Below are 56,753 nucleotides of genomic sequence, written 5' to 3'. Positions count from 1 at the left end.
GTGCTTCGTTTTCGATGACCGACTGCAAGTGGTTGGCGCGCAGCCGGCCGAGGCCTTGCTGGAGGCCATGCATCTGGCGGTGTCGGGCCTGGCGGAGAGGGAGGCATGAGCACGCTGGCGTTTGCCCAGGTCAACAACCGGGTGCGCGACCTGGCCCCGGGGCTGATCGTCAGCTTGATCGCTGCGGGTGCGGCGAGCTTCCTGGCCGAACATTACGGCGCGCCGGTGATGCTGTTCGCCCTGTTGCTGGGGTTGGCGCTGAACTTTCTTAGCGCGGACGGCAAGTGCAAGGCCGGCATCGAGTTTACCGCGCGCAGTGTGCTGCGCCTGGGCGTCGCGCTGCTGGGCATGCGCATCACCCTGGAGCAGATGGCTGGCCTTGGCTGGAAGGCGGTGGCGCTGGTGGTGATATTGGTGGTGGTGACCATCGGCGTGTCGATGGTGGCGGCCAAGGCCATGGGCTTCCAGCGCCTGTTCGGCATGCTTACTGGTGGCGCCACGGCGATCTGCGGTGCTTCGGCGGCGCTGGCGCTGGCTGCTGCACTGCCCAGCCACCCGCAGAAGGAACGGGCCACGCTGTTCACGGTGATCGGCGTGTCGGCGCTGTCGACCCTGGCGATGATCCTCTACCCGATGATCGCCAATGCCTTGGGCCTGTCGCCGCAAGCCGCCGGCGTGTTCCTCGGCGCCACCATCCATGATGTGGCGCAGGTGGTGGGGGCGGGCTACAGCATGTCCACCGAAACCGGCGATACCGCCACGGTGGTCAAGCTGATGCGCGTGGCCATGCTGGTGCCGGTGATCGTCGTCGCGGCCATGATCGCCCGTCGCCAGGGTATCGACAGTACCGGCAAGCGCCCGCCGTTGCTGCCATGGTTCGCGGTCGGCTTCCTGATCCTTGCCTGCGTCAACAGCACCGGCTGGGTGCCGCTGGCTGTGCAGGGCAGTATCAACGAATTGTCGCGTGGGTGCCTGGTGGTATCGATCGCAGCCCTGGGCATGAAAACCCAGCTCAAGGAGCTGGCCGCCGTAGGCATCAAGCCGATTTTGCTGATGGTGGGCGAGACGGTGTTCCTGGTGCTGCTGGTGCTGGGCCTGATGCACGTCGGCATTTAGCCCAGAGGCCCAGGGCCGTCAGCGTGCGCTGGTGGTTGCCTGGGCGGCGCTGCGGTTGCGTCTGGTTTGTGTGTGCGGCTCATGCTGCGCACGCCAGGTGGCTGGCGGCTGGCCGAACTGGCTGATGAACCAGCGGGTGAACGAGCTGTGCATGGAATAACCGAGCATGTCGGCGATGCGCCCCAGCGAATAGCCAGGGCTTTCCAGATAGCGCACCACCAGGTCGCGGCGTACGCCGTTGACCAGCTCGCTGAAGGTCGCGCCTTCTTCTTCCAGGCGCCGCTGCAAGGTGCGCACGTTCATGCCCTGGGTTTGCGCGATGTGCTCGATGGTGGCGCGGCCCATGGGCATCAGCAGGAAGATCGCCTTGCGCACTTCCAGCGTGAGCGATGGCAGGTTTTCGTCCTGCAGCAACCCCACATAACGTTGCGCCAGCCGCGCCATGCCTTCGTTGGCCTGGGGGTTGGCGGTGTCCAGGTCGGCCGCCGAGCAGACGATGCCATTGAAGTCGGTGTTGAACTCCAGCTTGCAGCCGAAGATGCGCCGGTGGATGGCCAGGTCAGCGGGGGCGGCGTGGGTGAAGTTGGCGCTGATCGGGTGCCAGTGCGAGCCCAGTAGCGCCGAGCAGAAGCGGTGCATCACGCCGATGGCCAGCTCGATGGCCTGGCGGCTGTGCATCGGCTGGTCGGTGATGACCTCCTGGCGGATGATCACCGTCTTGCCGATTTCCTCGATGTGGATGGCCAGTGCGTTGTTGAGCAGGTGGCGGTACTGCACGATCACCTGCAGGGCGTCACGCAGCGAGTGCTGATGGCTGATCAGCAGGCTGACCTGGCCAAAGTCCGACAACTGGCGCAGTTCGGCCATGCGCAGGCCGAAGGCTTCGCAGCCGCTCAGCCGCGCCGACTCCTCCAGCACGTTGATGGCGGCGGCCACCGGGATGCGTTGATCGGGGGTTTCCAGCAGCGATGCACTGAGGCCGGCCTGAGCCAGCAGGCCATGGCCGTTGAGGCCCAGATGGCGTGAAACTTCCAGGTAATTGGTGAGGGTTGCAGCACGGGCGAGCACGGTCATTTTATTGTTTTCCACGTGATCTTGATGAGCTTCCGCTGCGCTGGCGGGTGGTCTTTTATAGCGGTTGTGTCGTCAGATGCAAAGCCATTTCCGAGCAGCGGAGCCCGGGGCCGGGCGGCACAGCAGCCGTGTCATCAACTGAAAAGTTCGTGACGCGCAATGTAAAGCGGCTGGCAGGGCGACTCTTTACTCTGGCTTCAAGCAGTCGGCAATCGACCGAGTTGACCAGAGCAAGGGCCCTGACGTGGAAAAACTGCAAACCGCCGCAACCGTGCTGATCGTGCCTGGCTTGCGCGACCATGTACCCGAACATTGGCAAACCCTGCTGCAAGCGCGCCTGGGCAAGGTTCGCTCAGTACCACCGCTGCAAATCGACAAGCTCAGTTGCAGCGCCCGCGTCGAAGCGATCGAGCGCGAACTGGCCAGCATCGATGGCCCGGTGATCCTGGTCGCGCACAGCGCCGGTGTGCTGATGGTGGCGCACTGGGCCGCCCGCTATCAACGCCCGATCAAGGGCGCCTTGCTGGCCGCCCCACCGGACCTGGATACCGATTGGCCGGCCAGTTACCCCACCCCCGACACCCTGCGCGCCAACGGCTGGGCGCCGCTGCCAAGCGGCCGGCTGCCATTCCCGAGCCTGGTCGCGGCCAGCCGCAACGATCACCTGGCGGGCTTCGAAGCCGTCGCCCGCATGGCCGACGAGTGGGGCAGCGAGCTGGTCGATCTCGGCGCCGTTGGCCACCTCAACCCGGCCTCTGGCTTCGGCCCGTGGCCACACGCCGAGGCCTTGATCCAGCAACTCGATCGCTAAACCGCGCGGGGCACGCGCACTCAGGGTAAGGCCGGCGCCCGATCGTTGCTGGCACCTTGCACATCCCAAGCAGAGATACCGCATGAACAACAATAAGAACGTTCTCTTCTGCCTTCACCGCCGCAATCTGTTGGCAACGCTGGTGCTGGTCGCCGGGGCGCCGGCTGCCCAGGCATTTCAGCTTGACCTCGCCGACCCTGACTGGAACGTGCGCTTCGACAACACCGCCAAGCTCAGCTACGGCCAGCGGGTCGAGGGCCAGAACGCCAAGGTCGCCCGCACCGCCAACCTCAACGACGGTGACAAGAACTTCAGCGTCGGCAGCGCCGTGACCCAGCGGGTCGACCTGCTGACCGAACTGGACGTGGTGTATCAGGGCAACATGGGTATGCGCGTCAGTGCTGCGAGCTGGTACGACCACGCTTATGACGACGTGGGCTCCAACTCCAACCCGTTTCCCGGCCAGGCGGGCAATGCCGGCAACCTGGTGCTGGCGCGCCCGGCCGGTGGCCTGCCGGCCGGCACTGTGCTGCAGGGCGGCCCGTCCAGGCGCCATGGCCTGAGCAATTACAGCGACCGGTACTACAACGGCCCGTCTGGTGAATTCCTCGATGCCTTCGTGTTCTACAGCACCGAAATCGGTGATGAGTCGATGCTGAGCGGCAAGCTCGGCTGGCACTCGGTGTACTGGGGCGAGACCTTGTTCAACGCCGCCAACGGCATCAACTATGGCCAGTCGGCACTGGACCTGGCCAAGCTGTACAACGTGCCCGGCACCGAAACCAAGGAACTGTTCCTGCCGCGCAAGCAGCTGTCGCTGAGCTACACGATCAACCCGGAACTGACCCTGGCGGCCCAGTACTTTCTCGAATTCGAAAACTCGCGCCTGCCTGAAGGGGGCACCTACATGGGCGCCTACGACATGCTTGGCGACGGTGCCGACATTTTCTGGCTGCCGGTGCCCAACGCGGTCGGCGGTGCTGGTGCCTTCTATGGCGCACCCCGCGGGCATGACATCCGCCCGCGCAACAGCGGCGACTTCGGTGTAATGGCCAAGTGGAGCCCGGAATGGCTCGACGGCACCCTGGGCTTCTACTACCGCAACACCTCCGACCCGACCCCCGCGGTGTTGATCAATGCCCCCAACCTGCACACGGGCAGCCTGGAAGGCACCAGCTACATGACGGCCTATGCCGACGATATCGATATCTACGGCATCAGCCTGGCCAAGAGCGTCGGCCCGGTGAGCGTGGGGCTGGACGTCAACTACCGCGAAAACATGCCGCTGATCAGCAACTTCACCACGATCAACGGGCCGCTGAACGGTGCCCTGGCCGGCACCGCCGGCGGCACCAACCTGATCGGCGAAGTGCCAGGCCACGGTGAAACCGGGCTGGCCCGCGGCAAGACCTTGCATGTGGTACTCAACGGCCTGGTGTCGTTCGGCGCCACGCCGTTGTGGAACGCGTCGTCGCTGGCCGTGGAAGGCGCCATGACCCATCTGGTCAGCGTCGACAAGGGCGAGCAGACCTTCAAGGGCGACGCCAGCTACGAAGGCGTCGACAAGGTCACCACCAACGCCTACACCCTGGCAGTCAACTTCACCCCGACCTGGTTCCAGGCGCTGCCAGGGGTCGATATCACACTGCCGCTGTCCTACAACGTTGGCCTCAAGGGCAACTCGGCCGTGCAGCTGGGCGGTAACGAAGACTCCGGCAGCTACTCGATCGGGATCGCCGCCGACGTTTACCAGAAGTACAAGTTCGACCTGAAGTACGTCGACTCCTTCGGCAAGTTCGATACCTGCGAAACCGGCACCGACAACAACACCCCGGGCACCAACGGGCGCTACCAGTGCATCCCCGGGCAGATCACTTCGCAGGCTGGGCTTGCACCGCTGCTGAAAGATCGCGGCATGGTCACGGCCTCGTTCAAGACCACCTTCTGAAGCTCCTAGTACAACAACAAGCGGAGAAACGCGATGAAGTATCTCAATAGCCTGCTGTCGGCCTCGCTTGCGGTCGTTATTGCCGGTAATGCCCATGCGGCCGCCCCGGCCCAGGACGTCGCCCGGCTGGGCAAGGACCTGACCATGGTCGGCGCCGACAAGGCCGCCAGTGCCGACGGCGCGATCCCGGCCTACCAGGGTGGCCTGAACACCCCGCCTGCCAGCTTCAAGCAGGGCGATACCCTGCGCCCGGACCCCTTCGCCTCGGAGAAACCGCTGCTGGTGATCGACGGCAAGAACGTCGACCAGTACAAGGATTCGCTGACCGCTACCACCGTAGAGCTGGCCAAGCGCTTCCCGAGCTTCCACATCGATGTGTACCCGAGCCACCGCACCGCGGCGTTGCCCAAGGTGCTGCTCGACAACACCCTGAAAAATGCCGCCAATGCCAAGTCCCTGCAGGACGGCATGGCCATCGAAAATGTGCTGCCCGGCGTGCCGTTCCCGATCCCGCAGTCGGGCGCCGAGGCCATGTGGAACCACCTGCTGCGCTACCAGGGCGTGGCACAGAAGGCCAAGTATGACTCCTGGAACGTCGACTCCGCCGGCGTCGCGGCCCTGGCCACCACGGGCCTGGCGTACAACGCCTACCCGATCTACGAAGACTTGAACAAAGTCATCGAGCCCAAGGACATCTACTTCCAGACCAAGCTGTACTTCGAAGGCCCGGCACGTCGCGCCGGTGAGTCGATGATGCTCAAGGACGCCGCCAACCCGCTGGTACAAGAGCGCCGCGCCTGGCAGTACCTGCCTGGGCAGCGCCGGGTGAAGCTGGCGCCGAACCTGGCCTACGACACACCCAACCCAGGCACCGCAGGCTCCGGTACCTTCGACGATGTGTACGTGTTCAACGGTGCGCTGGACCGGTACGACTGGCAACTGCTCGGCAAGAAAGAAATGTACGTGCCGTACAACACCTACAAGCTCACCTACATTCACGACCCGAAGTCCCTGACCACGCCGAACCACCTCTCGCCCGACCAGGTGCGCTGGGAAAAACACCGTGTCTGGGTAGTGGAAGGCACTCTCAAGGGCAATGCCCGCCACATCTATGCCAAGCGCCGCTTCTACCTCGACGAGGACAGCTGGTTCGCGCTGGCTTCCGACCAGTACGACGCCCGTGGCCAGTTGTATCGCGGCTCGTTCAGCTTCTTCACCCAGAGCTACGACGTGCAGATTCCCAACAACAACCCGCACGTGGTCTACGACCTGGTCGGTGGCACCTACAACGTCAACGGCCTGATCGGCCCGCACGGCGGTATCGAGTACATCGCCCCTCTGTCCAAGGCGCAGTGGTCGCCGGAAGCCCTGGCCGGCGCCGGCATTCGCTGATCCCGACGACCCGTCTGGCGGCGGCCTCACGTGGCCGCCGTCAGGTTTTGCAGAGGATGTGGCATGGCTTCTTTGAACAAATATGCGCCGTGGGCGTTGGCAATCACGCTCGCCCTGGGCGGCAGCTGCGGTGTTGCCCAGGCGGCCTATGTCGATGTGCTGGATCTGCCGGCCGAGCCTAGCGCGCTAGCCGTGCACAGCGCCCTGCGCGATGTGGTGCGGGCCGGTGAGCGGCTGGTCGCGGTGGGGCCCCGTGGGCACATCGTGTATTCCGACAACCAGGGCCAGGACTGGCGCCAGGCGAGTGTGCCGGTGAGCGCCGACCTCAATGCCCTGACGTTTCCAACCCCCCAGGAGGGTTGGGCGGTAGGCAACGATGGCGTGGTGCTGCACAGCCGTGACGGCGGTATGAACTGGGCCGTGCAGCTCGATGGCCGGCAGATCGGTGCACTGGTCACGGCCCATTACCAGGCCTTGGCACAGGCCCACCCCGACGATGCGCAATGGCCGCAGTTCGCCGCCGAAGGCCAGCGCCTGGAGCAAGAGGGCGCCGACAAGCCGTTTCTGGGTGTGTGGTTCACCGACGCCCGGCACGGCTACGTAGTGGGTGTGTTCAACCTGATCTTGCGCACCGACGATGGCGGCGAAAACTGGGTGCCGATGCAGGACCGCACCGACAACCCGCAAGGCCTGCATCTCAATGCCATCCGGGCGGTCGGCGATGACCTTTACGTGGCCGGCGAACAGGGCCTGCTGCTCAAGTGGAACACCGGGCAGCAGCGCTTCGTCGCCCTGCCTGGCCCTTACCAGGGCACCTGGTTCGGCATTCTCGGCAAGCCCGGCGAAGTGCTTGCCTACGGCCTGCGTGGCCATGTGGCACGTAGCGTCGACGGCGGCCAGAGCTGGATCAAGGTGGACACCGGGCTGGGCCAGAGCATCACCGCCGCCAGCCTCGACAGCCAGGGTGACTACTGGCTGTTCAGCCAGGCCGGGCATGTGCTGCGCAGCCACGACGGCGGCCAGAGCTTCGCCCTGCAACCGCAGGTGCCAATGGCACCCGTGGCGGCTGCCCTGCAGACCCGCGGCAACGGCACCGTGCTGGTAGGTGAGCGCGGCGTGCGCGTGCTGCCAGCCCGCTAAGACCCACAAGTATTCCAAGAGAGCCTCGTGATGGCCAACATCAAGCAAGACACCATGCCGGTGATCCGCGACCTGCGGGATTTCGATCCACGTTCCGGCAACCTGCTCGAACGCATGATCTTCAACTATCGCCCGCTGTTCATGCTGTTCATGGTGCTGGCCACGCTGGTGCTCGGCTATGTGGCTGTCACCCGCCTGGAACTGCGGCCCAGCTTCGAAAAAATGATCCCGCAGAGCCAGCCCTACATCCAGAACTACCTGGACAACCGCAAGTCGCTGCGCGGCCTGGGCAACTCGGTGCGGGTGGTGGTGGAGAACACCCAGGGCGATATCTTCGACCCCGAGTACCTGGACGTGCTGAAAAAGATCAACGACGAGCTGTTCCTTGCCCAGGGCGTCGACCGTGCCTGGATGAAGTCGTTGTGGAGCCCTGGTGTGCGCTGGACCGAGGTCACGGAAGAGGGCTTCCAGGGTGGCGCGGTGATGCCCGATGACTACCAGGGCAAACCGGCCGACATCGAGCAGCTGCGCCAGAACATCAACCGTGCCGGTATTGTCGGCAGCCTGGTGGCGAGCGACTTCAAGTCCAGCATGCTGGTGGTGCCGCTGCTCGACCACGACCTGGCCACCGGGCGCGGTATCGACTACCGGCAGTTCTCGCAGATGCTCGAACAGCAGTTGCGCGACACGTACGAATACGGCGGTGACAGCAAGGCGCGCGCGTCTGGCAAGGAAGGCGAGGGCAAGTACAAGGTGCGGGTCATCGGGTTTGCCAAGCTGATGGGCGACCTGATCGACGGCCTGATCCAGGTGATGATGTTCTTCGCCCTGGCGGTGGTCACCTCCCTGGTGATCATCTTCCTTTACACCCGCTGCGTGCGCAGTACCCTCTTGGTGGTGTTCTGCTCCCTGGCGGCGGTGGTGTGGCAGTTGGGCATTGTCGGTTGGCTGGGCTATGCCATCGACCCCTACTCGATCCTGGTGCCGTTCCTGATCTTCGCCATCGGCGTGTCGCACGCGGCGCAGAAGATGAACGGCATCATGCAGGACATCGGCCGTGGCACCCACAAGCTGGTGGCGGCGCGCTATACCTTCCGCCGCCTGTTCGTGGCCGGGGTTACGGCGCTGCTGGCGGACGCCGTGGGCTTTGCCGTGCTGATGCTGATCGACATTCCGGTGATCAAGGACCTGGCGATCACCGCCAGCATCGGCGTGGCGGTATTGATCTTCACTTCGCTGCTGTTGATTCCGGTGTCGCTTTCTTACGTTGGCGTTGGCCGCAAGGCGTCGGAGCGTGCCTTGCGTATCGACCAGCGCGCCGCCGAGCACCGGGGCTTTGGCAAGCTGTGGGATGCCCTCGACCGCTTTACCACGCGCAAGTGGGCCACCGGCGCGGTGCTGGTGGCCACATTGCTGGGCCTGGGCGGGTTCTGGGTGAGCCTGGAGCTGAAGATCGGCGACCTCGACAGCGGCGCGCCGGAGCTGCGCGCCGATTCGCGCTACAACCGCGACAACGCCTACATCACCAGCCACTACGCGCTGTCCAGCGACCTGTTCGCGGTGATGATCAAGACCCCGCCGGAAGGCTGCCTGAGCTACAAGACGCTGATCCTTGCCGATCGCCTGGCCTGGCAGTTGCAGCAGTACCCCGGGGTGCAGACCACAGTGTCGCTGGTCAACGCCGTGCGCCAGATCACCGCAGGCTCCTTCGAAGGCAACCCGAAGATGAGCAGCCTGCAGCGCAACCAGGACATGCTCAACTACGCCGCCCAGCAGGCCTCGGTCAACGCCCCGGAGCTGTTCAACACCGATTGCTCGATGATGCCGGTGATCGCCTACCTCAAGGACCACAAGGCCCAGACCCTGGACGACGTGGTGGCCATCGCCGACCGCTTCGCCCGCGAAAACAGCAGCCCCGACCGGCAGTTTCTGCTGGCCGCCGGCAGCGCCGGTATCGAAGCTGCCACCAACATCGTGGTGCGCGAAGCCAACCGCACCATGCTGCTGTTTGTCTACCTGGCGGTCACGCTGTTCTGTCTGATCACCTTCCGCAGCTGGCGCGCGACCTTGGTGGCGCTGTTGCCTCTGGTGCTGACTTCAGTGCTGTGCGAAGCGCTGATGGTGGCCATGGGCATTGGCGTGAAAGTGGCCACCTTGCCGGTGATCGCCCTGGGCGTCGGCATCGGCGTGGACTACGCGCTGTACCTGCTCAGTGTGCAGCTGCACTACCAGCGGCAGGGCCGCACCCTGGGCGAGGCCTACCAGAACGCCGTGGCCTTCACCGGCCGGGTGGTCGGGCTGGTGGGTATCACCCTGGCCGCCGGCGTGGTCGCCTGGGCGTGGTCGCCGATCAAGTTCCAGGCCGACATGGGCATCCTGCTGACCTTCATGTTCCTCTGGAACATGCTCGGCGCACTGCTGCTGATCCCGGCCCTGTCGCACTTCCTGCTGCCGGACAAGCGCTTTGTCGCAGCGGCCCCCGCGCATTGCGAAGCCGCACCTGCGCCTCGTGACAGTGCCCCGGTACCACGCGCGCAAGCGCGGGTGCAGGCGTAGTCAGCTCTTAGTCGATTCGAACATGGAAACTGGAACCAACGTCATGGCCAAGACAAAAATAATGCCGCCGGCAGCCGGCGCCTATGCCTACCCCTTGCTGATCAAACGCCTGCTGATGTCGGGTGTGCGGCACCAGCCGGACCAGCAGATCGTCTACGCCGACACGCTGCGCTACAGCTACCGCGAGCTCGAGCAGCGGGTGCGGCGCCTGGCCAACGTGCTGCGCGCGGCCGGCGTGCAGGCCGGTGACACCGTTGCGCTGCTGGACTGGGACAGCCACCGTTCGCTGGAATGCTTCTTCGCCGTGCCGATGATTGGCGCGGTGCTGCACACAGTGAACATTCGCCTGTCGCCGGAGCAGGTGGCCTACACCATGAACCACGCAGGGGATGACCTGGTGCTGGTGCATGACGACTTCGTGCCGCTGCTGGAGCAGCTGCACGGCCAGCTGGGCACGGTCAAAGGCTACCTGCAACTGACGGACGGGGAGGCTGCGGCCACGTCGCTGCCGGTGCTCGGCGAGTACGAAGCGCTGCTGGATGCAGCCAGCGCCGAGGCCGATTTCGAGGACTTCGACGAGCAGTCGGTGGCCACGCTGTTCTACACCACCGGCACCACCGGCAACCCCAAGGGGGTGTACTTCTCGCACCGCCAGCTGGTGCTGCACACCCTTAACCAGTTAGGCACCTTCGCCGCCTACGACGGCCAGCCTTTGCTGCGCTCCAGCGACGTGTACATGCCGATCACCCCGATGTTCCATGTGCACGCCTGGGGCGTGCCCTACACGGCCACGATGCTGGGCATCAAGCAGGTGTATCCGGGCCGCTACGAGCCGGACAAGCTGGTGCGCCTGTACCGCGATGAGGGGGTGACGTTCTCCCACTGCGTACCCACTTTGCTGCAGATGATGCTCGACAGCGAGCAAGGCCGGCACACCGATTTCAGCCGCTGGAAGATCCTGCTCGGTGGCAGCGCGCTTACCCACGGCCTGGCGCGCCAGGCCAGCGAGCGCGGCATGCTGATCTTCAGCGGTTACGGCATGTCGGAAACCTGCCCGCTGCTGACCCTGACCCACCTGCGCGACGAAGACCTGGCCTTGCCGATGGGCGAGCAGGTGGCGCAGCGGATCAAGACTGGCGCCCCGGTGGCGATGGTCGACCTGCGCATCGTCGATGCGGCGGGCGTCGAGGTGGCCCACGACGGTGAGTCGCTGGGCGAGATCGTGGTGCGTTCGCCGTGGCTGACCCAGGGGTACCTGCACGAGCCGGAAAAGGGTGCCGAACTGTGGCAGGACGGTTGGCTGCACACCGGCGACATGGGCTCGATCGACCGCCACGGGGTGCTGGAGATCAAGGACCGCATCAAGGACGTGATCAAGACCGGCGGTGAGTGGATCAGTTCGCTGGCGCTGGAAAACCTGATCAGCCAGCACGCGGCGGTCAATGCCGTGGCGGTGGTGGGCATTCCCGACGAGCACTGGGGCGAGCGGCCGATTGCGCTGGTGGTGTGCATGCCGGGTGACAGCCTCGACCAGGTAGGGCTCGAAGCGCACCTGAAGCAGTTTGTCGACAGTGGCCAGATCAACAAGTGGGCGATTCCGCGTCAGGTGCACTTCGTGGCGGACATACCCAAGACCAGTGTCGGCAAGATCAACAAGAAGCTGATCCGCGAGATGCATTGCTGAAACCCGATAGCCGTCGGTCTGTACCGACACTTTTCCAATAATCACAATATAAGGAACACCCCCATGAACTTCCTTGATGGCCACCTGTTCACCGAGAACCAGCAGCCGTTGATCATCACCGCAGCGCCCTACGCGCCTTCCTGGGTGCCGTCCGACTTCCCCGAGGACATTCCGGTGACCATGGCCGAGCAGGTACAGAAGGCCGTGGATTGCTACAACGCCGGTGCCACGGTACTCCACCTGCATGTGCGCGAGCTGGATGGCAAGGGCTCCAAGCGCCTGTCCAAGTTCAACGAGTTGATTGCCGGTGTGCGTGAAGCGGTACCGGAAATGATCATCCAGGTGGGTGGCTCGATCAGCTTTGCCCCTGAGACCGAAGGCGCTGCGGCCAAGTGGCTGAGCGACGATACCCGCCACATGCTGGCCGAACTCGACCCCAAGCCCGATCAGGTCACGGTGACGGTCAACACCTCGCAGATGAACGTGGTCGAGCACTGGGGCTACCAGGATGTGCGCGGGACTTCGATGGAAGACCCGGCGGTGTATGAGGCCTACAAGGAAATGACCGTGCCCGCGCAGCCCGGCTGGGTCGAGGAGCACGTGCGCCGCCTGAGCGCCGCCGGTATCCAGAGTGCCTTCCAGTGCTACAACCTGAACAGTTTCGAGTCGGTCGAGCGCCTGATGCGTCGTGGCATCTACAAAGGCCCGCTGGTGATGAACTGGGTGGCCATCGGCGGCGGCATGGACGTACCGAACATCTACAGCCTGGCCAACATCGTGCGGGCCGTGCCGGACGGCGCCGTGCTCACCGTGGAAAGCTCGATGCGCAACGTGTTGCCGATCAACATGATGGGCATCGCCATGGGCCTGCACGTGCGCTGCGGCATCGAGGACAACCTGTGGAACCAGGCGCAGACCGAGAAGATGTCCACGGTGCAGCAGATCGAACAGCTGGTGCGCATTTCGCGCGAGTTCGGTCGGCCGATCGCCACCGCCAAAGAGGCTCGTGAAATCAGCAAGATCGGCGTGTTCTACGACACCGTCGAAGAGAGCCTGCAGGCCAATGGTTTCGCGCCAAACCGCAATGGCGGCCAGCAGGGTTTCTTGCGCAAGACGGCTGACCCCGTGTGATCCCCGCCACGTTTGACGTGATCCTCCGCAGGGCGGCCGTGCTGGCAGCCCTGTGGGCATCCGGCTCGATCCACAACAAGGATAATGGTTGGAGAAAGGCTTGGCGCTGGCGGAAGCTGTGCTCCAAGGGTTGGAGCTAGGTTGAGTGATGCTCGGCAGGGCCGCAGAAGCGGCCCATTTCACATTTCGCAGCAGGGTTCGAGGGCCGCAGTGACCCTCAGGCCACCTTAGCGCGATTGTAGAACTTCGCGAAATACATCCGGGCGTGAGGCGGCAATTTGCAATAAAGATCGCGCCGCGCCAGACGGCAGGCGCCTACCTTGCTCCCATTCCTGAAGGGTGCGCACCGAAACTCCCAGCATTTCGGCAAATCTTGACTGGGAAAGCCCCGTTTTGCTCCGCGCCTCGGCGGCCTCTGTCACCTCAACCTGATGTGTTGCACCATAGCGGCCAGCCTTCACGTCGCGTATGGACTCCAGGAGTTCTTCACCAATGTTACGGTTGGCGTCGCGCAGCATCAGCTCTTTTTCAGTCAGGGGCATGGTTGAGCTCCTTGGCAATCTTGCGCAGCATGTGCGCGGGTATATTTTCGGTAGCGCTCTTGCAGTAAATGAGCAAAACGACCAGTGCGCCATTGGCGAGGTGGGCCGTGTAAATCACCCGCAGTGCTCCCCGCTTGCCTTTACTATCCAGGCTCCAGCGCACCTTGCGGCATCCTCCTGAACCGGGGATCACAGACCCGGCATCAGGATCATTCGCAAGGTAGGACATGAATGCTCCGTGCTCGTCTTCAGTCCAGTAATCAGGCCATAGTCTTGAAAAAATTGGCGCTTCAATGATTGTCAGCATACTGCATCCCTACGTCTTTGACGTAGGAATTTTGCGTTTCTCGGCTGGTATACGAAAGTGGGAGGTTGTATCGAGTGGTTGCTGTTAAGCCCGTTCGCTGTGACATCGGCGGGGCCGTTGTGCGCGGCCCATCGCAGGCAAGGCAGCACCTGCAGCGGCCGCGGAAGCCTGCCGCTGCTCGGCAACCTCAAAAACTCAACCGCAGTGCCAGGGCCGCCAAGGTCGCCAGCAGCACTGGCACCGTCAGCAGTACGCCGACCTTGAAGTAATACCCCCAGCCGATCACCACCCCTTTGCGCGCCAGCACATGCAGCCACAGCAACGTGGCCAGGCTGCCGATCGGGGTGATCTTCGGCCCCAGGTCGCAGCCGATGACATTGGCGTAGATCATCGCCTCGCGCACCACGCCCTGGGCTTCGCTGGCATGGATGGACAAGGCGCCGATCAGCACACTGGGCAGGTTGTTCATCAGCGACGAGAGCAGCGCCGCAATCAGCCCGGTGCCCAGCGTAGCCGCCCACAGCCCATGCCCGGCGAGCCAGTCCAGTACCCCGGCAAGGGCGTCAGTCAGGCCGGCATTGCGCAGCCCGTACACCACCAGGTACATCCCCAGCGAGAACACCACGATCTGCCACGGTGCTTCGCGCAGCACGCGGCGGGTTGAAATCACGTGGCCGCGGGCGGCCACGGCAAACAGCACGGCGGCGCAGGCCGTGGCCACCGCGCTGACCGGGATGCCCAGCGGCTCCAGCACGAACAGCGCGGCCAGCAACACCACCAGTACCACCCAGCCCGCACGGAACGTGGCGCGATCGCGCACTGCCAGGGCAGGCAACTGCAGGTCGTCGGTGGCGTACCGCAACGGGATGTCACGGCGAAAATACAGCCACAGCACCAGCAGCGTGGCCGCTACCGCCACCAGGTTCACCGGCACCATCACGGCGGCGTAGGCGTTGAAGCCGAGCCCGAAGTAGTCCGCCGACACGATGTTTACCAGGTTCGATACCACCAATGGCAGGCTTGCGGTGTCGGCGATAAAACCGGCGCCCATCACGAACGCCAGGGTTGCCGTGGGGGAAAAGCGCAGCGCCAGCAGCATCGACATGACGATGGGGGTAAGGATCAGTGCTGCGCCATCGTTGGCGAACAGCGCGGATACCGCTGCCCCCAGCAGCACCATGAAGGCAAACAGGCGACGCCCGTCGCCTCGGGCCCAACGCGCCACATGCAGCGCCGTCCAGGCGAAGAAACCGGCTTCGTCCAGCAACAGGCTGATGACGATCAGGGCGATGAAGGTGGCGGTGGCGTTCCAGATGATTGCCCAGACGGTGGGGATATCGTGCAGTGACACCACACCGCACAGCAGGGCCAGAAGCGCACCGAAGGTGGCGCTCCAGCCGACGCCGAGGCCTTTGGGTTGCCAGATGACCAGGGTCAGGGTGAACAGGAAAATCAGCGTGGCTGGGAGCATGAACAGATGGCTCGGGTTAGAGGAAGGCAATTGTAGCCAGTGCAGGAGCCAATTACTCCAGCATGACCAGGATTCTGTGTGAGCGGGAATACGGCGCTCTACCGCGCGCTTCAGCAAAGTTCGGTTACAAACATGTAAACTTCGTAAATACGATTTACTCTCATTTGCGATTCCCTATATTTACCACCCCTGTTGGCCACCAGACTGTGTTTGCGAGGCCGGTGGGCGAGAGCTCCCGGTTTCCGACAGGGATGTGCCGTTTCGCTCATGAATCGCAGGAGATGTACCCATGCAGTGCAGAACTTCACCCAACAGCCTGGCCTTGGCGTTCGTTGCGCTGGCGTCACCGGCCATGGTCGCCACCGCGGCCCAGGCTGAAGAGCAGCGCACGGGTGAGGTGCTGGAAGTGCCGGTTGCCGACAACGCGCTGGTGATTCAGGACACCCTGATCACCGCCGAGCGCGAGGCGCGTCAGGCCTTGGGTTCGTCGATCATCACCGCCGACGACATCAAGCGCCACCCGCCATCCAATGACCTGTCCGATATCATCCGCCGCGAGCCCGGCGTCAACCTGACCGGCAACAGCGCCAGCGGCGCACGCGGCAACAACCGCCAGATCGACCTGCGCGGCATGGGCCCGGAAAACACCCTGATCCTCATCGATGGCAAGCCCTCCAGCGCCCGCAACGCGGTGCGTTATGGCTGGAACGGTGACCGTGATACCCGGGGTGAAACCAACTGGGTGCCCGCCGAGGCAGTCGAGCGTATCGAGATCCTGCGCGGCCCGGCCGCCGCTCGCTACGGCTCCGGCGCCATGGGTGGGGTGGTGAATATCATCACCAAACGCCCCACCGACGAGCTCAAGGGCAGCGTCAGCCTGTTCACCCAGTTGCCGGAAGACAGTGCCGAGGGTGCCAGCCGCCGCGCCAACTTCAACCTCGGTGGCGGCCTCACCGATAACCTTGGTTTCCGGCTGTTCGGCGGCCTGGCCAAGACTGACGCTGACGACCTCGATATCAACGCCAGCCACGCCAACAGCGCACTGGTTGCCGGCCGTGAGGGTGTGCGCAACAAGGACATCAACGGCCTGCTCAGCTGGAAGCTGAACGATGAGCACCGCTTCGAAGCCAGTGCAGGCTACAGCCGGCAGGGCAATATCTATGCTGGCGACACCATGAACAGCAACGGCGGCAGCGACGTCGCACTGATTTCCAGCCTGTATGGCCACGAAACCAACGTCATGCAGCGCAGCACCTACGACCTGACCCACCTGGGCGACTTCACCTGGGGTACCAGCAAGACCACGCTGGCCTACGAATACGTGCGCAACTGGCGCCTCAACGAGGGTTTGGCCGGTGGCCCGGAAGGGGCGATCAACGACAGCGGCGCGGCGATGTCGCGGTTGCGCAACACGCGCTTGAACAGTGAGGTCAACTTGCCGTTCGCCCTGGGTAGCACCGAGCATGTGCTGACCCTGGGGGGCGAGTACCTGTACGAGTCGCTCAACGACCAGGGCTCGTTCCGTCCGCAGAGCTTCGACCCGAGTGGCTCGGGCAATGACGCGATCAGCGGTTTCGACCGCAGCGAATCGAAGATGACCGCCAAAAGTTACGCGTTGTTCGTCGAGGACAATATCGTCATCGGCGACACGACGGTGACGCCTGGCTTGCGTTTTGACCATCACGAGATGTTTGGCGACAACTTCAGCCCCAGCCTGAACCTGTCGCACAAGCTCACCGAGGCGCTGTCGGTCAAAGGCGGCATTGCTCGCGCGTACAAGGTGCCAAACCTGTACCAGTCCAACCCCAATTACCTGCTCTACAGCCGCGGCCAAGGCTGCAGTGTGCAGCAGACCAACTCCGGTGGTTGCTACCTGCAGGGTAACGCCGACCTCAAGCCGGAAATCAGCGTCAACAAAGAGATTGGCCTGCTGTACGACCGCGGCACCTGGCGTACCAGCGCCACCTACTTCCGCAATGACTACAAGAACAAGATCATCGGCGGTACCGATGTGCTCTATGCCATCAACAGCGGCCGCCGCGTGACCCAGTGGGAAAACGCAGGCAAGGCGCGGGTGGAAGGTATCGAAGGCAACTTCTTCATCGAGCTGACGCCGACCCTGGACTGGAACACCAACCTGACCTGGATGCTCGACAACGACAATCGCGAGACTGGCGAACCGCTGTCGGTGATCCCGGAATATACCGTCAACACCACCCTGGACTGGCGCGCCACCGAGCAGCTGTCGTTCCAGGTGGCGGGTACATACTTCGGTAAACAGAAGTCGCCGACCTACAACTACCGCACCCAGCAAGACTACGACCAGGCCGCGCAGCAGGACGTCGAGGCCTATGGCCTGGTGGACGTGAGCGCGGGGTACAAGTTCAACGCCAACTACGACGTGCGGGTGGGCGTGAACAACGTGTTCGACAAGCAGATCCTGCGTGGCGGCAACGCCAGCAGTTCGGGGGCCAACACGTATAACCAGCCGGGCAGGGCGGTGTTTGCCGCGCTGAATATCAACTTCTGATCCAAGGGGCCGCTATGCGGCCCAATCGCCGGCAAGCCAGCTCCCACAGGTCCCGCACAGCCCCTGAACCCTGTGCGGCACCTGTGGGAGCTGGCTTGCCGGCGATTGGGCTGCGCAGCAGCCCTGGCCTCATCGCCGGACCTCAAGGAACCCTCCGATGATCAAAGCCCCTGCCTGGCTACAACTACTCTCCCGCAGCGCCGCCGCGTTGCTCGGCGGCTACGCCCTCAGCTACGCCGCCAGTGCCTGCCTGGCCCGCATCCTGCCGCTATCTGCGGCCGATGCGGTCATTGTTGCGACCCTGCCGTCGTTCATTTTTTACACCGTCGCCATCCTCTGGGCCTTCGCCTGCCGTGATGCCCTGCGCGCCTGGGCGCCACTGGCACTGGCTGCGCCCCTTGCCCTGATCGGTTTCTGGCCGCAGGTAATGGAGCGGCTGGCATGAAGAACACTTTCACCCAATCGATGGCCTGGCTGCACACCTGGGCCGGGCTGATCTCCGGCTGGCTGTTGTTCGCCATCTTCGTCACCGGCACCCTGGCGGTGTTCGACAAGGAGCTCAACCACTGGATGCAGCCGGAAATCCCGGCCACCCAGGTGTCCCAGGCCGACGCTGCCCGGCGCGCTATCAACTACCTGCAGGCCCATGAACCACAGGCTGGCAACTGGGGTATCAGCCTGCCGAGCGAGCGCGCGCCAGGGCTGCGCGTTTCTACGGGCGAGCGCCGCCACGGCGGTGGCGTGCAGCTGGACCCGCGCACCGGCGAGGCCATCGAGGTGCGCGACAGTGTCGGCGGCAACTTCTTCTTCCGCTTCCACTTCACCCTCGACCTGCCACGCAACTGGGGTATTTTCGTGGTCGGTGCGCTGGCGCTGGTGATGCTTGCGGCACTGGTGACCGGCATCGTCATCCACAAGAAGATCTTCAAGGAATTCTTCACCTTCCGGCCGAACAAGGGCCAGCGCTCGTGGCTGGATTTCCACAACGCCAGTGCGGTGCTGTTGCTGCCGTTCCACCTGATGATCACCTACACCGGCCTGGTGATCTTCATGCTCATCTACATCCCCGCCGGGGTCGATGCGCTCTTTGCCGGCGACGCACGCGCCTACTTCCAGGCCCAAGGCAATGCTCGCGTGGAACAGCCCCGTGGCTTGGCCAGGCAGCCGGCCGCGCTGGTGGACGTAGCACCGCTGCTGGCCCAGGCCGAGGCCCGGCTGGGGCCGATTGGCGGCTTGAATATCCGCAACCCGAACACGGCGGCGGCGCGCGTCGAAATCCGCCCCGAACTGGGCAACCGCATCGCGCTGGCCAAGGGGCAAGCCATGGTCTTCGATGGCGTCAGCGGGCAATTGCTCAGCGACGTGCCTGAGTGGCGCGCGGTGCCTTTGACCCAGCGGGTCATGGTTGGCCTGCACTTCGCGCAGTTCGGCGGCTATCCGATGCGTTGGCTGTACTTCGTGTGCGGGCTGGTCAGCTGCCTGATGATCGCCAGCGGCCTGGTGCTGTTCTGCGTGAAGCGCGGGCGCAAGTATGCCAGCGCCACTGCCGATGCTTCGGCACGGCGCTGGTACCGGGTGGCCGAGGTGTGCAACGTGGGCTTCATCAGCGGTTTGCTGCTGGCGTGTGTCGGGCTGCTGTGGGCCAGCCGCTTGTTGCCGGTGGAACTGGCACAGCGGGAGAGCTGGGAAGTACGTGCGTTCTTTGGTGTATGGCTGCTGGCGCTGTTGCATGCGGGTGTCAGGCCGGCACGCCGGGCATGGGCCGAGCAACTGTTGCTGACGGCGTTGCTGTGCATCGGCCTGGGTGCGTTTGGCGGCCTCGAAGATGCCATGCGCCTGGGCGTAGCGGCCTGTGCCTTGGTACTGGGCGTGTTGGTTGGGCTGGTGGCCTGGCGGGTGCGGCAAGCACAACCGGTGCAGCAGAAGGCCCGGGCAGGGCGGCGACAGGAGGCCGAGGCATGATGATGTGGATTGCAGGCGCAGTGTTGTTCGCTTATGCCGGTATGCTCGGGCTGTGCCAGGGGCTGGAGCGGCATTACAAACAGGTGTGGAATCGCACCTGCCCGCGCGCGTGGAGGATCGGCCTGCGCAGTGCCGGTTGGTTGGCGTTGCTGGCGAGCCTGAAGCTATGTGCCCAGGCCTGGGGCTGGGCCATGGGGCCGGTGGCCTGGTTCGGCGTGCTGTCGCTGGCGGGGTTGGTGCTGGTGATGTTGTTGCCGTACTGGCCGCGGCTGGCGGTGGGATTGGTGGGGGCGCTGCCGGTGTGGGGTTTGGTGCAGGTGGTTACCCATCTCTGAACTGAACGGGCCTGCAATGTATACGCGTTTGTGCGGGCGGCGACATTGTTGCAGCCAAAAGCCTCGCAGCATGCTAAACCATGGGCCCCTGCCCGCTGCGAGAGAGCCCCGGTGAAAGCCGTCCGCCTGACCCTGATCTGCCATGCTCTGACCCAGGCCCAGAAGACTGGGCGCCTGCACCGTGCAGATGACGGCATCTTGCCGTTGACCCAACACCCCGACGCCATCGTGCCCGGCATGCAGGTGCTGACTGCGCCAGAGCGGCGAGCCTGCGAGACGGCGGCGTGGTTGTCGGGGCTGGCGCAGAGCGAGCCGGCATTGGCCGATTGCGACCTGGGGCGTTGGCAGGGTTTGCCGTTGAAGCAGTTGCAATCTGAACAACCGCAGGCGTTGGCAGACTGGCTGCAGGACCCGGCCAGTGCGGTCCATGGTGGGGAGTCGTTTGCTGCGCTATGCCAGCGTGTGGCCAGCTGGCTGGCGGCTTTCGACACGCCGGGTGAGTGGCTGGCGGTGACTCACCCGATGGTCATGCGCGCCGTGCTGGTACAGGTGTTGGGGTGCCCGATGCAGGCCAGCCAGCGTATCGACGTGCTGCCGCTTTCGCGCCTTGAGCTGAGCTTTACCGGGCAGTGGCGCCTGCGCCTGGGCTGAAGGTCAGAACGCCAGCTTGTAGCCGATCAGCAGCAGCATCGCCGCCAGGCATGGACGCAGCACGCGGTCGGAGATCCGTCCGGTGAGGTGGCTGCCCAGGTAAATGCCCGGCAGCGAGCCCAGCAGCAGGTAACCCAGCAACGACCAGTCCATGTTGCCCATGCCGGCGTGGCCCAGGCCTGCTACCAGGGTGAGCGGCACGGCGTGAGCGATTTCGGTACCGACCAGGCGGCGCGTGACCAGAAACGGGTACAACAGGAACAGCGCCACCGTACCCAGTGCGCCAGCACCGATGGAGGTGAGGGTAACCATTACCCCCAGTACCACGCCAGTAAACACGGTAAGGGTGTTCAGGCTACGGTCGCTGAGGTGGTAGTGGTCACCGGCATGGCGGCTGGCGAAAGCCTGCAGGCGCGATTTGAACAGGATGGCCAGCGCGGTCAGGATCAGTACCACCGCCAGGCCCTGCTTGATGATGGCGTTGAGCGCCGAGGTGTCGGTGTGCAGGGTGTTGAGGAACCACAGCGTCAGCGCTGCGGCGGGCACGCTGCCCAGGCTGAGCAGGCCGGTGATCTTCCAGTCGATGTTCTTGTGGCGCGCATGCACCCAGACGCCACTGGCCTTGGTGATTGCCGCGTAGAGCAGGTCGGTACCGACGGCCGTCGCCGGGCTGATGCCAAACCACAACAGGATCGGGGTCATCAGCGAGCCGCCACCGACGCCGGTCATGCCGACGATGAAACCCACGACCAGGCCCGCAATGGTGAAACCGAAAGAACCTACATCCATACGCTACTCGACTGCCCATCTTTGCCCGTTATCGGATGCAGCCAGCATATAGATTTTTTTATAGCCAAATAGACTTGTTCGTTATTAGGTTATAACCGGGCGCCTTCAGCGATCGGTCATCACCACCATCACATGCGCGTCCCCGCCATCCTCGCTTTCCGACAGGTAGATGTGCCCCACCTGGCTGTCGAAGTACGCGGTTTCCTGCGGCCCGATGCTCACGGCTTCCCCGGTTTCGAACTCGATGCGCACGCGCCCGCTCAGCACCAGGGCGAACTCTTGCCCGGGGTGGCGGATAAAGTCGTCGAACTGGCCCCGTTCGCGGGCGATGATGCGGGCATAGGCCGGGGTCATGCGCCGCTCGGGGAAGTCGCCAGCAATGGGGTGGTAGTCGTAGGTGCCGGTGGGGTACCCCGCCGCTGCAGGTAGCGAGTCGACCACCACGGTCACCGGCACCGGGGTGGTGACCGTACCGCCGGCGCGAAACAACTGGGCAATGTCGACATTCAACGCCCGTGCGGCGGCAGCCAGCTTCTCGTAGCTGACCGAGACTTGTGCCAGCTCCATCTTCGACAGGGTGGACACCGGTACGCCACTGGCTTCGGACAATTGCTTGAGTGTCATCTGGCGCGCCTTGCGCACCTGGCGCAGGCGCTGGCCGACTACAGTGCGGTCAAGCAGGGGTAGGGCAGCGGGCATTCAGGGCTCTCGGCATACGGCGTGGGTCGGGCATCTTACCTTGGACACTTGCGTATTTCTAAATTCTCATATATTAGAATTCTCATAAATGATAATTAGCCTGGCAGGAGCGTGCATGACCCCAACCTACGACACCCTGATCATCGGTGCCGGCATTGCCGGTGCGTCGCTGGGCTATCGCCTGGCGGGCCAGCAGCGCGTACTGCTGCTCGAGCGCGAATCACAGCCTGGTTACCACTCCACCGGGCGCTCGGCGGCCATGTTCATGGAGGCCTACGGCACCGCGCAGATCCAGGCACTGACCCGCGCCAGCCGGGCCTTTTACGAAACGCCGCCACAAGGCTTCTGTGAGCATCCGCTGCTGGAACCGCGCGGCTGCCTGTATGTGGCCAGCGTGGAGCAGCGCGAGCTGCTTGAGCAGACCCATGCGCAGAACCTGGCCAATGGCACCGAAGTCCGCCTGCTTGACCGTGACGCCGCCCTGGCCCTGGTGCCCAGCCTGCGTGGCGAAGCCCTGGCCGGCGCAGTGCTTGAACCGGGTGCCATGGACCTGGATGTTCACGCCTTGCACCAAGGCTTCTTGCGCGGTTTACGCGCCGCCGGCGGAGAGCTGCGCTGCAACGCCGAGCTTGTCCAGGCCTCGTACCTGGACGGGCTGTGGCAGGTGGAGCTGGGTGACGGCAGCCGGGTGCAGGCCCGTCAGTTGGTGAACGCTGCTGGCGCCTGGGCTGACCGCGTGGCCGAGCAGTGCGGCGTGGCGCGCATCGGCCTGCAACCTTGCCGGCGCAGCGCGTTCACCTTCCCCGGCCCGGCAGACCAGGACTTCGCCCGCTGGCCGGCAGTGATCGGCGTCGACGAAAGCTTCTACTTCAAACCCGACGCCGGCCAGTTGCTGGGGTCGCCAGCCAATGCCGACCCGGTGGAACCCCAGGACGCCGCGCCCGAAGAGCTCGACGTCGCCTTGGGCATCTACAACATCGAAGCCATGACCACCTTGGCGATCCGACGCCCCAGCCACACCTGGGCCGGGCTGCGCTCGTTCGTTGCCGACGGTGACCTGGTGATCGGTTTCGATGCGCACGCCCCCGCGTTTTTCTGGCTGGCGGCGCAAGGTGGCTATGGCATCCAGTCCGCCGCCGGCGCCTCGCGCCTGGCCGCCGACTTGCTGCTTGGCCAACACCTGTGCCCTAGTCTTGTCAGCCAGGGCGTGGCGCCCGAGCGCCTGTCCCCGGCCCGTTTCCAACAATCCTGAAAGGAGCATCTCATGAGCAATGACATCCAGCGTTTCCCCAGCAGCCTGCCGTTTCCGTTTTCCCGTGCGGTGAAGGCGGGTGGTTTCCTGTTCCTCTCCGGCCAGGTGCCGATGAGTGCCAGCGGCGAAGTGGTGCGCGGTGATATCCAGACCCAGACCCGCGCCGCCTGCGAGCGCATCGCCGAAAGCCTGGCAGCGTGCGGCGCGCGTTTCGACCAAGTGGTAAAGGCCACGGTATGGCTGTCGGACATGAGCCATTTCGCCGGTTTCAACGAGGTCTACAAAGAGTTCTTCGGCGCGGCGCTGCCAGTGCGTTCGACTGTGGCCTCGGCGTTGGCACTGGGGGTGGACGTGGAGATTGAAGTGCAGGCGTTTGTCGGCGACGAGTAACCAGGCACGAAGCTTTTGTAGGAGCAGCGCAAGGCTGCGCCTACAAGAGATATGGGGTGGCAGTAAGACAACAACAATAAATCCAGAGGTTCACATGCAAGAGCAACTGAAGATTGCCGGCGCATTTGTCGGCGTGATCGTGGGGGCAGGGTTCGCTTCAGGGCGGGAACTGTTGTTGTTCTTTGTCGACTTCGGCGTGTGGGGGCTGGTCGGCGCGCTGGGCAGCGCCGCCCTGTTCACCTTCCTCGGCATGGCCCTGGCGGCGTTGGGCAACCGCCAGCAGGCCACATCGCACAAGGATGTGATCCAGGCCATCTGCGGCCGCCACCTGGGCCTGTTCGTCGACTGGCTGATCACCTTTTTCATGTTCGCTGTCACCGTGGTCATGCTGGCCGGCGGTGGTGCGCTGCTGGAGCAGCAGTTCGGCATTCCGGCACTGACCGGCAGCGTGCTGGTAACGATGGTGGTGGTGGGCATCGTGTGCCTTGACGTGCGCAAGGTGATCCTGGCCATTGGCGCCATCACCCCGCTGTTGATCCTGGTGGCGTCGGCAATCGCGTTGTATGCCGTATTCACCCGCGACCAGAGCTTCGCCGCGCTGGATCACCTGGCCAGCCAGCAACAAGCCGGCACCCGCCACTGGCTGCTGGGCGCGTTCCTGTATGTGTCTTACAACATTGTGGCTGGTGCGCCGATCCTGGCCATACTGGGCGGTTCGGCCAAGGGCGAGAAAACCGCAATGTGGGGTGGCCTGCTCGGTGGCGCGGCGCTGGGTGGCCTGATGCTGGTGATGAGCGCGGGGCTGTTGTCGCGCCTGGACAGCGTGGCCGACTTGCCCATGCCGATGCTGTCGATTGCCAGCGAGGTGTCGCCGCTGCTGGGGCTAGTGATGTGCCTGATCATCTTCGGCATGATCGTCAACACCGCGGTGGGTACGTTGTTCTCGTTCCTTTCACGGCTGCTTCCGGCGGGCACGGCGAAGTTCCGCTGGGGCTCGGTGGTTACCGGGGTGGTGGCGTTTGGTTGCAGCCTGGTGGGGTTCATCAGCCTGGTTGGGGAGGTGTACCCGTTCTTTGGCTACCTGGGGTTCGTGCTCATGGCAGCGGTGTTGCTGGCCTGGGTGCGGCGGGGCAGGGCCGCCAAGGCGGCGTTGGCATAAGGGGCTGCTGAGGAGTTCGATCGCGACGCAAGGCCGCTCCCACAGGTATAACGCGGTACTTGTGGGAGCGGCCTTGTGTCGCGATTAGGGCGCAAAGCGCCCTCAGGCAATTAAATCCTGAAGCTGCCCACCAGTTGCTTCAAGCGCCCGGCCTGCTGGGCCAGCTGGTCGCAATGGCGCAGGGTGTCGTTGAGGTTTTCCACACCCTGCTGGTTCAGGGCGTTAATCTGGGTAATGTCCAGGTTAAGGCTCTCGACCACGGCAGTCTGTTCTTCGGTGGCGGTAGCCACCGACTGGTTCATGCCATCGATTTCGCCAATGCGCTGGGTCACACTGGCCAGGCGCACACCGGCCTGGTTGGCCACCTGCACAGTCTGCTCGCTGGACACCTGGCTGGTGTTCATGGTGTGCACCGCTTCGCGCGAGCCTACTTGCAGGCTGGTGATCATGCGGTGAATTTCTTCCGCCGATTCCTGGGTGCGGTGCGCCAGGTTGCGCACTTCGTCGGCCACCACGGCAAAGCCACGGCCAGCTTCACCGGCACGGGCCGCCTCGATGGCGGCGTTCAGGGCCAGCAGGTTGGTTTGCTGCGAGATGCCCTTGATCACGTCGAGGATCTTGCCGATTTCGTCGGTGCTGGCGTTAAGCGTTTCGATCTGCGCGCAGGATTCGCTGATGCGCTGCGACAGGGCGGTCATGGCGCTGATCGCTTCCTCGACCACTTCACGGCCGCCGTGGGCCTGCTCACTGGCGCCGCTGGCATGCTGCGAGGCATCGGCGGCGTTGCGGGCGATTTCCTGGGTGGCGGCACCCAGCTCGTTGATGGCGGCGGCCACGCTGTTGGTGCGCATGCTCTGTTCTTCAGAACCACTGATCGAGGCGTTGGAGGCGCTGACCACTTTCTCCGACAGGTCATGCACCAGGCGGGTGGCCGAAGACACTTCGCTGATCGAGGCATGGATGCGCTCGACAAAGCGGTTGAACGAGGTGGCCAGCTCGCCGAACTCGTCCTTGTTCTGCACGGTCAGGCGGCGGGTAAGATCACCTTCACCCTCGGCGATGTCGCGCATGGCGCGGCCCATGGTGGTGAGCGGGCTCATCAGCACCGGGATCAGCAGGCCGAGCAGGCCGGCGATGGCCGCCACGGCAATCAGCATGGCGATGATCGCCGAGGTGCGGAACTGGCTGAGCGCGGCGTAAGCCTTGTCTTTGTCGATCGACAGACCGATGTACCACTGCGCCGACGGCAGCCCGGCCACCGGGGCGAAGGAGATGATGCGGTCCTGGCCGTTCAGGGTGACATCCTGCATGCCAGCGGCAACCCGCAGATTGCTGCCGGGGTAGATGTCCTTGAGGTTCTTCATCACCTGGTCTTTGTCTGGGCTGACAATCACCTGGCCATTGGCGTCGGCCAGGAAGGCATGGCCGATGCCACCGAAATCCACCGAGTTGATGATTTCGACCAGGGTGTCGAGGGTCACGTCACCACCGACCACACCCAGCAGTTCGCCATTGTTCTTGCTCTTCACCGGGGTGGCGATGGTCACCATCAGGCCACCGACGGCGCCCTGGTAAGGGGCTGTCAGCACGGTTTGCCCGGCGTTGGCGGCGGCGCCATACCACGGGCGCTGGCGGGGGTCGTAACCGGCAGGCATCTGGGTGTCCGGGCGCTGGGTGAACACCCCGTTGGCCTGGCCCAGGTAGGTGAACAGGAAATTGCGCGTGTAGGAAGGCTGCTCGATCAGCCCGGCCAAGGTATCGCCGGCACCTTGCTGGCCGATGTCCTGGGCCAGGTTTTCCAGCACCAGGATGCGCCCGCTCATCCAGTTTTGCACGCTGCTGGCGGTCAGTGCACCGGACTGCTGCACCGAGGCTTCGATGTTCTGGCGAATAGTGTTGCGTTGCAGGTAGTCGTTGTAGAGCGTGAACAGGGCAAATGCCAGGACCACGACGCCGCAGGCGCTGAGCAGGATCTTGTGGCGAAATTTCAGGTTCATGTTTCGAGACCTTGAGCCAATGAGGGGAGGGCGCAGCACGCTCATGACGCGATGCGGGGCCTGTCGACCGGGATATCGGCCCAAGAGGTAAAAGATTGAAGCACTTACAGTAATTTCTTAGGGGCGTTTCGACAGACGGCAGTCACTGATTCGCCAGCTGTTCGATCAACAGCCGTGCAGCCTGCTGCAGCGGTTGTTGTTTGCGCCAAAAAATGTGTACCGGCAGCTGCAACTCGTTGCGCGTATTGCGAAAATCCAGGCGTACAAGGCGCCCGCTGGCCAGCAGCGGCGCGACCCGCGACAGCGGCAGGTCGCCCCAGCCCAGGCCGGCTTCGACCATCTGTAATGCCAGGTCGAAGCTGTCGGTGGACCAATGCGTTGCACCAATCAGCGGGCGCGGGTCGGCCAGTGGCAAGTCGCGGCTGCGTACAAGAATCTGGCGCACCCGGGTCAGGTCTTCGAGGTAGTGGATGCGCCCCTCGCGCAAGGCTGGGTGGGTGGGCGACAGCGTCGCCACCAGCGACTCCATGCCGATGTGCTGGAAGCCTCGGCGGGCATCGACCTGCAGGCCGGCAAAGGCCACACAGAGGTCGGCCCGCCCACTGTCCAGCAGATGCAGGGCTTCTTCGTGCGGGGCGCTGAGCAGGGCGATGTCCAGCAACGGGTGGCGCTCGCCGAGGCTGGCGATGGCGGCCAGCAACGGGCGGTGGTCGATGTCCGGCACAACGGCCACGCTCAGGCTGCTTTCCAGCCCCTGGGACAGCTCCAGGGCATGTACCTGAAGCAGCCCCAGCTGTTCGGCAATCAGCCTGGCGTGTGGCTCCAGGGCCAAGGCCTTTGCGGTAGGCCGGACCTCGCGTGAGCCGCGTTCGAACAGGCTGTAGCCCAGCTCGGCCTCAAGGTTGCCGATGGCCATGCTCACGGCCGAGGGCACCCGCTGCAGGGCGCGTGCGGCGGCGGAAAACGAGCCGCGGTCGAGCACGGCAAGAAACAGCTGGATGTTGTCGCTGGAAAAGTTCATGGCAGCCTCCTGTCAGTAGATCTGACAGCTGCTGACTTTTGCTGTCAAGCACGATGAAGCATGATCGCGCCCCATCGCTATTGTCATTGGAGGTAACCCCGGGTGCAGGGACTGAAACGCAAACTGGTCTACGTGACTTTCTATGAACTGATCGGGCTGTGCATGTCGACCCTCGGGCTGGCCTACCTGTCGGACACCCAGGCGTCGCATACCGGGCCATTGGCGGTCATGATCACCACCATCGCCATGCTCTGGAACCTGGTCTACAACACCCTGTTCGAACACTGGGAGAGCCGCCAGGCCAAGCGCGGTCGCAGCGTGGGGCGCCGAGTGGCGCATGCCATCGGTTTTCAGCTGACCCTGGTGGTGTACCTGATCCCGCTGATTGCCTGGTGGCTGGACATGACGCTGGTTGAAGCGCTGCTGGTGGACATGGCGTTCATCATTCTGGTGCCGTGTTACACCTTTGCCTACAACTGGGCGTTTGACCGGGTGTTTGGGCTGCCCAGCTCGGCCATGGCTACCGCCTAAGGCGGCAGGCGGATGATCAAAGGTTCTTGCTGCTGCTTCACCTGCTGCTCAGCCGGTTGCTCGGCTGGCCGCGGCATGCTGGCCAGCAAGCTGTCCTCAACCTGCCCCGACAGGTAATACACCCCCGCCATTGCCCCGCTCTGGCGGTTCTCCATCAACTCCTGCCATTCCTGGTTCAGTGCCACGTTGAGGATCACCCGCAACTGCTCGACCATCTGCGGCTGCTCGCGGTCATGGGTCATCATGCCGTAGCCGGCCGCGGCGATCGAAATCATGGCCCCTGCCACTTTCCCGACTGCCGATGCCACGGCGCTGGCGATGCCGCGTGGGGCCAGGGTAGCGCCGAGCTTGTCGCTCGCCTGGGTGGCCACCGAATTCAGCCCGACATCGGTCTTCCCGGGGCCTTTGCTGGCCAGTTGGTGAAGGTGCTGGCGCATGGCTTGCCAGGCCGGCTGCTGGTCCAGCGGCTTGGCCCGTAGCAGTTGATACAGGCTGGCATTGCGGGCATCCGGTGGCCCCAGGGCGATGGCGGGGATCCGGTTGAGGCGCTGGCTGAGCTGCTCGGGCGGTGCGTTGTAGCGGCTGATGATGGCTGGCAGCTGCTGGCCGAACAGTTGCAGGTACAGCTCGCAGGCCCGGTCGCGGATGCCCTCGGGGTTGATCTGTTCGGCCACCGGCTCGATCACCCGCTCGTGGTACTGCTCCTGCAGGTACAGGGCCAGGCGCTTTTCCGCAGGTTCCCGGCCTTTGCCACTGTCCAGTTTGTACCAGGCCACCTTGAGGGTCAGCCACTGCTGGGTCCAGTAGCCGGTGAACCAGGGGATGAAGTCACTTTCAGTGCGCTGTTGTACCTGCTCCCGCCACACCCGCATGGAGCGCCGGGCATAGTCGTTGGCCGAACCGGCGGCGCCGACCGAGGCATCGATCAGTTCCTGGTCGATGCGTTGCCAGGCGGCAGGCGTGAGCACCGCAGGGGGTGGCGGGGCAGGCGGGCGCTTGCCCGCGCAACCGGCGAGTGCCAGCAGAAGGCACAGCAGCAGAGGGATTCGAGAACTCACGCAACCGCCTCCCTGGTAGAGGCTGGGGTGGTTCTCGCAGTATAGGGTGGGGTTATTGGAGCTGCTGTGCAGCCCATCGCCCGGCCACCGCGGCCCCTGTAGGAGCAGCCTTGTACTGCGAAGAGGCCGGCAAGGCAAAAGATCATCTTCGCCAGCTATGGCCTCTTCGCAGCACGAGGCTGCTCCTACAGGAACCGCGTCAGCATGAGCCGCTATTTCAGGTCGAGCTTTTCTTCCAGGCGGTCCAGGTGCTTGTGCATCAGCCCAAGCGCCGCCTCGGCATTGCCTTGCTCCACGGCATCGATGATCGCCGCATGTTCCTGCCAGGCGCAGTGGTCGCAGCACGGCGATTCGTAGCGGGCGATGATCAGCGAGGTCATGGGAACCAGGCCATTGAGAAACCGCGCCAGTGGCGCATTGGCTGCCACCTGCGCCAGCTTGAGGTGAAACTCGCCGCCCAGGCGGATCGCCGCGCAACGTTCGCCGCTTTCATGGTGCTGGCGTTCGCGGTCCACCAGTTGCCGCAGCTGGCGCACCTGCGCCGGCCGGGCGCGCTGGGCAGCCAGGGTGATCAGTGTGGTTTCGGCCAGGCGCCGGGCACTGAGCACCTGGCGCGCCTGGTCCGGGTCGGGCGCGGCCAGGTGCGCGGTGTGGCTGGGGCGCTGCACCACCACCTGCTGGTCGGACAGGCGCCCAAGTACACGCCGAATCACGGTGCGGCTGACACCAAAGGCATGGCCCAGCGCCTGCTCGGGCAACAGGGCCCCTGGTGGCAGGCGCTGTTCGAGAATGGCGTCGAACAGCCGAGGGTAGATCTGCTCGGCCGACAGGCGGGTTTCGCCAGCAGCCAGCAGGGCTGGCAGGTGGGGGGCGGCGTTCATGGTCGCTCTCCTGGGGTCATGGGCGCGGGTGGTCGTCCGGGATGTTCAACGGGATGCCCATGCGCTGGCCTTCGGCCAGAATGTGCTGGCGCATCTGGGCGCTGGCCTGGGCACTGTTGCGTTCGCGAATGGCGCGTACCACGGCTTCGTTTTCCTTGAGCCGCGCGGCCAGGTGTTCCGGCGAATTGCGCAGCATGTCGGCACTTTGCTTCAAGGCATTGCCGGTCTGCTGCACCACGCTCTGGAAGATCGGGTTGGTGGTAAGGGTGAACAACGCCTCATGGAACGCGATGTAGGCTTTTACCCCGGCTTCGCTGTCATCGGCCTCCAGCGCTTCACGCATGTCCATCAGGGTGAGGCGCAACTGGCCGACGTCCTGGCTGTTGGCCGACTGCGCCACCAGCCCGACGATGAAGGGTTCGAGGGTGTAGCGCAGCTCCAGCACATCGGCCAGGCTGGCCGCAGCGCTGGTGTCCATGCCTGGTTCCGGGATGACGGCGTCGGCGTCCAGTACCAGTACGCCCTTGCCCGGCAGCGAGCGTACCAGGCCCAGAGTTTCCAGTACGGTCACCGCTTCGCGCAGGCTTGGGCGGCTGATGCCCAGCTGTTCGGCCAGCTCACGCTGGCCCGGCAGCATGTCGCCGGTGCGCCATTGGCCCCGGGCCAGGGCCTGGCGCAGTTTTTCCACCACTGAGGTGACGACGGTCGATGAGCTGATCACGGTTCGCTCCTGCAAGGGCCGGCGTCATCGCCGGCCACTTTCGGTCAAAATTCCTGTTGATGATGTGTGTTGGGCTGTTTGCGCGGCGTCGGGGTAAAGCCGAGCTTGCCGTCGAGCACGTTCTGCGCGCGCTCCAGGTCAATGTCCTTTTCCCAACGGGCGATGGCCACGGTCGCCACGCAGTTGCCAATCAGGTTGGTCAATGCCCGGCCGATGCCCATGAACCAGTCCACCGCCAGCACCAGCACCAGGCCCACCACCGGAATCGCCGGCACGGCTGTCAGGGTGGCGGCGAGGATCACCAGCGCCGAGCCTGGGATGCCGTGAGCCCCCTTGGAAGTCACCAGCGACACCAGCAGGATGGTCAGCAGGTCGGTCATTTCCAGCGGTGTGCCGGTGGCGTTGGCGATGAACACGATGGCCAGGGTCAGGTAGATGGAGAAGCCGTCGAGGTTGAACGAGTAGCCGGTGGGGATGACCAGGCCGACCGTGGAGCTGCCAATGCCCAGGTGCTCCAGCTTGCGCATGATCTGTGGCAGCACGGCGTCGGACGACGCGGTGCCAAGGACGATGGTCAGCTCTTCACGCAGGTACTTGATCAATGGCAGCAGCTTCAGGCCCGACAGGCGCATCACCGTACCCAGCACGATCAGCACGAAGCCGGCGCAGGTCAGGTAGAACAGTGCCACCAACCCGCCCAGGTGCTGCAGCGACTCCAGGCCATACTTGCTGGTGGTGAAGGCGATTGCGCCGAACACGCCGATGGGGGCCAGGCGCACGATCATGCCCATGATGCGGAAGATCACATGGCTCAGTTCGTTGATCAGCCTTGAAATGCCGGCGGCCGAGTCACCCACCAGGTTCAGTGCGCTACCAAAAAGCACCGAGAACAGCAGCACCTGGAGAATGTTGTTGTCGGCGAAGGCACCCACCACCGAGGTGGGGATCAGGTCCATGAAGAACGCCGTGGCGCCATGGATGTGCTGGCCGCGCTCGGCCAGGCCGTTGGCATCGGCGCTGGACAACTGGTCCAGGTGGATGTTGGCACCGCTGCCGATGCCGCTGCTGAAGGCGAACACCAGGCCGATCACCAGCGCCAGGGTGGTCAGCACTTCAAAGTAGATCACCGACTTCAGGCCGATGCGCCCGACCTTTTTCAGGTCGCCCGCGCCCGAGATACCGCTGACCACCACGCAGAACACGATCAGGCCGATGAGCATCTTGATCAGCTTGATGAAGCCGTCGCCGAGGGGTTTGAGTTGCAGGGAGAGGTCGGGAAAACTGAGACCGCAGGCGATGCCGAGGGCAAGGCCGAGCACGACTTGCAGGAATATCGAACGCGAGCACCATTTGAGCATGGGGGGAGTCTCTGATCGGTGTCCTTGCTTCGGTAGCCGCACGGGGCGAAAGAGCGCAGGACTTAATTATTGTGGTCTTACCGGTTTGTTCAGCGCGAAGCCATAAAAGCGCGAAAAATCCTACATTGCAAGGGTTTTTGGCCTTACCGGTCTGACCAGTTGTGGTGCAATTTGGCTTGCCAGGCTCTACTTCGGTGCGTGCCGTGTGGGGATCCCGTACGCGTTTGTGCAGGGCCCGGCCACTGCCGGGAATACCGCTGCAATCAGCTTGCCAAGCGCGGCCGGGAACGTTGAATCATCGATAACGCCATGATCCGTAAGGTTTATTTGCTTTATGTGGCGGGACTCGTAGAATCCCGCGCCTGACCGGGCAGTCACCAAGAGCGCTTTTACGGATTTTTTTCCCGCAAAGGCTCGCAGCAGGCGCCTGGCACCCCCTTGAATGGAGTCTCATCGTGCGCCTCAACCTGCCGGTAACCCCGGTCGAGCAACGTTTTCCCTCTGGCCAGCGGCTGATTTCCGCTACCGATACCGCCAGCCTGATCACCTATTGCAACCCCGAATTCGCCGCCATCAGCGGCTACAGCGATGCCGAACTGATCGGCAGCCCGCACAACCTGGTGCGCCACCCGGACATGCCGCCGGCGGTATACGAGTTGATGTGGCGCTACCTGAAGGCTGGCAAGAGCTGGATGGGCATCGTCAAGAACCGCTGCCGTAACGGCGACTATTACTGGGTCAACGCCTACGTCACGCCTATCCTCGAAGGCGGGCGGGTTGTTGGCTATGAGTCGGTACGGGTGTGCCCCACGCGTGAGCAGGTCGCCCGCGCCGAGGCCCTGTATGCGCGGATGCGTACCGGCCAGGCGGTACTGTCGGCGCCGCGGCGGCTGAGCCTGCTGGTGCAGGCCCTGGCGTTGCCCCTGGCCGGTGGGCTGTTGGCGCTGGGCGCCAACCAGCTGTGGCCTGGCCTGGTGGGACAGGGGCTGACCGTGGGGTTGTTCATGGCGTATGGCCTGTGGGCACGCAACGCCCTCGGCCGCCAGATACAGCAGGTGGTCGAGGGGGCCGAAGGTACCTTCGCCGACCCGGTCGCGGCGTTGACTTACAGCGACCTGCCTGGCGCTGCCGGGCAGCTGCAACTGATGCTGATCAGCGAAGAGGCACGGTTGAAAACTGCGTTGACGCGGTTGAGCGACCTGGCCGGGCAAATGGCCGTGGCGGCCCACGATGCCGGGCAGTTGTCACGCAGCACCGAGGCAGCGTTGCTGGAGCAGCGCGCAGAAACCGACCTGAGCGCCACGGCAATGAACCAGATGGCGGCCTCCATCGGTGAAGTGGCCAACCACGTGCAGTTGACTGCGGCCGAAGCCCACACGGCGCACCAGCTGGCCGAACAGGGTAGCCAGGTGGCCGATGCCAGCGGCGCGGCCATTCGCACCTTGGCCAGCACGGTGACCCAGATCAACCAGGCAGTCAGCCACCTGGCCGGTCAGACCGGTGCCATCGCCGAGGCGGCCGGGATGATCCGCGGTATTGCCGAGCAGACCAACCTGCTGGCCCTGAACGCAGCCATTGAAGCCGCGCGTGCGGGCGAACAGGGCCGTGGTTTTGCCGTGGTCGCCGATGAGGTGAGGGCGCTGGCTGACAAGACCCGCCAGTCGACCCTGCACATCCAGGCCATAATCGACACCTTGCGCAGTGGCGCCGAGGAAGCCGTGGCAATTGCCAGCCAGGGCATCACGGGCGCAGAGCAGGGTGTTGCCCAGGTACAGGAAACCCGCGAAGCACTGCATGGCATTCGTGATGCGGTGCAGCGTATCAGTGACATGAGCCAACAGATGGCCACCGCCTCGCAGCAGCAGTCGGCAGTGGCTGAGGACGTTTCGCGGCAGATCAATGGCGTGGCCGGCATTGCCCAGCACAGCGCTCAAAGCGCCAACGCTGCCGCCTCGCGCGGGGCCGAACTGGAACAGGTGTGCGTCGGCTTGCGCGCCCTGGTGGAGCGCTTCAACCGCTAAGGCAGGATGCTTCATGGATGATAACTATCGTGCGGCCGTGGACGCGGCCGCGATCTTTTCCGAAACCGACCTGCGTGGGAACATCACGTACGTCAACCAGCAGTTCTGCAGCATCTCGGGCTACAGCCGCGAGGAACTGCTGGGTGCCAACCACCGTATCCTCAACTCCGGCCTGCACGAGCCGGCGTTCTTCGTCGGCATGTGGCAGGCCCTGACCGCCGGGCGGGTGTGGAAGGGCGAAATCTGCAACCGGTCCCGGGACGGTTCGCTTTATTGGGTCGACAGCACCATGGTGCCACTGGTCGACCCGCTGACTGGCCAGGTGCGCAAGTATGTGTCGATCCGCTTTGACGTCACCGAGAAGCGCCAGCTGCTGCATACCTTGCAATGGCGGGTGGGCCACGATGTGCTCACTGGCCTGCCCAACCGCGCCTACCTGTCCGACCTGCTGAACCAGGCCTTGGCCTACTCGCGCCGCGAAGACATCTCGCTGGCGGTGTGCATGCTCGACCTGGATGGCTTCAAGGCGGTCAACGACGGCTACGGGCATGCCGTGGGCGACCTGCTGCTGGTGGAGGTGGCGCAGCGCTTGAAGAGTATCTTGCGCGGTGCTGATGCCGTGGCCCGGTTGTCGGGTGACGAATTCGTGCTGATCCTGCGCAATGTCGATGATGAGCGCCAGCTGCATGCAGCCCTGAGGCGGGTGTTGCGGGCATTGGCGGCGCCCTGTGTGGTACGCGAACACACGCTGTCGCTCAGCGCCAGCATCGGCGTGACCCTGTACCCCCAGGATGACGAAGATGCCGATACGCTGGTACGCCACGCCGACCAGGCCATGTATGTGGCCAAGCAGCGCGGGCGCAACCGCTATCACTTGTTCGACGTATCGCAGGAGCAGGAACTCAAGGCCACCCACCAGACGGTGGCGCGGGTGCGACGGGCCCTGAACAACCACGAGCTGTGCCTGTATTACCAGCCCAAGGTCAACCTGCGCAGTGGCCAGGTGCTAGGTTTCGAGGGCTTGCTGCGCTGGCAGCGGCCAGGCCGTGGCGTGGTGCCGCCCGGCGATTTTCTGCCCTGGGTTGAGCAGACCGACCTGATCGTCGAAATCGGCGAATGGGTGATCGGCCAGGCCCTGAGCCAGCTGCAGGCCTGGGGGCGCCAGGGGCAGTCTTGGTCATTAAGCGTGAACATCGCTGCACGGCATCTACAGCGCAGTGACTTTACCGAGCGCCTGCAGCAGCTATTGGCAGCGTACCCGCAGGTGGACCCGTCGCGGCTGGACCTGGAAATCGTCGAGTCAGTGGCCATCGACAACCTGCAGCACGTCAGCCGCTGCCTGGACGCCTGTCGTGCGCTGGGCGTGCGCTTTTCGCTGGACGATTTCGGCACCGGTTACTCGTCGTTGAGTTACCTCAAACGCTTGCCGACCCAGACGATCAAGATCGACAAGTCGTTCGTGCGGGACATCCTGCACGACCAGGATGACCTTGCCCTGACCGCCGCGGTGATCGGCCTGGCGCGAGCCTTCGGCCGCGAGGTCGTAGCTGAAGGCCTGGAGAGTGTGGAGCACGGCAGGGTGTTGATGGGCCTGGGCTGCGAGCTGGCGCAGGGCTATTGCATCGCCAGGCCGATGCCCGCCAGTGAAGTGCAAGCTTGGGCACAGACCTACCGCCAGCCGGTGCAGTGGCGCGACCCTTGAGCGGCAATCAGCCGCTCTGACTGACCTGGATGCAATAACAGCCAAATTGGCTGAATGAACGCGATCAAGTGCATCATTGGTGCAAATATGGCTTCACCGCGCCCGCAAACGCTTGTACAGCGTGGTGCGGCTGATCCCGAGCCGACGTGCGACCGCCGAGAGGTTGCCGTTGGCTTGCTCGACCAGCATCTGCAGGTCCGTCTCTTCGGCCGCCACCAGCACCGCCCTCTGCGACTCGGCCAGAAAGCCCGCAGGCAGGTGCTCTACGCCGACAGGCCCGTTGCCCGCCAAGGCCAGCGCAACTTGCAGCACGCTTGCCAGTTCACGCAGGTTGCCTGGCCAAGGGTGTTGATCCAGCAGGTCGATAATGGCCGGGGACAGCCGCGCGGGTTGCCCAGGGTCGCGAAAACGCGCATGCACCTGCTCGATCAACTGGCGCCGGTCACCGCGTTCGCGTAGCGGCGGCAGTACCACGGCCAGGCCGGCGATACGGTAATACAGGTCCTGGCGAAAGCGCCCGGCGCGCACTTCTTCGGCCAAGTCGCGGTTGCTGGCCGACACCACGCGGATATCCACTGCCACCGGCTCGCCACTGCCCAGCGGCTGTATGCTCCGCGACTGCAGCACACGCAGCAGGCGTGCCTGGGTAGGCAGTGGCATGTCGCCGATTTCATCGAGAAACAGGATGCCGTGGTGGGCTTTGCGGATCAGCCCCGGGTTGCCCTTGTGGTGCGCGCCGGTGAAGGCGCCTTTGTCGTAGCCGAACAGCTCCGACTCCACCAGCTCGGCGGGGATCGCCGCACAGTTGACGGCGACCAGCGGCCGGTTGGCCCGGCTGCTGGCGCGGTGCAGGCTGTCGACGAACACTTCCTTGCCGACGCCGGTTTCACCTTGCACCAACACCGGGATGTCTTTTTCCAGAAGCAGGCCGGCCTGTTGCAACGCTTTTTCCAGGCGCGGCTCGCCAGTGTCGGCCTCGGGGCGGCGAGCGGTTTTGCGTGGGGGATGCCACTGGCAATGAAAGCGGTTGCGCCCGGTGGCTTGCAGGGCAAATGTCTGTTCTCTGGGATGACTGAGCAGCTGTTGCAGGGGCAACTGGAACAGCTGCTCGATGTTCTGCCGCAGCGGATTACCACCGAGCAGGCTGTCGGCCCGGTGATTGGCGGCCAACACCTGCCCGCGCTCATCGAACACCAGCAGGCCGGCCCAAGGACTGTCGAGGTTGTCGGAGGCGCTATTGAAGATCAGCTGCGCATGCCGGTCGGCATGCTCGGCGAGTATCAGGCGGTTTTCCAGGCTCTGGCCCATCATGCGCACCAGGCCAAGCGTCTGGCTGGCCGGCAGGTAGCCGTCGCTGGCAACGTCGAGCACCCCGACCAGCTGCCGCGCGGCGTCGAACAGGGGGGCGGCTGCGCTGGACATGTAGCGGTTCTGGCGCAGGAAGTGCTCGTCCTGGCCCACGTGGATCGCCTGGGCGCAAATCAGCGTGGTGCCCAGGGCATTGGTGCCGACGCCACGCTCGAGCCAATGGGCACCGGCGCTGAAGCCCTGCTGCTGGTTCGGCTCGATGAAACGCCGCGAGCCCCAGCTATCGAGTATGCAGCCGCTGGCATCGGCCAGCATCACCAAGTAGCTGGCGTTGCCCAGCAGGTGTGTGTATTGCGGCAGTACTTCCTCGCGGGTCAGGCGCAGCAGAGCCTGGCGCTGTTCCAGCAATGCGCTGAGCTCGGTGCGGGTCAGGCAGTCGAAATCCGGCGCGTGCTGCGGCTGCAGGCCGTGATCGCGGCAGCGGGCCCAGGAAGCCTGGATCAGCTGGGCGTGGGTGGAAGCGGATGCGGCCATGGGCCTGTCCTTTGGGTTGTTGTTATGGGCCGACCGCTGTTCAGTGTTGTCCACGGGTGTTCATTGTCAAACCGGCAAGTGTTCAGTTGTTCAGTGATTGTGTTCAGGTGTGAAGCCGCGATTTGCCAGCGCTGCCACCCAGGCCCCGGACCAGAGCACCGGGGAGCGATTGGCACGGAACTGGCTGTGCACCGCAGACAACAATCACAAGAAGGCCACGCCATGTCCCTGGTGCTGGAGCAAGTCAGCCGCAGCGTCGATAACCAGCCCTGGATCGTCGAGGCTTCGCTGCGTTTCGAGCCCGGTGCGTTCAACGTGCTGCTGGGCCGCACCCTCGCCGGCAAGACCAGCCTGATGCGCCTGATGGCGGGGCTCGACCGCCCGGACCAGGGCCGGGTGCTGATGGATGGCCAGGACGTCACCGGTGTGCCGGTACGCCAGCGCAATGTGTCGATGGTGTATCAGCAATTCATCAATTACCCGACCTTGAGCGTGTTCGAAAACATCGCTTCGCCGCTGCGCCAGGCGCGCATGGCCGAGGACCAGATCCGCCGGCGGGTGCAGGAAACTGCCGAGATGCTGCGCATTGAAACCTACCTGCAGCGCCTGCCGCTGGAGCTTTCCGGCGGCCAGCAGCAACGCACGGCGATGGCCCGGGCATTGGTCAAGGATGCCTCGTTGATCCTCTTCGATGAGCCGTTGGTGAACCTCGACTACAAGTTGCGCGAAGGCCTGCGCCAAGAACTGCGCGAACTGTTTGCGGCGCGTCATTGCATTGCCGTGTACGCCACCACCGAGGCCAACGAGGCGCTGGCGCTGGGCGGCACCACCACTCTCGTGCACGAAGGCCGGATCGTGCAGAGCGGGCCCACCACCGAGGTGTATCAGCGCCCGGGCAGTGTGCTGGCTGCCGAGCTGTTTTCCGAGCCGCCGATAAACCTGGTGGCGGGCCGTATCAGTGGCAACGAGGTGAGCATTGCCCAGGCTGTACACTTTGCCCGCAATGCCGACTTGCAGCCGCTGGCCGAGGGCGACTACCGCTTTGGCGTGCGCCCCAGCCATATCACCCTGGTGCCGGCCCATGACGATGACCTGGAGCTGGCGGTGCTGGTGGAACTGGCAGAGATCAGCGGTTCAGAAACCTTCCTGCATGTGCGTAACGAATACTGGCGCATGGTCCTGCACCTGCCCGGTGTGCACGAATACCAGGTGGACACGCCGATTCGCGTGTTCATCCCCACGCACAAGCTGTTCGTCTTCGACAGCGCCGGGACGTTGGTGCAGGCCCCGGGGTTGCGCCAGGCAAGGAGAGGGTGATGGCCGAAATCCGCCTGCGCCAACTGGCGCACAGTTACAGCCGCCAGCCCGCCAGCGAGGCCGACTATGCCCTGCACGCACTGGATCATGTGTGGGAGCAGGGCGGTGCCTATGCCTTGCTCGGGCCATCGGGCTGCGGCAAGTCGACCTTGCTCAATATCATTTCCGGGCTGCTGACGCCGTCCCATGGCGAAGTGCTGTTCGACGGCAAACCGGTCAACCAGCTGTCACCACAGGCCCGCAATATCGCCCAGGTGTTTCAGTTCCCGGTGGTGTACGACACGATGACGGTGTTCGACAACCTGGCCTTCCCCTTGCGCAACCAGGGGCTGGATGAAGCCCGGGTGCGTGCCCGGGTGGAAGAAATTGCCGAGGTGCTCGACCTGGCGGGCGTGCTGCGCAAGAAGGCGCGCAACCTCAGTGCCGACGAAAAACAGAAGGTCTCCATGGGGCGCGGCCTGGTGCGCGATGACGTGTCGGCGATCCTGTTCGACGAGCCGCTGACGGTGATTGATCCGCACCTGAAGTGGAAGCTGCGGCGCAAGCTGAAGCAGATCCATGAGCAGTTCAATATCACCATGATCTACGTCACCCACGACCAGTTGGAGGCCTCCACCTTCGCCGACAAGATCGCGGTGATGCACGGCGGGCGCATTGTCCAGTTCGGCACCCCGCGCGAGCTGTTCGAGCGGCCGCGGCATACTTTCGTTGGCTACTTCATCGGCAGCCCGGGGATGAACCTGATCGACGTGCGTGCCAAGGCGGACGGGGTGGTGTTCGGCGATGTCCACCTGGCGCTGCCCGATGGCCTGCGCGAGCGCCTGGCGGCGACGGCGGGTGGGCGACTGCAGGTGGGCATTCGCCCGGAGTTCGTGCAGCTGTGGGACAGCCCGTTCGAGGGTGCCCACCCGGCACGGGTGCTGGATGTCGAAGACCTGGGCACCTACCGCATCGTCACCCTCGAACTGGGCGGTGTCGCGCTCAATGCGCGGCTGGGCGAGGACCGCCCGTTGCCCGTGGAGCAGGCCTGGGTCAGCCTGCCGGCGCAGTGGTTGATGTTGTACGTCGACGATGTGCTGCTGGAGGCCGGGCCATGAGCAACAAGGTGCAGAACAACAAGGCCTGGTGGCTGGTGCTACCGGTGTTTCTGCTGGTGGCGTTCAGCGCAGTGGTACCGATGATGACGGTGGTCAACTACTCGGTGCAGGACATCTTCGACCAGTCCAACCGCTACTTCGTCGGTGCCGACTGGTACCGCCAGGTGCTGCGTGACCCGGCGCTGCACGATGCGCTGCTGCGCCAGTTCATCTACTCCGCCTGCGTGCTGCTGATCGAGATCCCGCTGGGTATCGGCATTGCCCTGACCATGCCGACCAAGGGGCGTATGGCCTCGGTGTGTTTGATCATCATGGCGATCCCGCTGCTGATCCCGTGGAACGTGGTCGGCACCATCTGGCAGATTTTCGGCCGTGCCGACATCGGCCTGCTTGGCGCCACCCTGGCCAAGCTTGGGGTCAGCTACAACTATGCCGGCGACCCGTTCGACGCCTGGCTCACCGTGCTGGTGATGGATGTGTGGCACTGGACCTCGCTGGTGGCATTGCTGTGCTATTCGGGGCTGCGCGCCATCCCCGACGTGTACTACCAGGCTGCACGCATCGACCGTGCCTCGGGCTGGGCGGTGTTCCGCCATATCCAGCTGCCCAAGCTGAAAAACGTGCTGCTGATCGCGGTGATGCTGCGCTTCATGGACAGTTTCATGATCTACACCGAGCCATTCGTGCTGACCGGTGGCGGGCCGGGCAACGCCACCACGTTCCTCAGCCAGACCCTCACGCGCATGGCCGTGGGGCAGTTCGACCTGGGCCCGGCGGCGGCGTTCTCGCTGGTGTACTTCCTGATCATCCTGCTGGTGTCGTGGCTGTTCTACACAGCCATGACCCATGCCGACAAGGACTAGGCCATGAGCACGCGCAAATCGCTGGCCCTGCTGCTGTACTTCTTCTTCCTGCTGGTGCCGATCTACTGGCTGCTGAACATGTCGTTCAAGAGCAATACCGAGATCCTGGGTGGCCTGACCCTGTGGCCGCAGGCGTTCACCCTCGACAACTACCGGGTGATCTTCACCGATGCCAGCTGGTACAGCGGCTACCTCAACTCGCTGTATTACGTGTGCCTGAACACGCTGATTTCGCTGCTGGTGGCGTTGCCGGCAGCGTATGCCTTCTCGCGCTACCGCTTCCTCGGCGACCGCCACCTTTTCTTCTGGCTGCTGACCAACCGCATGGCGCCACCGGCGGTATTCCTGCTGCCGTTCTTCCAGCTGTACTCGTCGATTGGCCTGTTCGATACCCATATCGCCGTGGCCCTGGCCCACTGCCTGTTCAACGTGCCGCTGGCGGTGTGGATCCTGGAGGGGTTCATGTCGGGGGTGCCTAAGGAAATCGACGAAACGGCCTACATCGACGGCTACAGCTTCCCGCGCTTCTTCGTGAAAATCTTCATTCCGCTGATTGGCTCCGGCATCGGCGTCACGGCGTTTTTCTGCTTCATGTTCTCCTGGGTCGAACTGCTGCTGGCGCGCACCCTGACCTCAGTGAACGCCAAGCCGATTGCTGCGGTAATGACCCGCACCGTGTCGGCATCAGGCATCGACTGGGGTGTGCTGGCGGCGGCGGGGGTACTGACCATCTTGCCGGGCATGCTGGTGATCTGGTTCGTGCGCAACCATGTGGCCAAGGGCTTTGCCCTGGGCCGGGTGTGAGGAGGGCAACGCATGGAGTGGATGGCCTGGACCCTGCCGACGGCGCTGTTCTTCGTCGCCGTTGGCGTGCTGCTGGTGGGCATGACCCTGCTTGAACTGCGCCGCCCCTGCGTAGCGCGACGGGGCTTCTTGCCGCTGGTCACCAGCCGTGGTGACCGCTTGTTCATCGGCCTGCTGGCCAGCGCCTACCTGCACCTGCTGGTGGTCGGCGTCAGCGACTGGCCCTTGTGGGTGGCCTCGCTGCTATCGCTGGCGTGGCTGGTGGTGGTGCTGCGCTGGGGCTGAGCGAGCGGCCCTGTGGGATAACTGAAACGGGAGATCACAATGTTCGATAACAAGCACAACAGGCGACATTTGACCCTTGCCGCGTTGCTGGTACTGGCCAGCGCGCATGGCGCTGCCTGGGCCGACCAGTACGAAGATGCAGCAAAAAAATGGATCGGCAGTGAGTTCAAGCCCTCGACCCTTACCCCTGAACAGCAACTGGCTGAATTGCAGTGGTTCATCAAGGCCGCCGAGCCGTTCCGTGGCATGAAGATCAATGTGGTGTCGGAAACCATCACCACCCATGAGTATGAATCCAAGGTGCTGGCCAAGGCCTTCAGCGAGATCACCGGCATCCAGCTGACCCACGACCTGCTGCAGGAAGGCGATGTGGTGGAGAAACTGCAGACGCAGATGCAGTCGGACAAGAACATCTACGACGGCTGGGTCAACGACTCCGACCTGATCGGTACGCACTTTCGCTATGGCAAGGTGGAATCGATTACCGACCTGATGGCCAACGAGGGCAAGGCCTACACCTCGCCGACCCTCGACCTGAAGGATTTCATCGGTATTTCCTTCACCACTGCGCCGGATGGCAAGGTCTACCAACTGCCCGACCAGCAGTTCGCCAACCTGTACTGGTTCCGCGCCGACTGGTTCGAGCGCCCAGAGCTGAAGGCTAAATTCAAGGAAAAGTACGGTTATGAGCTGGGCGTGCCGGTGAACTGGTCGGCCTACGAGGACATTGCCAAGTTCTTCACCGAAGACGTCAAAGAAATCGACGGCAAGCGCGTTTACGGGCACATGGACTACGGCAAGAAAGACCCCTCGCTGGGCTGGCGCTTCACCGATGCCTGGTTCTCCATGGCCGGTGGCGGTGACAAGGGCCTGCCCAACGGCTTGCCGGTGGATGAATGGGGCATTCGCGTCGAGGACTGCCATCCTGTGGGGTCCAGCGTGACCCGCGGCGGCGACACCAACGGGCCGGCGGCCGTCTATGCCACGCAAAAGTACGTGGACTGGATGCGTGCCTACGCGCCCAAGGAGGCCCAGGGCATGACCTTCTCCGAAGCCGGCCCGGTACCGGCGCAGGGCAACATTGCCCAGCAGATATTCTGGTACACCGCGTTTACCGCCGACATGACCAAGCCTGGCTTGCCGGTGGTAAATGCCGACGGCACGCCGAAGTGGCGCATGGCGCCTTCGCCGAAGGGGCCGTACTGGGAGGAGGGGATGAAACTGGGCTACCAGGACACCGGCTCGTGGACGTTCTTCAAGTCCACCCCCGAGAAGCAACGCCTGGCGGCGTGGCTGTATGCCCAGTTCGTCACCTCCAAGACCGTGTCGCTGAAAAAGACCATCGTCGGCCTGACGCCGATTCGCGAGTCGGACATCAACTCCCAGGCCATGACCGACCTGGCGCCCAAGCTGGGCGGGCTGGTGGAGTTCTACCGCAGCCCGGCGCGGGTGCAGTGGACGCCGACCGGCACCAACGTGCCGGATTACCCGCGGCTGGCGCAGCTGTGGTGGAGCCATATCGCCGAAGTGGCCAGTGGCGAGAAGACCCCGCAGGAAGCCCTGGACGGCCTGGCCCGCGACCAGGACCGCATGATGGAACGCTTGCAGCGCTCCAATGCCCAGGCGACCTGTGCACCCAAGATGAACCCGGAGAAAGACGCCCAGTACTGGTTCGACCAGCCGGGCGCACCGAAGCCTAAGCTGGCCAACGAAAAGCCCAAGGGCGAGACAGTCAGCTACACCGAACTGCTGAAGTCGTGGGAGGCGGCGCGCAAGTGATCGGCTGAGCACCGCGTTGATTTCTTCGCGGGCTCGGCCGCTCCCACAGGCACTGCACCGCTCTCAAGGGTTGGGGTGTTCCTGTGGGAGCGGGCAAGCCCGCGAAGAGGCCAGCAAGGCCAATGCATAAATCACAGGCAAAAAAAACGGCACCTGCCAGAGGTGCCGTTTTCGCATCACGCGCTATTACTTATGCAGCTCTTCCGCCGCATACAGCGTGTTTTCCAGCAGGCAGGCCCGGGTCATCGGCCCGACGCCACCCGGCACTGGGGTGATCCAGCCCGCGCGCGGCAGGGCGGTCTCGTAGACCACGTCGCCGACCAGCTTGCCGTCTTCCTGGCGGTTGATGCCCACGTCGATGACGATGGCGCCTTCCTTGACCCACTCACCCTTGACCAGGCCCGGCTTGCCGGCAGCCACGACCACCAGGTCGGCACGCCCGACATGGCCGGCCAGGTCCTTGGTGAAGCGGTGGCAGACGGTCACGGTACAGCCGGCCAGCAGCAGCTCCATGGCCATCGGGCGACCCACGATGTTGGAGGCGCCGACGATCACCGCATCCATGCCATACAGGTCCTGACCAGTGCTTTCCAGCAAGGTCATGATGCCTTTCGGTGTGCAGGGGCGCAGCAGCGGAATGCGCTGGGCCAGGCGGCCTACGTTATACGGGTGGAAGCCGTCCACGTCCTTGTCCGGGCGAATGCGCTCGAGCAGCAGCGAGGCGTCCAGGTGCTCCGGCAGCGGCAGTTGCAGCAGGATGCCGTCTACAGCCGGGTCGTCATTGAGGCGATCGATCAGCTCGGTCAGGGCCTGCTGCGAGGTTTCGCTGGGCAGGTCAAATGCCTGCGAAATGAAACCGACCTCTTCGCAGTCCTTGCGCTTGTGCGAGACATAGACTTGCGAGGCGGGGTCGGTGCCGACCAGGATCACTGCCAGGCCGGGCGTACGCAGGCCTTGCTGGCGACGCTCCACGACACGTTGAGCGATCTGCTTGCGCAGGCTGGCGGCGATCGCCTTGCCATCGATTAGGTGTGCAGTCATAGACGCGTGATTAACCATCGAGAAGGAAACAATAAAGAGCGCGTATTCTCGCACGACACGCGCCAAGGGCAAAGGCGGGTGGTCGGGCAAATCCCCTAACCCCTTAAATAATTTAAATTTTTTTGAAAAAGGTGTTGACGACTTTCGGGGTCGCCTATAAGATTCGCCGCACTTGTCGGGCACAGCCTAGCACTGGTTGGCTAAGTCGGGCAGAATGAGTGGTTTAGCAGTTACCTGTTAATGACTCGTTCGGTTAGGCTTCAAGCTTAAGCGCCCGTAGCTCAGCTGGATAGAGCATCCGCCTTCTAAGCGGATGGTCGCAGGTTCGAGTCCTGCCGGGTGCGCCATTAGGCAGCATGGGCAAGCAAGTAAGGTTGTAATGCAATATGGTGGGCGTAGCTCAGTTGGTAGAGCGCCGGATTGTGATTCCGGTTGTCGTGGGTTCGATTCCCATCGTCCACCCCATATTCTTCAAAGGCGCCTCGATAGCATCTGGCGCCTTTGTTTTAAGCGTTACGCGGACGTGGTGAAATTGGTAGACACACTGGATTTAGGTTCCAGCGGCGCAAGCTGTAAGAGTTCGAGTCTCTTCGTCCGCACCATGCTTCTGTAAAGCTGTACTGCAACACTGCAATATGGTGGGCGTAGCTCAGTTGGTAGAGCGCTGGATTGTGATTCCAGTTGTCGTGGGTTCGATTCCCATCGTCCACCCCATATTCCAGAAGAGGCGCCTTGATCGTGAGATCGGGCGCCTTTTTGTTTTGAATCTTGATTAGTAGATCCTCGCTCAGGCGGGGGCGCTCTCTGGTACCAGGCGCACCTCCACGCGCTGCCCGAGAGCTCGTGCTGCGCTGGCCAGGGTTGCCAGTGTCATGCCGGGATCGTTCTGATCCAGCGCGCGGTCAACCGCAGTTCGGCTTGTGTGCATGCGTTCGGCCAGTGCCTTCTTGGTGACTTTCTGCGCTTTCATGGCTTCGGCGATTTGCCAGGCGATCACGCGTTTGAGGGCGGTTGCAGATACCGTTTCGGCAAGCTGCTCATTTGCCAGAAACTCATCGAAGTCGGTGCCGATGTGGGGGTTCATTGCTGGTGCCTCTCTATGGCGGCTTTGCGCTGCCTGGCGGTGGCCAGGTCCGGTGCTGGTGTTTTCTGGCTTTTCTTGATGAAGCCGTGAAGCAGGATCATGATGTTTCCCTCCACGGTAAAGAGAACCCGGGCGGTCTGGTTTGCCAGGTTGACCCTTGCCTCCCATAAGCCTTTGTCCAGCTTTCTGACAATGGGCATGCCTGGCGGCCAGCCCATTTGTATTGTCTTGATCTCGCTGCCAATCAGGTGTTTGTCCGTGCGCTGGAGAGAAGTCAGCCATTCGCGCACGGGCTCATTGCCAGCTTTGGTGCGGAAGAAGCGGGCTTTCAGTGTTGGGTCGTTCCTGTCCATGGAAGTGTACCAAAAAAGGTGCTCCATTCAAGCCTGGGCTGGTCGCTCCTGCCATAGGGCTTTTCCTATGATGTTGTAGGGCTGTTGGCCGGATGAAAAATCAATGCGTGCCGCCCCTTGCAATCCTCTAGTGGCATCCCAATAAAAGCTGTTAGATTTCAGCCGGTTGAAACACCGGCCAGGTTGGCCGGCAGAGGAACAGCTCAATGATTGCAAAAGAATCCCGTCAGGCCCTGGCGCTACAGCGCTTTGCCGAGGCCAACCCGCAGCTGCTCGAAGAGATTCGTGAGCTGGATGCGCGCGAGCAGGCCCAGCAGATCGAGTGGGCATTCGAGGATGCGGCCGATGAGCAGGGCATTCAGCCCTGGGAGCTGGCGCTGCAATTGATTGCCGAAACCCCGGAACAGCTGCAGGCCATGCGCCTGGAGACGCACCGCGAGGTGGCCGAGGCGCTGGGGATGGGGTGGGAAGAATATTGCCAGTTCAACGAAATCGATCCCGAGTAATAAAGGAAGCGAATTCGCCACTGGCAGTTGTTTGACAAGGTATTTCGGCTGCAGGTCGCCCTGGGCGTCGTGCGGCCCTTATTGAAGCAGGCTCGGCGGTAAGCCGTGCGGGCCTTGAAAGTTAATCGACCGGCGTGGTTTCCCGTCGTCCCGAGTGGGGTGACTTCTGCTGCGCGACTCACTAGAATGCTTGCCCTTGATTCTGGAGTCGGGCTAACGCCGGCTAACGTCTGTGCAACGAGGAATATCCATGCAAGTTTCTGTTGAAAACACTTCCGCTCTCGAGCGCCGCATGACCATCGCCGTTCCGGCCGAGCGCGTCGAGAACGAAGTCAACAAGCGTCTGCAGCAGACTGCCAAGCGCGCCAAGATTGCGGGCTTCCGTCCTGGTAAAGTGCCGATGAACGTGATCCGTCAGCGTTTTGAAGCTGACGCCCGTCAAGAGGCTTTCGGTGACCTGGTCCAGGCTTCCTTCTACGAAGCCATCGTCGAGCAGAAGCTGAACCCGGCTGGCGCCCCTGCTGTAGAGCCAAAGTCCTTCGAAAAAGGCAAGGACCTGGAATTCGTCGCCATCTTCGAAGTGTTCCCTGAGTTCACCGTTGCCGGCCTCGAGTCGATCAACGTCGAGCGCCTGAGCGCCGAAGTGGCTGACGCCGATCTGGACAACATGCTGGAAGTGCTGCGCAAGCAGAACACCCGTTTCGAGGCTGTCGAGCGCGCCGCGCAGAACGACGACCAGGTCAACATCGACTTCGTCGGCAAGGTTGACGGTGAAGTGTTCGCCGGTGGTTCGGCCAAGGGTACCCCGCTGGTGCTGGGCTCCGGCCGCATGATCCCGGGCTTCGAAGAAGGCCTGGTTGGCGCCAAGGCTGGCGAAGAGCGCGTTGTCAACGTGACCTTCCCAGAGGACTACCAGAACCTGGACCTGGCTGGCAAAGCTGCCGAGTTCACCATCACCGTCAACAGCGTTGCCGCCCCTGTGCTGCCAGAGCTGAACGAAGAGTTCTTCGCCCAGTTCGGTATCAAAGAGTCGACCCTGGAAGGCTTCCGCACCGAAGTTCGCAAGAACATGGAGCGTGAACTGCGCCAGGCGATCAAGACCAAGGTGAAAAACCAGGTCATGGACGGTCTGCTGGCCGCCAACCCGATCGAAGTGCCAAAGGCCCTGCTGGAAAACGAAGTCAACCGTCTGCGCGTGCAGGCTGTTCAGCAGTTCGGTGGCAACATCAAGCCTGAGCAGCTGCCTGCCGAGCTGTTCACCGAGCAAGCCAAGCGCCGCGTAGTGCTGGGCCTGATCGTGGCCGAAGTGGTCAAGCAGTTCGAACTGAAGCCGGACGACGCCAAGGTTCGCGAGATGATCGAAGAAATGGCTTCGGCTTACCAGGAGCCTGAGCAGGTCATCGCCTGGTACTACAAGAACGACCAGCAAATGAACGAAGTGCGTTCGGTTGTGCTGGAAGAACAAGTTGTAGATACTGTTCTGCAGAAAGCGACTGTGACCGACAAGTCGGTCTCGTACGAAGAAGCCGTAAAACCAGCCGAGGCACCAGCCGAAGCCGAGTAATACGTTTTCTCTCGTAGGAAACCCCCACAAGCCAGCCTTCGCGCTGGCTTGTGCGTATTCAAGCCATGACTATTTGGGAGTGAGCGCAGGACATGTCCCGCAATTCTTATATTCAGCAGAGCTCTGACATCCAGGCCGCCGGCGGCCTGGTCCCGATGGTTATCGAGCAGTCCGCCCGTGGCGAACGCGCCTATGACATCTACTCGCGGCTGTTGAAGGAGCGAGTGATCTTCCTGGTGGGCCCTGTAGAAGACTACATGGCCAACCTGGTAGTGGCGCAGATGCTGTTCCTTGAGGCGGAAAACCCGGACAAGGATATCCATCTTTACATCAACTCCCCAGGCGGCTCGGTGACTGCAGGCATGTCGATCTACGACACCATGCAGTTCATCAAGCCGGACGTCTCGACCATCTGCATCGGCCAGGCCTGCAGCATGGGTGCGTTCCTGTTGACCGCCGGTGCCAAGGGCAAGCGTCACTGCCTGCCTAACTCGCGGGTGATGATTCACCAGCCATTGGGCGGCTTCCAGGGCCAGGCTACCGACATCCAGATTCACGCCCAGGAAATCCTCAGCATCAAGGCGCGTCTCAACGAGCTGCTGGCCTACCACACCGGCCAGGACCTCGAGACCATCCAGCGTGATACTGAGCGTGACAACTTCATGAGCGCCTCGCGCGCGGCCGAGTACGGCCTGATCGACTCGGTCTACGACAAGCGGCAACTGGCCTCCTGAACCGGGGTGTCAGAGCAGGTAGGCGCGGAAAGCGCCTACCTGCGGACTTGAAAAAGCCCGCAATTGCCTTCATCTTGTGTTGCAAGCCTACCGGATTGGATCGATCGAATGACTGACACCCGTAACGGCGAGGACAGCGGCAAATTGCTCTATTGCTCCTTCTGCGGCAAAAGCCAGCACGAAGTGCGCAAATTGATTGCCGGGCCCTCGGTATTTATCTGCGACGAGTGCGTCGACCTGTGCAACGACATCATCCGTGAGGAGGTGCAGGAAGCCCAGGCCGAGAGCAGCGCGCACAAATTGCCTTCGCCGAAAGAAATCAGCGGCATCCTGGACCAGTACGTCATTGGTCAGGAGCGCGCGAAGAAGGTGCTGGCCGTAGCGGTATACAACCACTACAAGCGCCTGAACCAGCGTGACAAGAAGGGCGACGAAGTCGAACTGGGCAAGAGCAATATCCTGCTCATCGGGCCGACCGGCTCGGGCAAGACCCTGCTCGCCGAAACCCTGGCACGCCTGTTGAACGTACCGTTCACCATTGCTGACGCCACCACCCTGACCGAGGCCGGTTATGTGGGTGAGGACGTCGAAAACATTATTCAGAAGCTGTTGCAGAAGTGCGACTACGACGTGGAAAAGGCCCAGATGGGCATTGTCTACATCGACGAAATCGACAAGATTTCGCGCAAGTCGGACAACCCGTCCATTACCCGTGACGTCTCGGGTGAGGGCGTGCAGCAGGCGCTGCTGAAACTGATCGAGGGCACTGTGGCCTCGGTACCGCCGCAAGGTGGGCGTAAGCACCCGCAACAGGAGTTCCTGCAGGTAGATACCCGCAACATCCTGTTCATTTGCGGTGGCGCGTTCTCGGGCCTGGAAAAAGTCATCCAGGGCCGTTCCACCAAGGGTGGCATCGGTTTTGGCGCAGAAGTACGCAGCAAGGAAGAAGGCAAGAAGGTTGGCGAGTCCCTGCGTGAGGTCGAGCCGGATGATCTGGTCAAGTTTGGCCTGATTCCGGAATTCGTCGGCCGTCTGCCGGTGCTGGCTACCCTCGACGAGCTGGACGAGGCTGCGTTGATGCAGATCCTCACCGAGCCGAAGAACGCCCTGACCAAGCAATATGCCAAGCTGTTCGAGATGGAAAGCGTCGACCTCGAGTTCCGCAGCGATGCACTCAAGGCCGTTGCACGCAAGGCCCTGGAGCGCAAGACTGGCGCCCGTGGCCTGCGTTCGATCCTCGAAGGCGTGTTGCTCGACACCATGTACGAGATCCCTTCGAAGAAGGATGTCAGCAAGGTGGTGATCGACGAGAGCGTCATCGAAGGCACTTCGCAGCCGCTGATGATCTACGAGAACAGCGAGCCGCAAGCCAAGGCCGCGCCAGACGCCTGATTCAGGCAATGGCCGGTGACGGTTGCAAGCAAGAAGGGGGCCTACGGGCCCCTTTCTGCTTTTACTGCGCTAGCGCTTGTAATTTCCCAAGCGTGCCCCCACATTAGGTCCAAGCATCATTTCCACCGGTTTCCGGCCATAAGGCCGCTGTAGAGGCGAAATCATGAAGACCACCCTCGACTTGCCTCTTTTGCCATTGCGCGATGTCGTTGTTTACCCGCACATGGTTATCCCGCTGTTCGTGGGGCGCGAAAAATCCATCGAAGCCCTCGAGGCAGCGATGACGGGCGAAAAGCAGATCCTGCTGCTGGCCCAGAAAAACCCGGCCGACGACGATCCGGGCGAGGACGCCCTGTACCGTGTCGGCACCGTGGCCACTGTGCTGCAGCTGCTGAAACTGCCTGATGGTACCGTCAAGGTGCTGGTCGAGGGCGAGCAGCGTGGCGCGGTCGAGCGTTTCACCGAAGTAGAAGGGCACATCCGTGCCGAAGTCTCCCTGATCGACGAAACCGACGCCGCCGAGCGCGAGTCGGAAGTGTTCGTGCGCACGTTGCTGTCGCAATTCGAGCAGTACGTGCAGTTGGGCAAGAAAGTCCCTGCTGAAGTGCTGTCTTCGCTGAACAGCATCGAAGAGCCAGGGCGTCTGGTCGATACCATGGCCGCCCACATGGCCCTGAAGATCGAACAGAAGCAGGAAATTCTCGAAATTGTCGACCTGACCACCCGTGTCGAGCACGTGCTGGCGCTGCTGGATGCTGAAATCGACCTGCTGCAGGTTGAAAAGCGCATCCGTGGTCGGGTCAAGAAGCAGATGGAGCGCAGCCAGCGCGAGTACTACCTGAATGAGCAGATGAAGGCCATTCAGAAAGAGCTCGGTGATGGTGACGAAGGCCACAACGAAGTCGAAGAGCTGAAAAAGCGCATCGAAGCCGCTGGCCTGCCCAAGGATGCCCTGGCCAAGGCCCAGGCCGAGCTGAACAAGCTCAAGCAGATGTCGCCGATGTCGGCCGAGGCCACGGTGGTGCGTTCGTACCTCGACTGGCTCGTGCAGGTACCGTGGAAGGCCCAGAGCAAGGTGCGTCTGGACCTGACCAAGGCCGAGGAAATTCTCGATGCCGACCACTATGGCCTGGAAGAGGTCAAGGAACGCATCCTCGAGTACCTTGCCGTGCAGAAGCGCGTCAAGAAAATCCGCGGCCCGGTGCTCTGCCTGGTCGGCCCACCTGGCGTGGGCAAGACCTCGCTGGCCGAGTCGATCGCTGCTGCCACAAACCGCAAGTTCGTGCGCATGGCCCTGGGTGGCGTGCGTGACGAGGCCGGGATACGTGGCCACCGCCGTACCTATATCGGCTCCATGCCTGGCCGCCTGATCCAGAAGATGACCAAGGTGGGTGTGCGCAACCCGCTGTTCCTGCTCGATGAAATCGACAAGATGGGCAGTGACATGCGTGGCGACCCGGCTTCGGCACTGCTGGAAGTGCTCGACCCGGAGCAGAACCACAACTTCAACGACCACTACCTGGAAGTCGACTACGACCTCTCGGACGTGATGTTCCTGTGCACCTCGAACTCGATGAATATCCCGCCGGCGCTGCTCGACCGGATGGAAGTCATCCGCCTTCCGGGCTACACCGAGGACGAGAAGATCAACATCGCGGTCAAGTACCTGGTGCCCAAGCAGGTCAAGGCCAACGGCTTGAAGAAGGAAGAGCTTGAGGTCGACGTTTCGGCGATCCGCGACATCATCCGCTACTACACCCGCGAAGCCGGTGTGCGGGGCCTGGAGCGGCAAATTGCCAAGGTCTGCCGCAAGGTGGTCAAGGAACATACCGGGCAGAAGCAGGTCAAGGTCAAGGTGGCCAGCGAGCAGCTGGAGCACCTGCTGGGCGTGCGCAAGTTCCGTTATGGCCTGGCCGAGCAGCAGGACCAGATCGGCCAGGTCACCGGCCTGGCCTGGACCCAGGTGGGTGGCGAACTGCTGACCATCGAAGCCGTGGTCATCCCCGGCAAGGGCCAGTTGATCAAGACCGGCTCGCTCGGCGATGTGATGGTCGAGTCGATCACCGCCGCACAGACCGTGGTACGCAGCCGCGCCCGTAGCCTGGGGATTGCCGCCGACTTCCACGAGAAGCGCGACGTACACATCCACATGCCGGAAGGCGCCACGCCGAAGGACGGCCCAAGCGCGGGCGTGGGCATGTGCACCGCGCTGGTGTCTGCGCTGACGCAGATTCCGGTACGTGCCGACGTGGCCATGACCGGCGAAATCACCCTGCGTGGCCAGGTGCTGGCCATTGGCGGGTTGAAGGAAAAACTGCTGGCGGCACACCGTGGCGGCATCAAGACGGTGATCATTCCAGAGGAGAATGTTCGCGATCTGAAGGAGATTCCGGAAAATATCAAACAGGATCTTCAGATCAAACCGGTCAAATGGATTGACGAAGTCCTGCAAATTGCGCTGCAATACGCCCCGGAGCCCTTGCCAGATGTGGCTCCTGAGATTGTCGCGAAAGATGAAAAGCGCGACGGCGATGCTAAGGAAAGAATCAGCACGCATTAGTAGTTTTTGGCTGGGGGGCTTTCCTTGACAGTTTTTTCGGGCCCTTGCTATAAAGCGGCACGCTATTGTCATCAAGCCACCCAGCGCACGTTTCATAAGCTTTTCATTACATACTTAGAAACAAACTCAATAGAGAAATAAGGGGACTTAGAGTGAACAAGTCGGAACTGATTGACGCTATCGCTGCATCGGCTGACATTTCCAAAGCTACCGCAGGTAAGGCTCTGGACGCTGTGATCGACTCCGTAACCGGTGCCCTGAAAGCAGGCGACGACGTCGTTCTGGTTGGCTTCGGTACCTTCTCGGTAAAGGACCGCGCCGAGCGTACTGGCCGTAACCCGCAAACCGGTAAGGCGATCAAGATCGAAGCCGCCAAGGTTCCAGGTTTCAAGGCTGGCAAAGGCCTGAAAGACGCCGTCAACTAAGTCGTCTTTCAGCCGGACCTGGCTTTGCCGGGGCCGAGCACGCTGAAGGCGGGGCGCAAACGTTCCCGCCTGACACGTTTGCTAAGAAAAGGCGCATCCTCGGATGCGCCTTTCTTTTATCAGGATTCTACCCACGCTCCGCGGTTGTCGACGCAGTGGTACAGCCGTTTCTGGGGGACGCATGCTGCAAAATATCAGGGATAATTCACAAGGTTGGATTGCCAAGACCATCATCGGCCTTATCGTCGTCTTGATGGCGTTGACCGGTTTCGAAGCTATTTTCCAGGCCGCCACCCATAGCCAGGACGCCGCCAAGGTGAACGGCCAGACCATCAGCCAGAACGAGCTGGCCCAGGCGGCCGACATGCAGCGCCGTCAGTTGATGCAACAGTTGGGCAAGGATTTCGACCCAGCGCTGCTGGAAGACAAATTGCTGCGTGAAGAGGCGCTCAAGGGCCTGATCAGCCGCAAATTGCTGCTGCAAGGCGCCGAAGATGCCAAGTTTGCCTTCTCCGAGGCTGCGCTGGATCAGGTGATCCTGCAAACGCCGGAGTTCCAGGTGGATGGCAAGTTCAGTGCTGACCGTTTCGACCAGGTCATCCGCCAGATGGGCTACGGCCGCATGCAGTTCCGCGAGATGCTCGCCGAGGAAATGCTCATCGGCCAGCTGCGCACCGGCCTGGCGGGTAGCAGCTTTGTCACCGACCAGCAGGTCGATGCCTTCGCTCGCCTGGAGAAGCAGACCCGCGATTTCGCCTCCCTGACCTTCAAGGCCGACCCGGCCGCGGTCAAGGTCAGCGACGAAGAGGTCAAGGCGCATTACGAGCAGCACGCCAAGGAGTTCATGTCGCCTGACCAGGTGGTGATCGACTATATCGAGCTGAAGAAGTCGGTGTTCTTCGACCAGGTCAAAGTGACCGACGAAGAGCTCAAGGCCCAGTACGAGAAGGAAATCGCCAACCTCGCCGAGCAGCGCCATGCCGCGCACATCCTCATCGAGGTCAACGACAAGGTCACCGACGCCCAGGCCAAGGCCCGTGCCGAAGAGATCGAGCAGCGTCTGGCCAAGGGTGAAGACTTTGCCGCGCTGGCCAAGGAGTTCTCCCAGGACCCGGGTTCGGCCAACAGCGGTGGTGACCTCGGCTTTGCCGGCCCGGGTGTGTACGACCCGGCGTTCGAGGATGCGCTGTACAAGCTGCAGGACGGCCAGGTCTCGACGCCAGTGCGCACCGAGTTTGGCTATCACCTGATCAAGCTGCTGGGTGTGCAGGCGCCTGAAGTGCCGAGCTTCGCCAGCTTGAAGGACAAGCTGACCCGCGACCTGAAAACCCCGCTGGTCGAGCAGCGTTACGTCGATGCCAGCAAGCAGCTGCAGGATGCTGCCTACGAGGCTTCCGACCTGGCCCAGCCGGCCCAGGACCTGAACCTCAAGGTGCAGACCTCTGCAGCCTTCGGTCGCGAGGGTGGTGAAGGTATCACCGCCAACCGTGCGGTGGTGCAGGCTGCGTTCTCCGAAGAAGTGCTGGAGGAGGCTGCCAACAGCACCGCCATCGAGCTCGACCCGGAGACCACCGTGGTATTGCGCGTCAAGGAGCACCGCAAGCCGGAGCAACTGCCGCTGGAAGCGGTGGCCAGCAACATCCGCGAACACCTGGCCAAAGAGAAGGCGACGGCCGAGCTCAAGGCCAAGGCGGACAAGCTGATCGCCGGCCTGCGTGACGGTTCCATCGCAGCTGACAACGTGCACGAAGGGCAAGGCTGGAAGGCCTATGAAGCAGTTACCCGAGGCGAGGACGGTATTGACCCGGCCGAACTGCAGGCGCTGTTCCGTCTGGGCAAGCCGCAAGCCAAGGGCAAGCCGGTGTATGGCAGCGTAGTGCTGCGTGACGGTAGCCTGGTGGTGCTGCAGCTCAAGGGCGTCAACGAAGGCGCTACCGCCACCGACGAAGAGAAGCAGCAGATCCGCCGCTACCTCGCGTCGCGTGCTGGCCAGCAGGACTTCGCGGCCTACCGCAAGCAGCTGGAAGCCAATGCGGATATCACCCGTTACTAAGGTGATCGCTGCATGAAGAAACAGGCCGCCTCGTGCGGCCTGTTTCGTTTCTGTCGCTTGTGCCGGCCTCTTCGCGGTTGCTACGACGCTTAGCGTTTCACCCCTTCATAGTTATCCAGCGTATCCCGCGCGATCTCCCGTCCCAACGCAATCAGCTCGGGAGCTTTGTAGAACTCGAAGAACCGGCAGACCCGCTTGGGCACGTTGATCAGCACATCCGGTGGATACCCGGCGATCTTGTATTGCGCCAGTGAGGTCTGCATGACCTCGAAGCTCTGGTTGATCAAGTCCAGCAGCGAAGCAGGCCCCACGTTGTCGATGATGAACGAGCCGGTCGCCGACTTCGGCGCGCCCTGGCGTTCCGGTGCCGCCGCCGGTTGCTGGCCTTCCGGGTCGGCGGCATCTGCCAGCCACGGGTTGGGCGGCGCCAGGCCTTCGGCGACTATTTCCTGTTCGATGCGCATCAACTCTTCCGCCGGCTTGCGCCGGAATGGCAAGCGAGAGCCCAATGAGCTCAGCAAGGAGTCAAAGCGCATCTTGAACGCCGCAGGGCGCTCGATCACCGGCAACTGGTACTGCTTCTGGTTGGTGGCGTTGAGGTTGACGGCGATGATCAGGTCGCAGTGGCTGGACACCACAGGCACAATCGGCAGCGGGTTGAGGATGCCCCCGTCCACCAGCATACGGTTGCCCTGCATCACAGGGGTAAACAGGCTGGGGATGGCCGCCGAGGCGCGCATGGCCTGGTGCAGGCAGCCTTCCTGAAACCAGATTTCCTGCTGGTTGGTAAGGTCGGTCGCAACCGCTGTATAGGGGATGCGCAAT

The 56,753-nt window shown here is 63.1% G+C and carries 49 protein-coding genes, 4 tRNA genes and 2 pseudogenes (2 of these 55 only partly in view); 38 read left to right on the top strand and 17 right to left on the bottom strand.

Annotation, left to right across the window (positions count from 1 at the left end):
• Together PP4_RS17905 and PP4_RS17900 are read left to right on the top strand one after the other, a co-directional pair.
• Nucleotides 1–109, top strand: the 3' portion of a protein-coding gene (locus PP4_RS17905; protein WP_016500601.1) for a DsbA family oxidoreductase. The gene continues 554 nt to the left of window position 1, outside the view; 109 of the gene's 663 nt are visible here — the last part of the coding sequence; its start codon lies beyond the left edge, outside the window; the stop codon is at nt 107–109.
• Nucleotides 106–1,116, top strand: coding sequence for a YeiH family protein (locus PP4_RS17900; protein WP_016500600.1), 1,011 nt, complete (start codon nt 106–108; stop codon nt 1,114–1,116). Before PP4_RS17905 ends, PP4_RS17900 begins: the two co-directional genes overlap by 4 nt.
• An 18-nt stretch (nt 1,117–1,134) precedes the next feature.
• On the opposite strand, the gene PP4_RS17895 is transcribed toward PP4_RS17900, so the two are convergent.
• Nucleotides 1,135–2,190 (bottom strand): AraC family transcriptional regulator, encoded by a 1,056-nt coding sequence (locus tag PP4_RS17895; protein ID WP_016500599.1) that lies wholly within the window; start codon nt 2,188–2,190, stop codon nt 1,135–1,137.
• 244 nt (nt 2,191–2,434) lie between these two features.
• Between PP4_RS17895 and PP4_RS17890 the strand changes: the two genes are divergently transcribed.
• From PP4_RS17890 to PP4_RS17860, 7 genes are all read left to right on the top strand, one after another.
• Nucleotides 2,435–3,001, top strand: coding sequence for an RBBP9/YdeN family alpha/beta hydrolase (locus tag PP4_RS17890; RefSeq protein ID WP_016500598.1), 567 nt, complete (start codon nt 2,435–2,437; stop codon nt 2,999–3,001).
• A gap of 82 nt (nt 3,002–3,083) precedes the next feature.
• Nucleotides 3,084–4,949 (top strand): DUF1302 domain-containing protein, encoded by a 1,866-nt coding sequence (locus tag PP4_RS17885; protein WP_016500597.1) that lies wholly within the window; start codon nt 3,084–3,086, stop codon nt 4,947–4,949.
• A 33-nt stretch (nt 4,950–4,982) separates the two neighbouring features.
• Complete coding sequence (locus PP4_RS17880; protein WP_016500596.1) at nt 4,983–6,341, top strand: DUF1329 domain-containing protein; 1,359 nt, start codon at nt 4,983–4,985, stop codon at nt 6,339–6,341.
• A 63-nt stretch (nt 6,342–6,404) separates the two neighbouring features.
• Nucleotides 6,405–7,481, top strand: a complete 1,077-nt coding sequence (locus PP4_RS17875) for a WD40/YVTN/BNR-like repeat-containing protein (protein WP_016500595.1) — start codon at nt 6,405–6,407, stop codon at nt 7,479–7,481.
• 30 nt (nt 7,482–7,511) lie between these two features.
• Nucleotides 7,512–10,037: an efflux RND transporter permease subunit gene (locus PP4_RS17870; RefSeq protein WP_016500594.1), complete on the top strand. Its 2,526-nt coding sequence runs from the start codon at nt 7,512–7,514 to the stop codon at nt 10,035–10,037.
• A 43-nt stretch (nt 10,038–10,080) separates the two neighbouring features.
• On the top strand, nt 10,081–11,721 hold the full coding sequence (locus PP4_RS17865) for a fatty acid--CoA ligase (RefSeq protein WP_041167797.1): 1,641 nt from the start codon (nt 10,081–10,083) through the stop codon (nt 11,719–11,721).
• Nucleotides 11,722–11,784: 63 nt separating this feature from the next.
• A complete protein-coding gene (locus tag PP4_RS17860; RefSeq protein ID WP_016500592.1) occupies nt 11,785–12,852 on the top strand; it encodes a BKACE family enzyme in 1,068 nt (355 codons plus the stop codon).
• 227 nt (nt 12,853–13,079) lie between these two features.
• Here PP4_RS17860 and PP4_RS17855 read toward each other — a convergent pair whose 3' ends face one another.
• From PP4_RS17855 to PP4_RS17845, 3 genes are all read right to left on the bottom strand, one after another.
• Complete coding sequence (locus tag PP4_RS17855) at nt 13,080–13,394, bottom strand: helix-turn-helix domain-containing protein (protein WP_016500591.1); 315 nt, start codon at nt 13,392–13,394, stop codon at nt 13,080–13,082.
• On the bottom strand, nt 13,381–13,701 hold the full coding sequence (locus tag PP4_RS17850; protein ID WP_172488777.1) for a transcriptional regulator: 321 nt from the start codon (nt 13,699–13,701) through the stop codon (nt 13,381–13,383). The genes PP4_RS17855 and PP4_RS17850 overlap by 14 nt, the downstream gene beginning before the upstream one ends.
• Nucleotides 13,702–13,888: 187 nt before the next feature.
• Complete coding sequence (locus PP4_RS17845; protein ID WP_016500589.1) at nt 13,889–15,172, bottom strand: arsenic transporter; 1,284 nt, start codon at nt 15,170–15,172, stop codon at nt 13,889–13,891.
• Between the two features lie 289 nt (nt 15,173–15,461).
• Here PP4_RS17845 and PP4_RS17840 point away from each other — a divergent pair, with 289 nt between their 5' ends.
• The 5 genes from PP4_RS17840 (at nt 15,462) to PP4_RS17820 (ending at nt 20,650) form a co-directional block, all read left to right on the top strand.
• Nucleotides 15,462–17,702: a TonB-dependent siderophore receptor gene (locus PP4_RS17840; protein ID WP_016500588.1), complete on the top strand. Its 2,241-nt coding sequence runs from the start codon at nt 15,462–15,464 to the stop codon at nt 17,700–17,702.
• Between the two features lie 157 nt (nt 17,703–17,859).
• Nucleotides 17,860–18,147, top strand: a complete 288-nt coding sequence (locus PP4_RS17835) for a hypothetical protein (RefSeq protein WP_016500587.1) — start codon at nt 17,860–17,862, stop codon at nt 18,145–18,147.
• Nucleotides 18,144–19,664, top strand: coding sequence for a PepSY-associated TM helix domain-containing protein (locus PP4_RS17830; RefSeq protein WP_016500586.1), 1,521 nt, complete (start codon nt 18,144–18,146; stop codon nt 19,662–19,664). The genes PP4_RS17835 and PP4_RS17830 overlap by 4 nt, the downstream gene beginning before the upstream one ends.
• Entirely contained in the window at nt 19,661–19,999 is a 339-nt protein-coding gene (locus tag PP4_RS17825; protein WP_041167796.1) for a DUF3325 domain-containing protein, read from the top strand. The genes PP4_RS17830 and PP4_RS17825 overlap by 4 nt, the downstream gene beginning before the upstream one ends.
• A 111-nt stretch (nt 20,000–20,110) precedes the next feature.
• The gene (locus PP4_RS17820; protein WP_016500584.1) at nt 20,111–20,650 is read left to right on the top strand and encodes a histidine phosphatase family protein; all 540 of its coding nucleotides are present in this window, start codon (nt 20,111–20,113) and stop codon (nt 20,648–20,650) included.
• Between the two features lie 3 nt (nt 20,651–20,653).
• Here the strand turns inward: PP4_RS17820 and PP4_RS17815 are convergent, their stop codons facing one another.
• Nucleotides 20,654–21,439 carry a sulfite exporter TauE/SafE family protein gene (locus PP4_RS17815; RefSeq protein WP_016500583.1) on the bottom strand — a complete coding sequence of 262 codons (786 nt, stop codon included), beginning with the start codon at nt 21,437–21,439 and terminating at the stop codon, nt 20,654–20,656.
• Between the two features lie 105 nt (nt 21,440–21,544).
• Nucleotides 21,545–22,138: a helix-turn-helix domain-containing protein gene (locus PP4_RS17810; protein WP_016500582.1), complete on the bottom strand. Its 594-nt coding sequence runs from the start codon at nt 22,136–22,138 to the stop codon at nt 21,545–21,547.
• A 115-nt stretch (nt 22,139–22,253) separates the two neighbouring features.
• Between PP4_RS17810 and PP4_RS17805 the strand changes: the two genes are divergently transcribed.
• The 3 genes from PP4_RS17805 (at nt 22,254) to PP4_RS17795 (ending at nt 24,939) form a co-directional block, all read left to right on the top strand.
• Complete coding sequence (locus PP4_RS17805) at nt 22,254–23,390, top strand: NAD(P)/FAD-dependent oxidoreductase (RefSeq protein ID WP_016500581.1); 1,137 nt, start codon at nt 22,254–22,256, stop codon at nt 23,388–23,390.
• Nucleotides 23,391–23,402: 12 nt separating this feature from the next.
• The gene (locus PP4_RS17800) at nt 23,403–23,780 is read left to right on the top strand and encodes a RidA family protein (protein WP_016500580.1); all 378 of its coding nucleotides are present in this window, start codon (nt 23,403–23,405) and stop codon (nt 23,778–23,780) included.
• 94 nt (nt 23,781–23,874) lie between these two features.
• Entirely contained in the window at nt 23,875–24,939 is a 1,065-nt protein-coding gene (locus PP4_RS17795) for a YkvI family membrane protein (RefSeq protein ID WP_016500579.1), read from the top strand.
• Nucleotides 24,940–25,049: 110 nt separating this feature from the next.
• On the opposite strand, the gene mcpA is transcribed toward PP4_RS17795, so the two are convergent.
• Both mcpA and PP4_RS17785 read right to left on the bottom strand, forming a co-directional pair.
• Nucleotides 25,050–26,936, bottom strand: coding sequence for a methyl-accepting chemotaxis protein McpA (gene mcpA, locus PP4_RS17790; RefSeq protein ID WP_016500578.1), 1,887 nt, complete (start codon nt 26,934–26,936; stop codon nt 25,050–25,052).
• Between the two features lie 142 nt (nt 26,937–27,078).
• A complete protein-coding gene (locus PP4_RS17785; protein ID WP_016500577.1) occupies nt 27,079–27,957 on the bottom strand; it encodes a LysR family transcriptional regulator in 879 nt (292 codons plus the stop codon).
• A gap of 102 nt (nt 27,958–28,059) precedes the next feature.
• Between PP4_RS17785 and PP4_RS17780 the strand changes: the two genes are divergently transcribed.
• Nucleotides 28,060–28,488 carry a PACE efflux transporter gene (locus PP4_RS17780; RefSeq protein WP_016500576.1) on the top strand — a complete coding sequence of 143 codons (429 nt, stop codon included), beginning with the start codon at nt 28,060–28,062 and terminating at the stop codon, nt 28,486–28,488.
• Here the strand turns inward: PP4_RS17780 and PP4_RS17775 are convergent.
• The 4 genes from PP4_RS17775 to PP4_RS17760 all read right to left on the bottom strand — a co-directional run bounded on the left by PP4_RS17775 (nt 28,485) and on the right by PP4_RS17760 (nt 32,506).
• Nucleotides 28,485–29,546, bottom strand: coding sequence for a hypothetical protein (locus tag PP4_RS17775; RefSeq protein WP_016500575.1), 1,062 nt, complete (start codon nt 29,544–29,546; stop codon nt 28,485–28,487). The two genes, PP4_RS17780 and PP4_RS17775, sit on opposite strands and share 4 nt — an antisense overlap.
• A gap of 212 nt (nt 29,547–29,758) precedes the next feature.
• The gene (locus PP4_RS17770) at nt 29,759–30,427 is read right to left on the bottom strand and encodes a GntR family transcriptional regulator (protein ID WP_016500574.1); all 669 of its coding nucleotides are present in this window, start codon (nt 30,425–30,427) and stop codon (nt 29,759–29,761) included.
• A gap of 16 nt (nt 30,428–30,443) precedes the next feature.
• Nucleotides 30,444–31,148: a FadR/GntR family transcriptional regulator gene (locus PP4_RS17765; protein ID WP_016500573.1), complete on the bottom strand. Its 705-nt coding sequence runs from the start codon at nt 31,146–31,148 to the stop codon at nt 30,444–30,446.
• A 44-nt stretch (nt 31,149–31,192) separates the two neighbouring features.
• Nucleotides 31,193–32,506, bottom strand: a complete 1,314-nt coding sequence (locus tag PP4_RS17760; protein WP_016485879.1) for a C4-dicarboxylate transporter DctA — start codon at nt 32,504–32,506, stop codon at nt 31,193–31,195.
• Between the two features lie 455 nt (nt 32,507–32,961).
• On the opposite strand from PP4_RS17760, the pseudogene PP4_RS29880 reads away from it, so the two are divergent.
• The 3 genes and pseudogenes from PP4_RS29880 to PP4_RS17750 form a co-directional block, all read left to right on the top strand.
• Nucleotides 32,962–33,291, top strand: a pseudogene (locus tag PP4_RS29880) (PAS domain-containing protein); the annotation flags it as partial.
• A gap of 750 nt (nt 33,292–34,041) precedes the next feature.
• Nucleotides 34,042–34,527 (top strand): annotated as a pseudogene (locus PP4_RS29875) (methyl-accepting chemotaxis protein); the annotation flags it as partial.
• A gap of 13 nt (nt 34,528–34,540) precedes the next feature.
• Nucleotides 34,541–36,229 (top strand): putative bifunctional diguanylate cyclase/phosphodiesterase, encoded by a 1,689-nt coding sequence (locus PP4_RS17750; RefSeq protein ID WP_016500571.1) that lies wholly within the window; start codon nt 34,541–34,543, stop codon nt 36,227–36,229.
• 93 nt (nt 36,230–36,322) lie between these two features.
• Here PP4_RS17750 and PP4_RS17745 read toward each other — a convergent pair whose 3' ends face one another.
• The gene (locus tag PP4_RS17745; protein WP_016500570.1) at nt 36,323–38,071 is read right to left on the bottom strand and encodes a sigma-54-dependent Fis family transcriptional regulator; all 1,749 of its coding nucleotides are present in this window, start codon (nt 38,069–38,071) and stop codon (nt 36,323–36,325) included.
• A 222-nt stretch (nt 38,072–38,293) separates the two neighbouring features.
• Here PP4_RS17745 and PP4_RS17740 point away from each other — a divergent pair, with 222 nt between their 5' ends.
• From PP4_RS17740 to PP4_RS17715, 6 genes are read left to right on the top strand one after another with little or no spacing between them, the layout of a single operon-like run.
• On the top strand, nt 38,294–39,388 hold the full coding sequence (locus PP4_RS17740; protein ID WP_016500569.1) for an ABC transporter ATP-binding protein: 1,095 nt from the start codon (nt 38,294–38,296) through the stop codon (nt 39,386–39,388).
• Nucleotides 39,388–40,485 (top strand): ABC transporter ATP-binding protein, encoded by a 1,098-nt coding sequence (locus PP4_RS17735; protein WP_016500568.1) that lies wholly within the window; start codon nt 39,388–39,390, stop codon nt 40,483–40,485. The genes PP4_RS17740 and PP4_RS17735 overlap by 1 nt, the downstream gene beginning before the upstream one ends.
• Entirely contained in the window at nt 40,482–41,348 is an 867-nt protein-coding gene (locus PP4_RS17730) for a carbohydrate ABC transporter permease (RefSeq protein WP_016500567.1), read from the top strand. The genes PP4_RS17735 and PP4_RS17730 overlap by 4 nt, the downstream gene beginning before the upstream one ends.
• A gap of 3 nt (nt 41,349–41,351) precedes the next feature.
• Nucleotides 41,352–42,152: a carbohydrate ABC transporter permease gene (locus tag PP4_RS17725; protein WP_016500566.1), complete on the top strand. Its 801-nt coding sequence runs from the start codon at nt 41,352–41,354 to the stop codon at nt 42,150–42,152.
• 12 nt (nt 42,153–42,164) lie between these two features.
• A complete protein-coding gene (locus PP4_RS17720) occupies nt 42,165–42,437 on the top strand; it encodes a DUF2160 domain-containing protein (RefSeq protein ID WP_016500565.1) in 273 nt (90 codons plus the stop codon).
• A gap of 39 nt (nt 42,438–42,476) precedes the next feature.
• A complete protein-coding gene (locus PP4_RS17715; protein ID WP_016500564.1) occupies nt 42,477–44,216 on the top strand; it encodes an ABC transporter substrate-binding protein in 1,740 nt (579 codons plus the stop codon).
• Between the two features lie 186 nt (nt 44,217–44,402).
• On the opposite strand, the gene folD is transcribed toward PP4_RS17715, so the two are convergent.
• Nucleotides 44,403–45,257, bottom strand: coding sequence for a bifunctional methylenetetrahydrofolate dehydrogenase/methenyltetrahydrofolate cyclohydrolase FolD (gene folD, locus PP4_RS17710; RefSeq protein ID WP_016500563.1), 855 nt, complete (start codon nt 45,255–45,257; stop codon nt 44,403–44,405).
• Between the two features lie 270 nt (nt 45,258–45,527).
• On the opposite strand from folD, the gene PP4_RS17705 reads away from it, so the two are divergent.
• From PP4_RS17705 to PP4_RS17690, 4 genes are all read left to right on the top strand, one after another.
• Nucleotides 45,528–45,604: transfer RNA gene (locus PP4_RS17705), tRNA-Arg, on the top strand.
• Between the two features lie 42 nt (nt 45,605–45,646).
• Nucleotides 45,647–45,722: transfer RNA gene (locus PP4_RS17700), tRNA-His, on the top strand.
• A 52-nt stretch (nt 45,723–45,774) separates the two neighbouring features.
• Nucleotides 45,775–45,859 (top strand) — tRNA-Leu (locus tag PP4_RS17695).
• A 36-nt stretch (nt 45,860–45,895) separates the two neighbouring features.
• Nucleotides 45,896–45,971 (top strand) — tRNA-His (locus tag PP4_RS17690).
• Between the two features lie 73 nt (nt 45,972–46,044).
• Here PP4_RS17690 and PP4_RS17685 read toward each other — a convergent pair.
• On the bottom strand, nt 46,045–46,341 hold the full coding sequence (locus PP4_RS17685) for an XRE family transcriptional regulator (RefSeq protein ID WP_016500562.1): 297 nt from the start codon (nt 46,339–46,341) through the stop codon (nt 46,045–46,047).
• Nucleotides 46,338–46,694, bottom strand: coding sequence for a type II toxin-antitoxin system RelE/ParE family toxin (locus PP4_RS17680; protein ID WP_016500561.1), 357 nt, complete (start codon nt 46,692–46,694; stop codon nt 46,338–46,340). Before PP4_RS17680 ends, PP4_RS17685 begins: the two co-directional genes overlap by 4 nt.
• A gap of 206 nt (nt 46,695–46,900) precedes the next feature.
• On the opposite strand from PP4_RS17680, the gene PP4_RS17675 reads away from it, so the two are divergent.
• The 7 genes from PP4_RS17675 (at nt 46,901) to PP4_RS17645 (ending at nt 55,928) form a co-directional block, all read left to right on the top strand.
• Nucleotides 46,901–47,200 carry a DUF6388 family protein gene (locus tag PP4_RS17675; protein ID WP_016500560.1) on the top strand — a complete coding sequence of 100 codons (300 nt, stop codon included), beginning with the start codon at nt 46,901–46,903 and terminating at the stop codon, nt 47,198–47,200.
• Between the two features lie 250 nt (nt 47,201–47,450).
• A complete protein-coding gene (tig, locus tag PP4_RS17670) occupies nt 47,451–48,764 on the top strand; it encodes a trigger factor (protein WP_016500559.1) in 1,314 nt (437 codons plus the stop codon).
• 92 nt (nt 48,765–48,856) lie between these two features.
• On the top strand, nt 48,857–49,498 hold the full coding sequence (gene clpP, locus PP4_RS17665; protein ID WP_012271562.1) for an ATP-dependent Clp endopeptidase proteolytic subunit ClpP: 642 nt from the start codon (nt 48,857–48,859) through the stop codon (nt 49,496–49,498).
• Nucleotides 49,499–49,606: 108 nt separating this feature from the next.
• Nucleotides 49,607–50,890 (top strand): ATP-dependent Clp protease ATP-binding subunit ClpX, encoded by a 1,284-nt coding sequence (clpX, locus tag PP4_RS17660; protein WP_016485885.1) that lies wholly within the window; start codon nt 49,607–49,609, stop codon nt 50,888–50,890.
• A gap of 163 nt (nt 50,891–51,053) precedes the next feature.
• Complete coding sequence (gene lon, locus PP4_RS17655) at nt 51,054–53,450, top strand: endopeptidase La (RefSeq protein ID WP_016500558.1); 2,397 nt, start codon at nt 51,054–51,056, stop codon at nt 53,448–53,450.
• A gap of 152 nt (nt 53,451–53,602) precedes the next feature.
• Entirely contained in the window at nt 53,603–53,875 is a 273-nt protein-coding gene (locus PP4_RS17650) for an HU family DNA-binding protein (protein ID WP_016485887.1), read from the top strand.
• A 181-nt stretch (nt 53,876–54,056) separates the two neighbouring features.
• Entirely contained in the window at nt 54,057–55,928 is a 1,872-nt protein-coding gene (locus tag PP4_RS17645) for a SurA N-terminal domain-containing protein (protein ID WP_016500557.1), read from the top strand.
• Nucleotides 55,929–56,017: 89 nt separating this feature from the next.
• Here PP4_RS17645 and PP4_RS17640 read toward each other — a convergent pair whose 3' ends face one another.
• Nucleotides 56,018–56,753, bottom strand: partial view of a patatin-like phospholipase family protein gene (locus PP4_RS17640; RefSeq protein ID WP_016500556.1) — the 3' portion only. The gene runs 305 nt beyond the window's last position; the window shows 736 of its 1,041 coding nt (coding positions 306–1,041); the start codon falls outside the window, past its right edge; it ends in the stop codon at nt 56,018–56,020.

The organism is Pseudomonas putida NBRC 14164, from assembly GCF_000412675.1.
GTDB classification, from domain to species: Bacteria; Pseudomonadota; Gammaproteobacteria; order Pseudomonadales; family Pseudomonadaceae; genus Aquipseudomonas; species Aquipseudomonas putida.
The sequence above is the reverse complement of the archived record's forward strand: the minus strand, read 5'-3'. Positions and strand labels throughout refer to the sequence as shown.

What these genes read in the sequence shown, in the direction of transcription:
- PP4_RS17795 (WP_016500579.1), top strand. Translation starts at nt 23,875, where the DNA reads ATGCAAGAGCAACTGAAGATTGCCGGCGCATTTGTCGGCGTGATCGTG.
- PP4_RS17815 (WP_016500583.1), bottom strand. Translation starts at nt 21,439, where the DNA reads ATGGATGTAGGTTCTTTCGGTTTCACCATTGCGGGCCTGGTCGTGGGT.
- PP4_RS17835 (WP_016500587.1), top strand. Translation starts at nt 17,860, where the DNA reads ATGATCAAAGCCCCTGCCTGGCTACAACTACTCTCCCGCAGCGCCGCC.
- PP4_RS17750 (WP_016500571.1), top strand. Translation starts at nt 34,541, where the DNA reads ATGGATGATAACTATCGTGCGGCCGTGGACGCGGCCGCGATCTTTTCC.
- PP4_RS17875 (WP_016500595.1), top strand. Translation starts at nt 6,405, where the DNA reads ATGGCTTCTTTGAACAAATATGCGCCGTGGGCGTTGGCAATCACGCTC.
- PP4_RS17770 (WP_016500574.1), bottom strand. Translation starts at nt 30,427, where the DNA reads ATGAACGCCGCCCCCCACCTGCCAGCCCTGCTGGCTGCTGGCGAAACC.
- PP4_RS17745 (WP_016500570.1), bottom strand. Translation starts at nt 38,071, where the DNA reads ATGGCCGCATCCGCTTCCACCCACGCCCAGCTGATCCAGGCTTCCTGG.
- PP4_RS17845 (WP_016500589.1), bottom strand. Translation starts at nt 15,172, where the DNA reads ATGCTCCCAGCCACGCTGATTTTCCTGTTCACCCTGACCCTGGTCATC.
- PP4_RS17800 (WP_016500580.1), top strand. Translation starts at nt 23,403, where the DNA reads ATGAGCAATGACATCCAGCGTTTCCCCAGCAGCCTGCCGTTTCCGTTT.
- PP4_RS17685 (WP_016500562.1), bottom strand. Translation starts at nt 46,341, where the DNA reads ATGAACCCCCACATCGGCACCGACTTCGATGAGTTTCTGGCAAATGAG.
- clpP (WP_012271562.1), top strand. Translation starts at nt 48,857, where the DNA reads ATGTCCCGCAATTCTTATATTCAGCAGAGCTCTGACATCCAGGCCGCC.
- PP4_RS17900 (WP_016500600.1), top strand. Translation starts at nt 106, where the DNA reads ATGAGCACGCTGGCGTTTGCCCAGGTCAACAACCGGGTGCGCGACCTG.
- PP4_RS17895 (WP_016500599.1), bottom strand. Translation starts at nt 2,190, where the DNA reads ATGACCGTGCTCGCCCGTGCTGCAACCCTCACCAATTACCTGGAAGTT.
- PP4_RS17840 (WP_016500588.1), top strand. Translation starts at nt 15,462, where the DNA reads ATGCAGTGCAGAACTTCACCCAACAGCCTGGCCTTGGCGTTCGTTGCG.
- PP4_RS17855 (WP_016500591.1), bottom strand. Translation starts at nt 13,394, where the DNA reads ATGCCCCTGACTGAAAAAGAGCTGATGCTGCGCGACGCCAACCGTAAC.
- PP4_RS17830 (WP_016500586.1), top strand. Translation starts at nt 18,144, where the DNA reads ATGAAGAACACTTTCACCCAATCGATGGCCTGGCTGCACACCTGGGCC.
- PP4_RS17740 (WP_016500569.1), top strand. Translation starts at nt 38,294, where the DNA reads ATGTCCCTGGTGCTGGAGCAAGTCAGCCGCAGCGTCGATAACCAGCCC.
- lon (WP_016500558.1), top strand. Translation starts at nt 51,054, where the DNA reads ATGAAGACCACCCTCGACTTGCCTCTTTTGCCATTGCGCGATGTCGTT.
- PP4_RS17880 (WP_016500596.1), top strand. Translation starts at nt 4,983, where the DNA reads ATGAAGTATCTCAATAGCCTGCTGTCGGCCTCGCTTGCGGTCGTTATT.
- PP4_RS17725 (WP_016500566.1), top strand. Translation starts at nt 41,352, where the DNA reads ATGAGCACGCGCAAATCGCTGGCCCTGCTGCTGTACTTCTTCTTCCTG.
- PP4_RS17810 (WP_016500582.1), bottom strand. Translation starts at nt 22,138, where the DNA reads ATGCCCGCTGCCCTACCCCTGCTTGACCGCACTGTAGTCGGCCAGCGC.
- PP4_RS17730 (WP_016500567.1), top strand. Translation starts at nt 40,482, where the DNA reads ATGAGCAACAAGGTGCAGAACAACAAGGCCTGGTGGCTGGTGCTACCG.
- PP4_RS17860 (WP_016500592.1), top strand. Translation starts at nt 11,785, where the DNA reads ATGAACTTCCTTGATGGCCACCTGTTCACCGAGAACCAGCAGCCGTTG.
- PP4_RS17715 (WP_016500564.1), top strand. Translation starts at nt 42,477, where the DNA reads ATGTTCGATAACAAGCACAACAGGCGACATTTGACCCTTGCCGCGTTG.
- PP4_RS17850 (WP_172488777.1), bottom strand. Translation starts at nt 13,701, where the DNA reads ATGCTGACAATCATTGAAGCGCCAATTTTTTCAAGACTATGGCCTGAT.
- PP4_RS17885 (WP_016500597.1), top strand. Translation starts at nt 3,084, where the DNA reads ATGAACAACAATAAGAACGTTCTCTTCTGCCTTCACCGCCGCAATCTG.
- PP4_RS17675 (WP_016500560.1), top strand. Translation starts at nt 46,901, where the DNA reads ATGATTGCAAAAGAATCCCGTCAGGCCCTGGCGCTACAGCGCTTTGCC.
- PP4_RS17785 (WP_016500577.1), bottom strand. Translation starts at nt 27,957, where the DNA reads ATGAACTTTTCCAGCGACAACATCCAGCTGTTTCTTGCCGTGCTCGAC.
- PP4_RS17720 (WP_016500565.1), top strand. Translation starts at nt 42,165, where the DNA reads ATGGAGTGGATGGCCTGGACCCTGCCGACGGCGCTGTTCTTCGTCGCC.
- PP4_RS17760 (WP_016485879.1), bottom strand. Translation starts at nt 32,506, where the DNA reads ATGCTCAAATGGTGCTCGCGTTCGATATTCCTGCAAGTCGTGCTCGGC.
- PP4_RS17645 (WP_016500557.1), top strand. Translation starts at nt 54,057, where the DNA reads ATGCTGCAAAATATCAGGGATAATTCACAAGGTTGGATTGCCAAGACC.
- PP4_RS17870 (WP_016500594.1), top strand. Translation starts at nt 7,512, where the DNA reads ATGGCCAACATCAAGCAAGACACCATGCCGGTGATCCGCGACCTGCGG.
- PP4_RS17805 (WP_016500581.1), top strand. Translation starts at nt 22,254, where the DNA reads ATGACCCCAACCTACGACACCCTGATCATCGGTGCCGGCATTGCCGGT.
- clpX (WP_016485885.1), top strand. Translation starts at nt 49,607, where the DNA reads ATGACTGACACCCGTAACGGCGAGGACAGCGGCAAATTGCTCTATTGC.
- PP4_RS17865 (WP_041167797.1), top strand. Translation starts at nt 10,081, where the DNA reads ATGGCCAAGACAAAAATAATGCCGCCGGCAGCCGGCGCCTATGCCTAC.
- tig (WP_016500559.1), top strand. Translation starts at nt 47,451, where the DNA reads ATGCAAGTTTCTGTTGAAAACACTTCCGCTCTCGAGCGCCGCATGACC.
- PP4_RS17825 (WP_041167796.1), top strand. Translation starts at nt 19,661, where the DNA reads ATGATGATGTGGATTGCAGGCGCAGTGTTGTTCGCTTATGCCGGTATG.
- folD (WP_016500563.1), bottom strand. Translation starts at nt 45,257, where the DNA reads ATGACTGCACACCTAATCGATGGCAAGGCGATCGCCGCCAGCCTGCGC.
- PP4_RS17735 (WP_016500568.1), top strand. Translation starts at nt 39,388, where the DNA reads ATGGCCGAAATCCGCCTGCGCCAACTGGCGCACAGTTACAGCCGCCAG.
- mcpA (WP_016500578.1), bottom strand. Translation starts at nt 26,936, where the DNA reads ATGAACCTGAAATTTCGCCACAAGATCCTGCTCAGCGCCTGCGGCGTC.
- PP4_RS17680 (WP_016500561.1), bottom strand. Translation starts at nt 46,694, where the DNA reads ATGGACAGGAACGACCCAACACTGAAAGCCCGCTTCTTCCGCACCAAA.